At 66.7% G+C, this 56,917-nt stretch carries 56 protein-coding genes (1 of these 56 only partly in view); 35 read left to right on the forward strand and 21 right to left on the reverse strand.

What is annotated here, in order from left to right:
• The first annotated feature begins 10 nt into the window (after positions 1-10).
• Positions 11-871, forward strand: coding sequence for a DUF6542 domain-containing protein (locus tag ACWZHB_RS23275; protein WP_427903950.1), 861 nt, complete (start codon positions 11-13; stop codon positions 869-871).
• Between the two features lie 110 nt (positions 872-981).
• On the opposite strand, the gene ACWZHB_RS23280 is transcribed toward ACWZHB_RS23275, so the two are convergent.
• Entirely contained in the window at positions 982-1,998 is a 1,017-nt protein-coding gene (locus ACWZHB_RS23280) for a 4-hydroxy-3-methylbut-2-enyl diphosphate reductase (RefSeq protein ID WP_427903951.1), read from the reverse strand.
• Between the two features lie 114 nt (positions 1,999-2,112).
• On the opposite strand from ACWZHB_RS23280, the gene ACWZHB_RS23285 reads away from it, so the two are divergent.
• The 4 genes from ACWZHB_RS23285 (at position 2,113) to ACWZHB_RS23300 (ending at position 5,875) form a co-directional block, all read left to right on the forward strand.
• Positions 2,113-2,700, forward strand: coding sequence for a lipid droplet-associated protein (locus ACWZHB_RS23285; RefSeq protein ID WP_427903952.1), 588 nt, complete (start codon positions 2,113-2,115; stop codon positions 2,698-2,700).
• Between the two features lie 89 nt (positions 2,701-2,789).
• Entirely contained in the window at positions 2,790-4,076 is a 1,287-nt protein-coding gene (xseA, locus tag ACWZHB_RS23290; protein ID WP_427903953.1) for an exodeoxyribonuclease VII large subunit, read from the forward strand.
• Entirely contained in the window at positions 4,073-4,333 is a 261-nt protein-coding gene (locus ACWZHB_RS23295) for an exodeoxyribonuclease VII small subunit (protein WP_378638114.1), read from the forward strand. The genes xseA and ACWZHB_RS23295 overlap by 4 nt, the downstream gene beginning before the upstream one ends.
• Positions 4,334-4,459: 126 nt before the next feature.
• Entirely contained in the window at positions 4,460-5,875 is a 1,416-nt protein-coding gene (locus ACWZHB_RS23300) for an FAD-binding oxidoreductase (protein WP_427903954.1), read from the forward strand.
• Position 5,876: 1 nt separating this feature from the next.
• Here the strand turns inward: ACWZHB_RS23300 and ACWZHB_RS23305 are convergent, their stop codons facing one another.
• Entirely contained in the window at positions 5,877-6,443 is a 567-nt protein-coding gene (locus ACWZHB_RS23305; RefSeq protein WP_427903955.1) for a DUF4245 domain-containing protein, read from the reverse strand.
• A gap of 127 nt (positions 6,444-6,570) precedes the next feature.
• Here ACWZHB_RS23305 and glpX point away from each other — a divergent pair, with 127 nt between their 5' ends.
• The gene (gene glpX / locus ACWZHB_RS23310) at positions 6,571-7,614 is read left to right on the forward strand and encodes a class II fructose-bisphosphatase (RefSeq protein WP_427903956.1); all 1,044 of its coding nucleotides are present in this window, start codon (positions 6,571-6,573) and stop codon (positions 7,612-7,614) included.
• A gap of 162 nt (positions 7,615-7,776) precedes the next feature.
• Positions 7,777-9,183 carry a class II fumarate hydratase gene (locus ACWZHB_RS23315; RefSeq protein ID WP_427903957.1) on the forward strand — a complete coding sequence of 469 codons (1,407 nt, stop codon included), beginning with the start codon at positions 7,777-7,779 and terminating at the stop codon, positions 9,181-9,183.
• A gap of 81 nt (positions 9,184-9,264) precedes the next feature.
• On the opposite strand, the gene ACWZHB_RS23320 is transcribed toward ACWZHB_RS23315, so the two are convergent.
• The 3 genes from ACWZHB_RS23320 to ACWZHB_RS23330 form a co-directional block, all read right to left on the reverse strand.
• Entirely contained in the window at positions 9,265-10,119 is an 855-nt protein-coding gene (locus ACWZHB_RS23320) for an acyl-ACP desaturase (protein ID WP_427903958.1), read from the reverse strand.
• A gap of 91 nt (positions 10,120-10,210) precedes the next feature.
• Positions 10,211-10,834, reverse strand: coding sequence for an LGFP repeat-containing protein (locus tag ACWZHB_RS23325; RefSeq protein ID WP_427903959.1), 624 nt, complete (start codon positions 10,832-10,834; stop codon positions 10,211-10,213).
• Positions 10,835-11,018: 184 nt separating this feature from the next.
• Positions 11,019-12,398 (reverse strand): PhoH family protein, encoded by a 1,380-nt coding sequence (locus ACWZHB_RS23330; RefSeq protein WP_427903960.1) that lies wholly within the window; start codon positions 12,396-12,398, stop codon positions 11,019-11,021.
• A 307-nt stretch (positions 12,399-12,705) separates the two neighbouring features.
• Between ACWZHB_RS23330 and ACWZHB_RS23335 the strand changes: the two genes are divergently transcribed.
• A complete protein-coding gene (locus ACWZHB_RS23335) occupies positions 12,706-12,978 on the forward strand; it encodes a hypothetical protein (RefSeq protein ID WP_427903961.1) in 273 nt (90 codons plus the stop codon).
• Here ACWZHB_RS23335 and ACWZHB_RS23340 read toward each other — a convergent pair whose 3' ends face one another.
• Positions 12,979-13,398, reverse strand: coding sequence for a limonene-1,2-epoxide hydrolase family protein (locus tag ACWZHB_RS23340; protein WP_427903962.1), 420 nt, complete (start codon positions 13,396-13,398; stop codon positions 12,979-12,981).
• A 39-nt stretch (positions 13,399-13,437) separates the two neighbouring features.
• Positions 13,438-14,151, reverse strand: coding sequence for a TetR/AcrR family transcriptional regulator (locus ACWZHB_RS23345; RefSeq protein WP_427903963.1), 714 nt, complete (start codon positions 14,149-14,151; stop codon positions 13,438-13,440).
• Positions 14,152-14,258: 107 nt separating this feature from the next.
• Here ACWZHB_RS23345 and ACWZHB_RS23350 point away from each other — a divergent pair, with 107 nt between their 5' ends.
• The 5 genes from ACWZHB_RS23350 (at position 14,259) to ACWZHB_RS23370 (ending at position 17,667) form a co-directional block, all read left to right on the forward strand.
• Entirely contained in the window at positions 14,259-15,443 is a 1,185-nt protein-coding gene (locus ACWZHB_RS23350) for an FAD-dependent monooxygenase (RefSeq protein ID WP_427903964.1), read from the forward strand.
• A 109-nt stretch (positions 15,444-15,552) separates the two neighbouring features.
• Entirely contained in the window at positions 15,553-16,215 is a 663-nt protein-coding gene (locus tag ACWZHB_RS23355; RefSeq protein ID WP_427903965.1) for a Uma2 family endonuclease, read from the forward strand.
• Positions 16,216-16,276: 61 nt separating this feature from the next.
• Positions 16,277-16,900, forward strand: a complete 624-nt coding sequence (locus ACWZHB_RS23360) for a Uma2 family endonuclease (protein WP_427903966.1) — start codon at positions 16,277-16,279, stop codon at positions 16,898-16,900.
• 87 nt (positions 16,901-16,987) lie between these two features.
• Positions 16,988-17,257, forward strand: coding sequence for a hypothetical protein (locus tag ACWZHB_RS23365; protein ID WP_427903967.1), 270 nt, complete (start codon positions 16,988-16,990; stop codon positions 17,255-17,257).
• Entirely contained in the window at positions 17,140-17,667 is a 528-nt protein-coding gene (locus tag ACWZHB_RS23370; protein WP_427903968.1) for a type II toxin-antitoxin system VapC family toxin, read from the forward strand. Before ACWZHB_RS23365 ends, ACWZHB_RS23370 begins: the two co-directional genes overlap by 118 nt.
• 74 nt (positions 17,668-17,741) lie before the next feature.
• Here the strand turns inward: ACWZHB_RS23370 and ACWZHB_RS23375 are convergent, their stop codons facing one another.
• Complete coding sequence (locus tag ACWZHB_RS23375; protein ID WP_427909274.1) at positions 17,742-18,014, reverse strand: helix-turn-helix domain-containing protein; 273 nt, start codon at positions 18,012-18,014, stop codon at positions 17,742-17,744.
• An 827-nt stretch (positions 18,015-18,841) separates the two neighbouring features.
• Positions 18,842-19,522: a hypothetical protein gene (locus tag ACWZHB_RS23380; protein ID WP_427903969.1), complete on the reverse strand. Its 681-nt coding sequence runs from the start codon at positions 19,520-19,522 to the stop codon at positions 18,842-18,844.
• A 348-nt stretch (positions 19,523-19,870) separates the two neighbouring features.
• Here ACWZHB_RS23380 and ACWZHB_RS23385 point away from each other — a divergent pair, with 348 nt between their 5' ends.
• The 9 genes from ACWZHB_RS23385 to ACWZHB_RS23425 all read left to right on the forward strand — a co-directional run bounded on the left by ACWZHB_RS23385 (position 19,871) and on the right by ACWZHB_RS23425 (position 26,719).
• Positions 19,871-20,353: a hypothetical protein gene (locus tag ACWZHB_RS23385; RefSeq protein ID WP_427903970.1), complete on the forward strand. Its 483-nt coding sequence runs from the start codon at positions 19,871-19,873 to the stop codon at positions 20,351-20,353.
• On the forward strand, positions 20,350-21,123 hold the full coding sequence (locus ACWZHB_RS23390) for an ESX secretion-associated protein EspG (RefSeq protein ID WP_427903971.1): 774 nt from the start codon (positions 20,350-20,352) through the stop codon (positions 21,121-21,123). The genes ACWZHB_RS23385 and ACWZHB_RS23390 overlap by 4 nt, the downstream gene beginning before the upstream one ends.
• A complete protein-coding gene (locus ACWZHB_RS23395; protein ID WP_427903972.1) occupies positions 21,123-21,509 on the forward strand; it encodes a hypothetical protein in 387 nt (128 codons plus the stop codon). The genes ACWZHB_RS23390 and ACWZHB_RS23395 overlap by 1 nt, the downstream gene beginning before the upstream one ends.
• A gap of 3 nt (positions 21,510-21,512) precedes the next feature.
• Entirely contained in the window at positions 21,513-22,109 is a 597-nt protein-coding gene (locus ACWZHB_RS23400; RefSeq protein WP_427903973.1) for a DUF3558 family protein, read from the forward strand.
• 22 nt (positions 22,110-22,131) lie between these two features.
• Complete coding sequence (locus ACWZHB_RS23405) at positions 22,132-22,470, forward strand: hypothetical protein (RefSeq protein WP_427903974.1); 339 nt, start codon at positions 22,132-22,134, stop codon at positions 22,468-22,470.
• A complete protein-coding gene (locus ACWZHB_RS23410; RefSeq protein ID WP_427903975.1) occupies positions 22,467-23,762 on the forward strand; it encodes a hypothetical protein in 1,296 nt (431 codons plus the stop codon). The genes ACWZHB_RS23405 and ACWZHB_RS23410 overlap by 4 nt, the downstream gene beginning before the upstream one ends.
• Complete coding sequence (locus tag ACWZHB_RS23415) at positions 23,755-24,354, forward strand: hypothetical protein (protein WP_427903976.1); 600 nt, start codon at positions 23,755-23,757, stop codon at positions 24,352-24,354. The genes ACWZHB_RS23410 and ACWZHB_RS23415 overlap by 8 nt, the downstream gene beginning before the upstream one ends.
• 95 nt (positions 24,355-24,449) lie before the next feature.
• Complete coding sequence (locus tag ACWZHB_RS23420) at positions 24,450-25,583, forward strand: RDD family protein (RefSeq protein ID WP_427903977.1); 1,134 nt, start codon at positions 24,450-24,452, stop codon at positions 25,581-25,583.
• 134 nt (positions 25,584-25,717) lie between these two features.
• Positions 25,718-26,719 carry an LLM class F420-dependent oxidoreductase gene (locus ACWZHB_RS23425; RefSeq protein ID WP_427903978.1) on the forward strand — a complete coding sequence of 334 codons (1,002 nt, stop codon included), beginning with the start codon at positions 25,718-25,720 and terminating at the stop codon, positions 26,717-26,719.
• Positions 26,720-26,728: 9 nt separating this feature from the next.
• Here ACWZHB_RS23425 and ACWZHB_RS23430 read toward each other — a convergent pair whose 3' ends face one another.
• Both ACWZHB_RS23430 and ACWZHB_RS23435 read right to left on the reverse strand, forming a co-directional pair.
• Positions 26,729-28,027, reverse strand: a complete 1,299-nt coding sequence (locus tag ACWZHB_RS23430; RefSeq protein ID WP_427903979.1) for a hypothetical protein — start codon at positions 28,025-28,027, stop codon at positions 26,729-26,731.
• Positions 28,027-28,239, reverse strand: a complete 213-nt coding sequence (locus ACWZHB_RS23435) for a hypothetical protein (RefSeq protein WP_266293049.1) — start codon at positions 28,237-28,239, stop codon at positions 28,027-28,029. The genes ACWZHB_RS23430 and ACWZHB_RS23435 overlap by 1 nt, the downstream gene beginning before the upstream one ends.
• 211 nt (positions 28,240-28,450) lie before the next feature.
• Here ACWZHB_RS23435 and ACWZHB_RS23440 point away from each other — a divergent pair, with 211 nt between their 5' ends.
• On the forward strand, positions 28,451-28,675 hold the full coding sequence (locus tag ACWZHB_RS23440; RefSeq protein ID WP_427903980.1) for a hypothetical protein: 225 nt from the start codon (positions 28,451-28,453) through the stop codon (positions 28,673-28,675).
• 69 nt (positions 28,676-28,744) lie between these two features.
• Here the strand turns inward: ACWZHB_RS23440 and glyA are convergent, their stop codons facing one another.
• Positions 28,745-30,040, reverse strand: coding sequence for a serine hydroxymethyltransferase (glyA, locus tag ACWZHB_RS23445; RefSeq protein WP_427903981.1), 1,296 nt, complete (start codon positions 30,038-30,040; stop codon positions 28,745-28,747).
• Positions 30,041-30,332: 292 nt separating this feature from the next.
• On the opposite strand from glyA, the gene ACWZHB_RS23450 reads away from it, so the two are divergent.
• Entirely contained in the window at positions 30,333-30,455 is a 123-nt protein-coding gene (locus tag ACWZHB_RS23450; RefSeq protein WP_427903982.1) for a hypothetical protein, read from the forward strand.
• Here the strand turns inward: ACWZHB_RS23450 and ACWZHB_RS23455 are convergent.
• Positions 30,445-31,656 (reverse strand): DUF885 domain-containing protein, encoded by a 1,212-nt coding sequence (locus ACWZHB_RS23455; protein ID WP_427903983.1) that lies wholly within the window; start codon positions 31,654-31,656, stop codon positions 30,445-30,447. The genes ACWZHB_RS23450 and ACWZHB_RS23455 overlap by 11 nt on opposite strands.
• A 199-nt stretch (positions 31,657-31,855) precedes the next feature.
• Here ACWZHB_RS23455 and coaA point away from each other — a divergent pair, with 199 nt between their 5' ends.
• On the forward strand, positions 31,856-32,788 hold the full coding sequence (coaA, locus tag ACWZHB_RS23460) for a type I pantothenate kinase (protein ID WP_266293057.1): 933 nt from the start codon (positions 31,856-31,858) through the stop codon (positions 32,786-32,788).
• 26 nt (positions 32,789-32,814) lie between these two features.
• On the opposite strand, the gene ACWZHB_RS23465 is transcribed toward coaA, so the two are convergent.
• The 3 genes from ACWZHB_RS23465 to ACWZHB_RS23475 all read right to left on the reverse strand — a co-directional run bounded on the left by ACWZHB_RS23465 (position 32,815) and on the right by ACWZHB_RS23475 (position 35,420).
• Positions 32,815-33,921 carry a hypothetical protein gene (locus ACWZHB_RS23465; RefSeq protein WP_427903984.1) on the reverse strand — a complete coding sequence of 369 codons (1,107 nt, stop codon included), beginning with the start codon at positions 33,919-33,921 and terminating at the stop codon, positions 32,815-32,817.
• A 123-nt stretch (positions 33,922-34,044) separates the two neighbouring features.
• Positions 34,045-34,611: a hypothetical protein gene (locus ACWZHB_RS23470; protein ID WP_427903985.1), complete on the reverse strand. Its 567-nt coding sequence runs from the start codon at positions 34,609-34,611 to the stop codon at positions 34,045-34,047.
• A 29-nt stretch (positions 34,612-34,640) separates the two neighbouring features.
• Positions 34,641-35,420 carry an isoprenyl transferase gene (locus ACWZHB_RS23475; RefSeq protein WP_427903986.1) on the reverse strand — a complete coding sequence of 260 codons (780 nt, stop codon included), beginning with the start codon at positions 35,418-35,420 and terminating at the stop codon, positions 34,641-34,643.
• 235 nt (positions 35,421-35,655) lie between these two features.
• Here ACWZHB_RS23475 and trhA point away from each other — a divergent pair, with 235 nt between their 5' ends.
• Together trhA and ACWZHB_RS23485 are read left to right on the forward strand one after the other, a co-directional pair.
• Positions 35,656-36,321 (forward strand): PAQR family membrane homeostasis protein TrhA, encoded by a 666-nt coding sequence (gene trhA / locus ACWZHB_RS23480; protein WP_427903987.1) that lies wholly within the window; start codon positions 35,656-35,658, stop codon positions 36,319-36,321.
• 115 nt (positions 36,322-36,436) lie between these two features.
• Positions 36,437-37,918, forward strand: coding sequence for an adenylate/guanylate cyclase domain-containing protein (locus ACWZHB_RS23485; RefSeq protein ID WP_427903988.1), 1,482 nt, complete (start codon positions 36,437-36,439; stop codon positions 37,916-37,918).
• 18 nt (positions 37,919-37,936) lie between these two features.
• Here ACWZHB_RS23485 and ACWZHB_RS23490 read toward each other — a convergent pair whose 3' ends face one another.
• Positions 37,937-39,988: a thioredoxin domain-containing protein gene (locus ACWZHB_RS23490; RefSeq protein WP_427903989.1), complete on the reverse strand. Its 2,052-nt coding sequence runs from the start codon at positions 39,986-39,988 to the stop codon at positions 37,937-37,939.
• A gap of 264 nt (positions 39,989-40,252) precedes the next feature.
• On the opposite strand from ACWZHB_RS23490, the gene ACWZHB_RS23495 reads away from it, so the two are divergent.
• From ACWZHB_RS23495 to ACWZHB_RS23530, 8 genes are all read left to right on the forward strand, one after another.
• The gene (locus ACWZHB_RS23495) at positions 40,253-41,431 is read left to right on the forward strand and encodes an MFS transporter (RefSeq protein WP_427903990.1); all 1,179 of its coding nucleotides are present in this window, start codon (positions 40,253-40,255) and stop codon (positions 41,429-41,431) included.
• Positions 41,432-41,436: 5 nt separating this feature from the next.
• Positions 41,437-42,672, forward strand: a complete 1,236-nt coding sequence (locus ACWZHB_RS23500) for an aminotransferase class I/II-fold pyridoxal phosphate-dependent enzyme (protein ID WP_427903991.1) — start codon at positions 41,437-41,439, stop codon at positions 42,670-42,672.
• Positions 42,669-44,234, forward strand: a complete 1,566-nt coding sequence (locus ACWZHB_RS23505) for an acyl-CoA carboxylase subunit beta (RefSeq protein WP_427903992.1) — start codon at positions 42,669-42,671, stop codon at positions 44,232-44,234. The genes ACWZHB_RS23500 and ACWZHB_RS23505 overlap by 4 nt, the downstream gene beginning before the upstream one ends.
• The gene (locus tag ACWZHB_RS23510; RefSeq protein ID WP_427903993.1) at positions 44,231-46,399 is read left to right on the forward strand and encodes an acetyl/propionyl/methylcrotonyl-CoA carboxylase subunit alpha; all 2,169 of its coding nucleotides are present in this window, start codon (positions 44,231-44,233) and stop codon (positions 46,397-46,399) included. Before ACWZHB_RS23505 ends, ACWZHB_RS23510 begins: the two co-directional genes overlap by 4 nt.
• A complete protein-coding gene (locus ACWZHB_RS23515; protein ID WP_427909275.1) occupies positions 46,399-48,036 on the forward strand; it encodes an ABC transporter substrate-binding protein in 1,638 nt (545 codons plus the stop codon). The genes ACWZHB_RS23510 and ACWZHB_RS23515 overlap by 1 nt, the downstream gene beginning before the upstream one ends.
• A 180-nt stretch (positions 48,037-48,216) precedes the next feature.
• Positions 48,217-49,227 carry an ABC transporter permease gene (locus ACWZHB_RS23520; RefSeq protein ID WP_427903994.1) on the forward strand — a complete coding sequence of 337 codons (1,011 nt, stop codon included), beginning with the start codon at positions 48,217-48,219 and terminating at the stop codon, positions 49,225-49,227.
• Between the two features lie 88 nt (positions 49,228-49,315).
• The gene (locus tag ACWZHB_RS23525; RefSeq protein WP_427903995.1) at positions 49,316-50,185 is read left to right on the forward strand and encodes an ABC transporter permease; all 870 of its coding nucleotides are present in this window, start codon (positions 49,316-49,318) and stop codon (positions 50,183-50,185) included.
• Positions 50,182-51,789: a dipeptide ABC transporter ATP-binding protein gene (locus tag ACWZHB_RS23530; RefSeq protein WP_427903996.1), complete on the forward strand. Its 1,608-nt coding sequence runs from the start codon at positions 50,182-50,184 to the stop codon at positions 51,787-51,789. Before ACWZHB_RS23525 ends, ACWZHB_RS23530 begins: the two co-directional genes overlap by 4 nt.
• A gap of 92 nt (positions 51,790-51,881) precedes the next feature.
• Here the strand turns inward: ACWZHB_RS23530 and ACWZHB_RS23535 are convergent, their stop codons facing one another.
• The 4 genes in view from ACWZHB_RS23535 to ACWZHB_RS23550 are tightly spaced (at most 39 nt apart) and all read right to left on the reverse strand, a layout consistent with a single transcriptional unit that may run on beyond the window.
• A complete protein-coding gene (locus ACWZHB_RS23535) occupies positions 51,882-53,174 on the reverse strand; it encodes an MFS transporter (protein WP_427903997.1) in 1,293 nt (430 codons plus the stop codon).
• Positions 53,175-53,207: 33 nt separating this feature from the next.
• A complete protein-coding gene (locus ACWZHB_RS23540) occupies positions 53,208-54,425 on the reverse strand; it encodes a CaiB/BaiF CoA transferase family protein (protein ID WP_427903998.1) in 1,218 nt (405 codons plus the stop codon).
• A gap of 11 nt (positions 54,426-54,436) precedes the next feature.
• Positions 54,437-55,897 (reverse strand): dihydroorotase, encoded by a 1,461-nt coding sequence (locus ACWZHB_RS23545; RefSeq protein ID WP_427903999.1) that lies wholly within the window; start codon positions 55,895-55,897, stop codon positions 54,437-54,439.
• A gap of 39 nt (positions 55,898-55,936) precedes the next feature.
• Positions 55,937-56,917: the 3' portion of an FAD-dependent oxidoreductase gene (locus tag ACWZHB_RS23550; protein WP_427904000.1), read on the reverse strand. The gene runs 387 nt beyond the window's last position; only the last 981 of its 1,368 coding nucleotides appear in the window; its start codon lies off the right edge, out of view — the gene reads right to left on this strand; it ends in the stop codon at positions 55,937-55,939.

Here is a 56,917-nt window from a genome sequence, read left to right on the forward strand (position 1 = left end):
GTGTCATAGTGTGGCTGCTTCCCAACGTGCGCGACCCCGGGTGCCCGCGCCGCAACGTTCGATCGTGCCCTCGGTACCCGGCATCCCCGCCTGGGCCGCGATTCTGGTCGCCGTCGGTGCGACGGGCGTCGGGTTCCTGATCGACGCGTTCGGCGGTGAAACCCTGCCGACCGGCACGTTCTCGGCGCTGTATGTGCTCGGCTGTGTGCTCGCCGTCTGCGCGGTGCGCTTTCGCGGCCTGTTCTCGACCATGGTGATGCCGCCACTGCTGCTGTTCGTCGCGGTGCCGGTGGCCTGCCAGCTGCTGGGTGGGCGCGCCACCTTCTCGATCAAAGAAGTCCTGATCAACCTGATCATCCCGCTGGTGGAGCGCTTCCCGACGATGGCGCTGGCGACCGTGCTGGTCCTGGCGATCGGTGGAGCCAGGATCGCGATCGCCAAGCGCACGCCCCAGGCGGCCCGACCCGGTGCGTCGGAGCGTCGCGGCAAACCCAAGACCGAACGCCAGCCGGCCAAACGCCGTCGCCCCGAATCGACCCCCGACCTCGCCACCGCCGCCCGCAAGCGACCACGCCGCGGCACCGCGGTCCTGGACGAGCCCGACACCGAGGTCGACATGGCAAGCCCGGCCCGCCGACCAGCCCGGCCCGCCGAACCGAAACGCGCCCCCGCAGCGGCCAGGCCACGCGAACCCAGAGCCGCACGCGGTGAACCCCGCCCCGCCCGCGCTGCCGCCGCCCCCCGCGAACCCGAACCGGCCCGCGTCCCGCGCCGCCGCGGCGAAGCACCCCCGCACCCGCAGCCGAACGTGCGCTACCGCGACCGCGCCGACTCAGCCCGCACAGAACGCCGCCGCCCGGACAACGTCTGAGGCTCGCCCGCCTCCCCGCGACTCGAGGTCAGACCGAGTTGCGGGGAGATTTGCGTTGGCCAGGCGATGGATGTGGCTCGGTCAGCCCATACCCGGTGAGTGAGCAGGTCTCAGCTCTGGGCGGTGTCCCTGCGCGCGGCACGGAGTTCGCGGGGCAGGGAGAAGACCAGCGTTTCGTTGGCTGTGGTCACCGGCTGTACCTCGCCGAAGCCGTGTTCGGCCAGCAGGTCGAGTACCCCGGTCACCAGGATCTCCGGCACCGAGGCACCGGAGGTGATGCCGATCGTCTGCACACCTTCGAGCCAGGCCAGGTCGACCTCGCGGGCGTAGTCGACCAGGTACGACGCCTTCGCACCGGCACCGAGTGCCACCTCGACCAGTCGCACCGAGTTGGACGAGTTGCGCGAACCGACCACGATCACCAGATCGCATTCGGGCGCCATCGCCTTGACCGCGGTCTGGCGGTTGGAGGTCGCGTAGCAGATGTCGTCGCTCGGCGGGTCCTGCAGCGTGGGGAACCGTTCGCGCAGCCGCTCGACGGTCTGCATGGTCTCGTCCACCGACAGCGTGGTCTGCGACAGCCAGATCACCTTCGACGGGTCGCGCACGGTCACCTTGTCCACCGAGTCGGGCCCGTCGACCAGCTGCACGTGTTCGGGCGCCTCACCGGCGGTGCCCTCGACTTCCTCGTGGCCCTCGTGGCCGATCAGCAGGATGTCGTAGTCGTCGCGGGCGAAGCGCTTGGCTTCCTGGTGCACCTTGGTGACCAGCGGGCAGGTGGCGTCGATGGTGCGCAGGTTTCGTTCGGCGGCGGTCTCGTGCACGATCGGCGCGACACCGTGCGCGGAGAACACGACCAGCGCGCCCTCGGGCACCTCGTCTGTCTCGTCGACGAAGATCACGCCCTGCTCACGCAGCGTTTCCACCACGTGGCGGTTGTGCACGATCTCCTTGCGCACATAGACGGGGGCGCCGTGTTTCTCCAGCGCCTTCTCCACGGTCTCGACGGCGCGGTCGACGCCTGCGCAGTAGCCGCGCGGCTCGGCAAGCAGCACGCGCTTGCCACCGGCAGCCTTCGCGCCCGCGGAGCGCGTGATACCGACGTTCAAGGGAATTGCCGAGGTCATATCCCACAGCTTACGTGCGCGCGACGGGCCGGATCAGGTCGGATCAAGGGGCGAAAGTCACACAACCGGGGTGTGGACCTTTGCATCACACCCGGTTTGGGGCAGGCTGGGGGCATGTTTCGACCTCCGTTCCTGGCCAGGGTGGCCGCCGGCGCCGCCGTGTATGCCTTAGAAGAGACCCGGCGACTGCCCGTCGCCGCGGTCAATTTCCCGATCACCGCGCTCAGTCGCGTGCTGCAGACCACCATGCATGTGCAGCAGTTCGTGACCAGCCTCGCGCTCAAGGGTGACGGTGTGTTCGAACGGCTGGGTTCGGCGCCTGCCGAGCAGCCCGAGTGGGCCACCTTCGACGAGGACATCGCGCCCGCGCCCGCCACCAACGGCCACGCCAGCCGCTTCGACCTGTTCGAAGAGGCCCCGCAGACCAACGGCAAGGCCGTGCCCGCCTCGCTGCTGCTGCTCGAGACCGAGGACGAGGTCATCGAGCCGGCCGAGGAGCCCGCCGCGGAGGAGGTCGTCGCCCCCGAGGTCGCGATCCGCTACGACTACCCCGCGATGACCCTGGCCCAGCTGCGCGCCCGCCTGCGCATGCTCACCCTCGAAGAGCTCGGCCAGCTGCTGGCCTTCGAACAGCAGACCCGCGCCCGCGCCCCCTTCGTCACGATGCTCACCAACCGCATCGCCACGGTGCAGGCGAAGTAACCGGACTTCCGTCGAGGCGGCCGCGATCCGACACATCGGATCGCGGCCGTCTTTTTGGTTGTGTCGGTGGCCGCGCGTAGAACTGACTCATGACTCAGGACGGCGTCGCGCAGACCGGCGCTCCGGCCAATTCGGCGGAGCAGCCGTATCCGGTGCGCTCGGTCGCGGTGAAGGTCGCCCAGTGGATCGAGCGGCTCGGCAGCATCTGGGTGGAGGGGCAGGTCACCCAGATCAACGCGCGCCCGGGCACCCGCACCGCGTTCCTGGTGCTGCGCGATGCCTCGGTGGACATGTCGCTGTCGCTGACCTGCGATCCCGACCTGTTGCGCAGGCTGCCGGTGCCGTTGACCGAGGGCAGCCGGGTGGTCGTCTACGGCAAGCTGCAGTTCTTCACCGGGCGCGGCACGGTGTCGTTGCGGGTCACCGAGATTCGCGCCGTCGGCATCGGTGAGCTCCTGGCGCGGATCGAACGGCTCAAAGCCCTGTTGACGGCCGAGGGGCTGTTCGACGCTCGGCTCAAGCGGCCGCTGCCGTTCCTGCCCGCGACGATCGGGCTGATCACCGGACGGGCAAGCGCGGCCGAACGAGATGTCTTGTCCGTGGCCCAGAACCGTTGGCCCGCAGTCCGATTCGTCATCCGTAATACCGCGGTGCAGGGTCCGACCGCGGTGCCACAGATGCTCGAGGCCCTGGCCGAACTCGATCGCGACCCCGAGGTCGAGGTGATCGTGCTGGCGCGCGGCGGCGGCAGCGTCGAAGATCTGCTTGCCTTCTCCGACGAAGCCCTCTGCCGCGCGGTCGCCGCCGCGCGCACCCCGATCGTCAGCGCCATCGGCCACGAACCCGACAATCCCCTGCTCGACCTGGTCGCCGACCTGCGCGCGGCCACCCCCACCGACGCCGCCAAGCGCATCGTCCCCGACGCCGCCGCCGAACTGGCCGGGGTCCGTGAGATGCGCGCACGCTCGGCGGCCGCGCTGCGCGGCTGGGTCCAGCGCGAAGAGCACATCATCGCGCAGCTGCGATCGCGCCCCGTCCTCGCCGATCCCCTGCGCGAACTGACCCACCGCCACGACGAGCTGGAACGATTGCGCACCGCCGCGCGACGCACCGTCGAACAACTCCTGCGCGGCGAGTCGACGACCACCCTGCATCTGCGCGAGAAGCTCACCGCGGTGGGTCCGGCCGCCACGCTGGCCCGTGGCTACGCTGTCGTGCAGCGCGTCGCCGGTCCCGAACGCCATGTCGTTCGTTCGATCGACGACTCCCCCGCGGGAAGCCAGCTCCGCATCAGGGTCGCCGACGGAGCCGTCACCGCCGCGGCACTCGGTGCCAAACGACTGACGCCAGAGACCACCGACGAGAAGAGGAAGTGACCGTGGCCGACGCCGGTTCCGAGAACACCGCTGCCGACACCCTGGCCGAGATCGCGGCCTTCGGCTACGAACGCGCCCGCGACGAGCTCATCAACGTGGTGAAGATGCTCGAGCAGGGCGGCCTCGACCTGGACGACTCCCTGGTCCTGTGGGAACGCGGCGAAGCACTGGCCACCCGCTGCGAACAGCATCTCGCCGGGGCGCGCCGCCGGGTGGAGGACGCCCTGTCCCGCGCCGACCTCGACACCGCCGACTGAGTACGCGGACCGACATTCCGCTTTTACCGCCGCGAAACACCGGCCGGGCACGCTGTTGCACGGTCGGTCCGGCGAGGATCGCCCTGCGCGCGGCGCACGGAAAGTTCGAATGACGGAGTACGGCCGATGGCACCCACCGATTCGCTGACGAGCCTGCGCGCCGACCTGGGTCCCATCACGTTCTCCACCGACACCCGCAAGCTGCGCACCAAGAGCCGGGACCGGTTCGCCCAGAGCCCGGTCCTGCGAGACCTGTTGCGCGGGCGCAATGCCGAGATCTTCATCGCGCCACGTACCAAGGAAGAGCTGCGCACCGCGGTGGCCGCCTGCGCGCGTCATCGCATCCCGATCACCGTGCGCGGGGCCGGTTCCGGGCAGTTCGGTCAGGGTGTGCCGCTGCGCGGTGGCGCGGTGATCGATGTCACCGCTGTCGCCGGCGTCCTCGGCTGGCACGGCGAACCCGGCAGACGCCTGCCAACCAGCGTTCGCGCGCTCACCGGCACTGTCGTCGCCGATATCGACGCCGCGATCCGCCCGTCCGGCTGGGAGCTGCGGATGCACCCGTCGACCGCGCATCAGGCCACCGTCGGCGGCTACATCGCGGGCGGGCACGCGGGTATCGGCAGCTGCCGCTGGGGCATCCTGCGCGACACCGGCAACATCACCGCGCTGGAGGTGATGACGGTCGAGGAACACCCACGGCTGATCGAGTTGCGCGGGCGCGATGTGAACACCGTGCACCACGCGTACGGCGCGAACGGCATCATCACCGAGGTCGAGCTGCCGGTCGCCCCCGCCTGGGAATGGCACGAGCTGGTCGTCTCGTTCCCGGCGTTCGAACAGGCGGCCCGCTTCGCGGTCGACATCTCCCGCAGCGACGGCATTCTCACGAAAGTCGTTTCGCCCCAAGCGCATCCGCTCCCGCAGTACTTCCCCGAACTCGCCGGGCTGATTCCCGGCGGCGAGTCGATGGTGCTGCTGATGGCCGCCGTCCAGTCGGTGCCGAACGTGGAGGATCTGGTGCAGGACAACGGCGGCCGGATCCGCTACCGCTGCCTCGAGGGCAAGGGCAGCTACGGTGCGCCGCTCTACGAGTTCACCTGGGGCCATTCGATGCTGCGCTACCAGCGTCACAACGACAAGCTCACCGGGCTGATGGCACTGTTCCCACAGCGGGATCTGTACGAGTCGATCGTCGGCATCCACCGGGAATTCGCCGAGTTGGGGCCGCTGCATGTGGAGATGAAGCGGATCGACGGCGGCCTGTCGTGTCAGGGCTCACCGGTCTTCGCCTTCGAGAGCCAGGAGCACTTGGCGGCCACCACCGAGCGATTGCAGCGCGCGGGATTGTTCATCGCGAACTCGCACACACCCGTCCTCGGTGCGGGCGGAATGAAGCCGTGGGGCGCGAAGGAAGCCGCCGCCAAACGCGAATTCGACCCGTACGCCCTGCTGGCGCAGGGCAAGTCCGACGACGCCGAGGACGCGATCACCACCTCGACCGCGCTCCCCAACAGCGGCTGGTCCTACCGACTCAGCTGAGCTACTTCGCCAGTGGTGGAGCCGTCGTGATCGCCGTCGCGAGAGTGGTGAAGGCGGCTTCGTTACCCGCGCCGGTGATCAGGATCCGCACCCCTCCGAGGTCGGCGATCCAGCCGGTTTCCTCGGTCGGTTCGGAATAGACGACCCACTTCTGCCCGGCCACGTCCTGCGTCCCGGTCGGATACCGCGAGCCGAGCTCCTGGCGCGACAGGGCCTCCTCGGCGGCATCGGTCTGCGAATACCGCATGTAGGTGCCCTGCGGCGTGATGTAGCCGACCGTGCTCACCGCGGCGCCACCCGCGGCGGCGATGGTGTCGCGGCTGCCCGAGTTCGACACCCAGCCCGCGGGCAGGGTCGGGTTGCGGATCGGGAACGACAGCGTTTTCGCGTCGGATGTCAGCGCGGCGTCGGCGTCGAAATGCGGGATCTGACCCTGCGTCGGGCCGTTGGTCGCCACCGAGCACTGGCTCGCGACCCCGGCCAAGACCACCGCGGCCAGCACCAACGGGATCAACGACCAGAACAGATCGCGGTAGTCGTTGAAAATGCGGTGCTTGGTCTGTGCCACGCCTACCAGTATCCACTCGGGCCATGACCAGGCCGCTCAGGGGTCATCGCAGGAGGTCGTGCACGAGCGTGCCGTTTCGAAATGCGACAATGCCCCCGTAACACCAACGCCAAGGAGGCACTCCGCAATGACGCCCACCTCGCCCGCCCCCAGCCGCCGCGAGGCACCTGATCGCAACCTCGCACTCGAGCTGGTCCGCGTCACCGAGGCAGGCGCGATGGCGAGCGGCCGTTGGGTCGGCCGCGGCGACAAGGAAGGTGGCGACGGCGCGGCCGTCGACGCCATGCGTCAGCTCGTCAGCTCGGTCTCGATGAAGGGCATCGTCGTCATCGGCGAAGGCGAGAAGGACGAAGCGCCGATGCTCTACAACGGTGAGCTCGTCGGCGACGGCACCGGCCCCGAGGTCGACTTCGCGGTCGACCCGGTCGACGGCACCACCCTGATGTCGAAGGGCTCCCCCGGCGCCATCTCCGTGCTGGCGGTCGCCGAGCGCGGCGCCATGTTCGACCCGTCCGCGGTGTTCTACATGCACAAGATCGCCGTCGGCCCCGACGCCGCGGGTTCGATCGACATCAACGCCCCGATCGGCGACAACATCCGCAACGTCGCCAAGGCCAAGCACCTGTCGGTCTCCGACCTGACGGTGTGCATCCTGGACCGTCCCCGCCACGCGGAAACCATCCAGCAGGTCCGCGACGCGGGTGCGCGCATCCGGCTCATCTCCGACGGTGACGTCGCAGGCGCGATCGCCGCGGCGCGTCCCGAGTCCGGCGTCGACATCCTGGTCGGCATCGGCGGCACCCCCGAGGGCATCATCGCCGCCGCCGCGCTGCGTTGTCTCGGCGGTGAGATGCAGGGCAAGCTCGCCCCGAAGGACGATGAAGAGCGACAGAAGGCCATCGACGCGGGCCACGACCTGGACCGGGTGCTCTCGACCACCGACCTGGTCTCCGGCGAGAACGTGTTCTTCTGCGCGACCGGCGTCACCGACGGTGACCTGCTGCGCGGCGTCCGCTACTTCCCCGGCGGCGCCTCGACCCAGTCCATCGTGATGCGGTCCAAGTCGGGCACCGTCCGCATGGTCGACGCCTACCACCGCCTGACGAAGTTGCGCGAGTTCTCCTCGGTCGACTTCGACGGCGACGACAGCGCGAACCCGCCGCTGCCCTGACACAGGCGGCCGGGGCCGCGGGTTCGCGGCCCCGAGGGCTCGTAAGACTCGCCTGTGGTGGTCTCCGCTGTGGTTGCCCTTCGATGTATTCCCGCGGGCGGTGTGGGAATCGCCGCTGGTGTGGGGCCACCATTCGCGACGTTCTCGTCCTAGTGTCGAACTATGGCTGACGACGACGGGCAGTACCGGATCGAACACGACACTATGGGGGAGGTTCGCGTCCCCGTCGATGCGCTCTGGCGGGCGCAGACCCAGCGGGCGGTCGAGAACTTCCCGATCAGCGGGCGCGGGCTCGAGCGTGCCCAGATCCGGGCGCTCGGTCTGCTGAAAGCCGCGTGCGCGCAGGTCAACAAGGATCTGGGTCTGCTCGATCCGGTCAAGGCCGACGCGATCATCGCGGCGGCGGGCGAGATCGCGAACGGCGAGCACGATGACCAATTCCCGATCGACGTGTTCCAGACCGGTTCGGGCACCAGCTCGAACATGAACGCCAACGAGGTGATCGCCTCGATCGCCGCGCGCGACGGCATGACCGTGCACCCCAACGACGACGTGAACATGTCGCAGTCCTCCAACGACACTTTCCCCACCGCCACGCACCTGGCCGCCACCGAGGCCGTGATCACCGATCTCGTTCCCGCACTGGAACATCTGCGCCTTGCCCTGCTCGACAAGTCGCAGCAGTGGCGCACCGTGGTGAAGTCGGGCCGCACCCACCTGATGGACGCGGTGCCGGTGACCCTCGGCCAGGAGTTCGGCGGCTACACCCGCCAGATCGCCGCTGGCATCGAACGCGCGATGGCGACCCTGCCGCGCCTCGGCGAGCTGCCGATCGGCGGCACCGCGGTGGGCACCGGGCTCAACGCGCCCGCCGGATTCGGCGCGAAGGTTGTCGCGGAACTGGTGCGTACCACCGGGATCGACGCGCTGCGCGAAGCACACGACCACTTCGAGGCTCAGGCCGCGCGCGACGGACTGGTCGAGGCCTCCGGCGCGCTGCGCACCATCGCGGTCAGCCTGACCAAGATCGCCAACGACATCCGCTGGATGGGTTCGGGCCCGCTGACCGGGCTCGGCGAATTGCAGCTGCCGGACTTGCAGCCCGGCAGTTCGATCATGCCCGGCAAGGTGAATCCCGTTCTGCCCGAGGCGGTTACGCAGGTCGCGGTGCAGGTGGTCGGCAACGACGCGGCGATCGCGTTCGGCGGGGCGAGTGGGGCGTTCGAGCTCAATGTCTACATCCCCGTGATGGCCCGCAACCTGCTCGAGTCGATTCGCCTGCTGGCCAACGTATCTCGCCTGTTCGCCGACAAGTGCGTGAGCGGCCTGGTCGCCAACGAGGAGCACCTGCGCACCCTCGCCGAGTCGTCGCCGTCGATCGTCACCCCGCTCAACTCGGCCATCGGTTACGAGGAAGCGGCCGCCGTCGCCAAACAGGCACTGCGCGAGAAGAAGACGATCCGCCAGACCGTCATCGACCGCGGCCTCGTCCCGGACAAGCTCTCACTCGAAGAGCTCGACCGCAAGCTCGACGTACTGGCAATGGCCGACGTCGACCGGGCTCAATAGAACGGAACCTGGCCACGCACCCCCGACCTCGAGGAGGGCGTTCGCGGCCGGGTCGCCGGTCAGGTGCCGCGGCGCCAGCCGCTATTGATACAGAGCGAGTTCCGCGCGGGCCTTTTCGCCCTCTTCGCTGAAATCGGTGCGGGAGAAGATGTTCCAGCGCTTCAGCAGCGGCTTGAACACCAGCTCGCCCTCCTTCGCGGGATCGTAGATCCCCGCCTCGGCCAGCGCCTCGTCACTCGAACCACCACCGGGCAGATCCACGTGCGGCACCCGGAAATCGGCGACCCGGTCGGCGATCGCGCGCACGGCCTGATCGGGAACCAGATCCAGGGCGGCGGCGACGAGCACGGCGAAGAACTCGGCCTGCAGTTCGTCGTCGGCGGCCAGCTTCTCGGCCATCGCGGTGACGATCGGGTTCTCGCCGAGCGCGGCGGTGTTGCGATGCCGGATCGCGGCGGCGACCTCTTCGAACGCACAGGTGGCCAGCACGTCGATCAGGTGCATCGGGGGCCGGTTGAAACCGTCGGTCATGTGCTGCATCCGGGCCCGCTCGAGCGCGACCGGGTCCACCGCGCGGGTGAGCATGAGGTAGTTGCGGATCATGATCTCGTGGCGGTTCTCCTCCGCCGTCCACCGGCCGACCCAGCGCCACCAGGGACCGGTGCGCAGGTGCTTGCCGAGCTCACGGTGGTAGGACGGCAGATTGTCGGCCACCAGGACGCTCACGGTCAGTGCGAGCCGCGCGGTATCGCTGAGCTCGGACTGTTCCGGAGTCCAGTCCTCGCCGCCGAGGAAGGCGAAGTTGCGCCCGTCCGCCCACGGCACTTGCTCGTGCGGCTGCCAGCCGTCGGCCAGGTCGATGTGGCGACGCAGGTTCAGTTCCACCTCGTCCGCGAGCGAATCCAGCAGCTCGCGATCGGTCAAAGTTTTCTGCACCCCGACAACCTAGTACCTCCTCCGCGAGCGCGGGGACCTACGGGGTGAACCCGGGTCCCCGCGCTGAGCGGAAGGCAACGCTGAGCTGGTATTACTTCGGGGTCACCGTGGTCTCGCCGTTGACCCAGGTGATGGTGCCACCGGTGAAGTCGCTCTGCTTGCCGCCGGTGATGTCCTTCTCGTCGCTGGTCGGGTAGCCCAGCGTGCCGTTGGCGCCGCCGTTCTCCTCCCACGCCTCGCGGATATCGCCCCACACGATGTGGGCGCCGGAATCCTTGCTCCAGTAGACGGTGCCGCCGGTGAAGTCCTGGTACTCGCCACCGTTGGGGCCGGCTTCCTGGGCTTCTTCCGGTGCGCCGAGCGGGCTGTTCGCGCCGCCGGCCGCCACGTACTTCTTGTACACCTCGCCGGAGACGGTGATGTCACCGTTCGGGGTGGAGATGGTGGTCGACTCGCCTGCCGCCCCGCCGGTGGCCGCGCCCGAGGTGGTCTCGGAGCCGGAGGTGGTTTCCGAACCGGGCGTGGTGGTCATCGCGTCCATGTCGTGCTCGGTGGTGGTCGCCCCGCCCGGGGCGCCGACCGCGGAGGTCACCGAGGCGACGGCGTCCTTGGCCTTGTCCTTGTCGTCGTCGCCGCAGCCCGCGGCGAGCAGTAGACCCGCCGCGGCCAGGACCGCGGCGCTTCCGGCAGCAGTACGTCGAGCGAAGTGGTTCATATCCATCCTCTCGCGAGTGGCTCCCTGGAGGGCACGCCCTCGGATGGAGCCTGGCCGACATCCGCAACGGCCCGGCGGAACAGCGTTCGCCGAGCCGTTGCTGGAATGGTGTCCTCGCGGATATTACCCACCGTTTGCGGTAATCAAACGGATTCGGGCCGTGACGCGGCCCGATTGCCGACGATTACGCGTTCGGTCCGTACTCCTCGAGCATCTCGGTCACCAGCGCCGCGATCGGCGAGCGCTCGCTGCGGGTGAGCGTGATGTGCGCGAAAAGCGGGTGACCCTTGAGCTTTTCGATCACCGCGGCCACCCCGTCGTGCCTGCCGACCCGCAGATTGTCGCGCTGGGCGACATCGTGGGTGAGCACCACCCGCGAACCCGTGCCAAGGCGGCTCAACACCGTGAGCAGCACATTGCGCTCGAGCGACTGCGCCTCGTCGACGATCACGAACGAATCGTGCAGCGACCGACCCCGAATGTGGGTCAGCGGCAGCACTTCGAGCATGTCGCGACTGAGCACCTCCTCGAGCACCTCGCGGCTGGCCAGCCCGTCGAGCGTGTCGAAGACGGCCTGAGCCCACGGGCCCATCTTCTCGCTCTCCGAACCGGGCAGATAGCCCAGTTCCTGCCCGCCCACGGCGTACAGCGGCCGGAACACGACCACCTTGCGCTGGGTCCGCCGCTCCAGCACCGCCTCGAGCCCGGCGGTCAGCGCCAGCGCCGACTTGCCGGTGCCCGCGCGCCCACCCATCGACACGATCCCGATGCTCTCGTCGAGCAGCAGGTCGAGTGCGATGCGCTGTTCGGCCGAACGCCCGTGCAGGCCGAAGGCCTCCCGCTCCCTGACCAGCTGGATCCGCTTGTCCGCGGTCACCCGGCCCAGCGCGCTCGAACTGCTGCCCAGCAACCGAACACCGGTGTGGCACGGCAACTCTCGCGCATCGTCGAGGTCGATCACCGAATCGGTGTAGAGCTGATCGATCTGCGAACCCGCGACATCGAGTTCCACCATCCCGCTCCAGCCGGAGGTCACCACATCCTGCGCGTGGTACTCGTCGGCCGACAACCCGACCGCGCTGGCCTTGACGCGCAGCGGGATGTCCTTCGACACCAGCACCACGTCCGCGCCCTCTGCTGAGAAGTTCAGCGCGCACGCCAGGATGCGGGAATCGTTGGTGTCGGAACGGAATCCGGCGGGCAGCACCGACGAATCGGTGTGGTTGAGCTCTACCTGCAGGGTGCCGCCTTCGGTGCCGATGGGCAGCGCCTGGTCGAGCCTGCCGTGCTGTACCCGCAGGTCATCGAGCATGCGCAGAGCTTCGCGAGCGAACCAGCCGAGCTCGTGGTGGTGCCGTTTCGCCTCCAACTCACTGATCACGACCAGGGGTAGGACCACACTGTGTTCCCCGAACCGGGTGACAGCCCAGGGATCCGACAGGAGTACAGAGGTGTCGACGACAAAAGTCTTGCGACCGGAACGTGAGGGGCGAGCCCCTTTCTTCGAGGCCGAGGCCGGGGCCGTGTGCTTCGCGGAAGCGGAAACGGAGCGTGCAGCAGTCACGGTGGGCTCCTTATGTGTTCGCACGGCACCCGCGCGAACGATCTCGCTGGACCGGTCCGTCCTTGTGGGCGTTCGACGCTGAGTCAACCGCCCCGAGGGCCAGGTGCCGGCCCTCTCGCACTGAGTAGCTCAGTCACGGTCAGGACCTCCCGTACGAATCACACCGACGCGACTCGCATCAACGACGCTACCGCCGAATTCGTGGCCGCGCTGCTGGACCGGCACACGTGTCCGTGAATTTGTCGTTAACCCGCACTGTCGCGCCGGATCCGGCACGTGTGCGCCGCCGAGCGCTAGAGTCGATGGCATGGCCGATGACCAGGATCTGGAGAAGCTGTCGTCGAAGGAACTGCACGATCGCGCGGTGAAGGCGGCCGTGCGCCACGGTGATGTGAAGTTCCTGTGGGAACTGCTCAAGTCGATTCCGGCGGCCCAGGCCGAGGCGGGCGATCTCGGCGAGAGCTCGGCCGACATCAAATACGTGGTGCCGATGATCGACGACTACATCCACGCAGGCGACGGCAAGCTGGCCGACGTGCTGCGACCCACCTACCTGGCCTACTTACGCAAGCACGAGTGATCAGCGCCCGGTGATCGCCTTCACCACGCCGACGACGGTGCCACGCAGGACATTGCCCTTGCTGAAGTGGTCGTCCCACAGCACGATTCGGCCGTCGCGCAGTTCGAAGGTGCCGCTCACCCAGAAGCCGATGCGCACCGGCCCGACGTGTAGGTAGTCGGTGCGGTCGGTGAGCACGATGTCGCCGTCGGCGGCGATGTGGTGCATGTCGGCGGAGAACCCGAGCTTCGGACGATCCAGGCCACGCAACAGTGTGGCGACCCGATTCTTGCCGCGCACGGTCGGCAGCGAGGCGTTCTTCCAGACGATCTCGGGATCGAGGAGATCGAGCGCCTCGTCGATCACGCCGAGTTCGAGCGCGCCGAAGAATTCACGGACGATGGTGACGGCGGGCTCCGGCAGTTCCGGCTGGTCGGTCATGGGTCTGAGCCTAGGGCCCGGATCGCGGCGGGACCAGGGTCAGTTTCGCCGGCCGATCAGGACGGCGAGTCCGTCGAGGATGCGCTCGACGCCGAAACGCAGGGCATCGCTCGGCCCACTCTTGCCCGCCGGGGTGGCGGCTTCCTCGGCGAAGGCCGCGCGCACCTCGGGGTAGCGGTCCGCCGCAGCGGTCATCATCGCGGTGAACTGCTCGGTGAACTGCAGCTCCCCGTTCTCGCCCATCGAGGAGACCTGCTGGGCGAGGCTGCGGGCGTGGCCGTTGAGCAGGACGATCGTGTCGAGCTTCTCCGAGCCGGTCAAGCCGGTGCCCGCCAGTGCGGTGAGGGCGGCTTCGGTCCAGCCCATCTCGTTCGGGCCCATGGGGCGCACGCCGATGGTGAGCTCGATCGCCCACGGGTGGGCTCGGTAGCGAGCGAAGAGCGCTTCGCCCCAGTTCCGCAGGCCGGCTCGCCAGTCCTGGTGCACGCCCGCGGCATTCGGCGGTTCGCCCATCGCCGCGTCGAGCATCAACGCGGTCAGTTGCTCTTTGCCGGGGACGTACCGGTACAGCGACATCTTGGTGAAGCCGAGCCGTTCGGCCAGCCGCTGCATCGACAACGCGGACAACCCTTCGGCGTCGACCAGCGCGATGGCCTCGGCGACGATCCCGTCGAGGGTGAGCGCGGGTTTGGGCCCGCGTTTGGGGCGCTGCGTGGTCCCCCACAGCAGCTCGACGGTGGTCGGCGGCGGCATCTGTTCATCCTCTCGAAAATCGTCTTGACGTGAAACTGTGTCTACCATACTCTTATCTGCATCCCCCGGATACAGATTCCATCGGACACAGATTATCGGGAGTTGTCATGCGCACTGTTCTCATCTCCGGCGCCAGCGTCGCCGGCCCCGCCCTGGCCTACTGGCTGCACCGCTACGGCTTCTCCGTCACCGTCGCCGAGCGCGCCCCCGCCCTGCGCGCAGGCGGTCAGGCGGTGGATTTCAAAGGCAAGACCCACCTCACCGTGCTCGAACGGATGGGCATCCTCGACGAGGTTCGCGCCCGGCGCACGGGCACCACCGACGTGGTTTTCGTCGACGACGACGGACGCGAACTCGGCGTGATGTCGGGCGAATTCACCGGCGGCGACCTGGAGATCCTGCGCGGCGACCTGGCCGAGATCATGTACGACAAGACCGCCGACACCGTCGAATACCTCTTCGGCGAGACCATCACCGACCTGCACGACACCGGCGACGGCGTAGCTGTGAAATTCGCGAACAGCGCGCCGCGCACCTTCGACCTCGTGCTCGGTGCCGACGGAATCCATTCGCGGGTAAGGAAATTGGCCTTCGGCCCCGAAGCCGACTACGTGCGGCACCTCGGCTACTACTACTGCGTGGCAGGCGCGAGCCGCTGGAGCGACACGACCACCCCCCGCGACAAGGCGGCCGGCTACGCCCACAACACCCCCGGCAAACTCGCCATCGACGGCGGCCCCAAAGCCCAGCAGATGTACATGTTCGCCGCCCCCGAACTCGACTACCCCCGTGGCGATACCACCGCCCAGCGCCGCATCATCGCCGAAACCTTCGCCGACATGGGGTGGCACGCCCCCCGCATGCTCACCGACCTGGCCGACTTCGACGACATCTACCTCGACTCGATCAGCCAGGTCCGCATGAACGGCACCTACACCCGCGGCCGCGTAGCCCTGATCGGCGACGCCGCCTACGGAAACACCCTGGCAGGCTTCGGCACCGGCCTCGCCATCGTCGGCGCCTACGTTCTCGCGGGCGAACTTGTCTCTGCCGCAGGCGATCACGTCACCGCCTTCGACAACTACGGCCGAATTATGAAGCGCTACGCCAAAATCGCGGGCAACAGTAATGCGGGCCCCTTCCTCGCCCCGAAAACCGCCCTCGGAATCAAGGCCCGCAACTGGTTCCTCGGCTCCCGCCTCTTCACCCTGATGATGAAATACGGCGACAAGGCCGCCAACGACATCGACCTGATCGACTACCCAGCGCTGGTCGAGACCGCACCCACGTGAACTGAGCGTTGTCCACAATCGCGGAGTTATCCACAGAACCCCAGTTCACGACCGCCGACGATGCCGGGACCCGATATTCTGGGGACAACCTAGGAGGAGGTTGGCCGCAATGACCACCGCACAGGTTCGTGGACCCATGAAGATGCCCGATTCAGCCTTCGCGATGTGGGAGCGCGGTGAGCTCGACGAGTATCTGCATGTCCCGGATGGCAGTCGCGTCGAAATCATCGGGGGGGAAGTCGTTGTGTCACCTTGTCCAAGATTCGGCCACGGGCACGTGGTCCAGTCCATCACCGAGACCATCTACCGCGCGAAGGCCGCAGACGATCAGTTCCGGTGGCGACTGGGCACGAACGTCGACCTCAGCCTGGTCGAGATCCAGGACGGCTACGTCCCCGACCTGTTCCTACTCGACCGCGACACGCACGCCGCCCTCCTCGCCGCCGACTCACCCCGGGTATACCCCGCCCAGCTCGCACTGGCAGTGGAGGTGACATCCCCGTCCAACGCCGCCGACGACCGCCCTCCCGGCTTGCGCCCACGCCGCCGCCGCACCAAATGGAACGGCTACGCCGCCTCGGGCGTCCCCTTCTACCTTCTGATCGACCGCGATCCCCATGCCGGCTGCGCGACCCTGTTCTGGTCCCCCGATCGCCCAGCAGGCACTTACGACAACCACCGCCAGTGGAAATTCGGCGACCAGATCGAACTACCCGCCCCTTTTCACCTCACCCTCACTACCGACAGTTGGACGACATGGACAGAGGAGTGAAAGGGCAGTACAGAACACTCCCGCACCCGACCGACTGACGCGACTCGATAGGCTCCGCACCATGTCAGCGATCTTCGACTGGGCGCGGCCGGACAACATCCAGCCCGAGCCCATCACGCTCGACATCTGGCGCGAACTCACCGAAGAGTTCTGCCGCTTGGTGGAGATCGCCAACGGTGACGCCGTGCGCTGCGTATCACCGGCTCCGGTGCATCAGAAGGCCGTCCATCGACTGCTCACCATGTTCGAGGCAGCGGCCAAACGGCAGATGGTCGACGATCCATCGACTCGCCTCGATGCCGGCCACGACATCGATGTGGTGCTCTGGGAACTGCCCCGCGCCACGATCCGTCGCCCCGACATCGCCCTGTTCGAGTGCGTACCGTCCGAGATTCGACCGATGCCCGCCCGCCATCTGAAAATCGCCGCCGAGGTCATCTCACCGAGCCACGTAAAGACCGACCGACTCACGAAGATGAGCGAATACGCAGCCGCAGGCATCCCCTGGTACTGGCTGGTGAGCATCACCGACACCCGCGTCAGCTCCATCGAGACCTACGCCCTCGACCACGGCGTAGGCCACTACCGCCTCGCTCGAATCCTGAAGCCCGGCACCGCGTTCGCCGTCGAACTACCCATCCGAATCAACGTCGATTGGGACCAGCTGACCGACCTCGTGCTGTAGATCCACCGCAGGCCCTCCGCGTCAGCTATCAGTGACCTCACCTGCATGCTAACCTGTGCATGCACCCTAGGTCGACGGGAGGCCCCCATGGCAACTGTCCAGGTTCGCGACGTTCCCGATGATGTCGCTGCCATCATCGCCGAAAAGGCCAACGCTGAGCACAAGTCGGTGTCGGCCTATCTTCGGGATCTCATGGCGGCGGATGTCCAGCGGGAGCTGCAGCGCCGTGCCATCGCTCAATGGAATGCCGATCTGAAGCAGACACAGCAGAAGCTCGGGATCCCCGTCCGCTCCACCGTGTCGAGTGCCGACGTCGTCCGCGAAATCCGGGATGGCTACGACCGGGGCAGCGAGTGATCGTTGTAGACGCCACCATCTGGGTGGACCTATTGCGAGGAACCCTCCCATCCGGTTACAGCGACCGCATCGCGATCGCGGGGTGCGTATCAGCACCAAATGTCGATTTCGAGGTCGGATCGGCGCTGATCCGACTCGAGCGGCGCGGAGATCTCGAACCCGGTCAAGCCGAAGCCCTGATCACCGCATTCAGCGCCCATCCGGTCGACCGCGTCCGCGAGCCAGTCGACGCGGTCGAGGCCATCAGGATCCTCGACAACGCCACCTACGCCGACGCTTGGTACATCGCGATAGCCAAGCGCCGCGAGTTTCCACTGATGACGCTGGATGACGGTATGAAAGAAGCGGCCCGAATCCACGGCGTCGAACTGGTCGGCCCGCCCAATCCCGAACCCGACCAACCTGCCTGAATCGGCACCTGCCGCATACTCTGTCTGCTCACCGCAGCCAAGAACTGCACCCATGTGGGGTGACGCACTCGTCGTCAGCTCGCGCTTCGACCGAACATCACGTCGACGAGATCGGGCACCGTCGTGTCGAGCGCTTCGCTCAGCCCGATCAATGTTGACAGCCTCGGGTTCGCAGGCGCCTTCGTCTTACGGACACCCCACCCGTTTTCGAGCAGTTGGTAGTAGTTGCGGCTGATGCCCGCAGCGTTCGCCACTGCCTCCTGAGTGAGGCCTCTGGACTCGCGCAGGGCGGCCAGGTGCTGTCCCAAAATCGCCATGAGCTGCTTCTCAACGGCGGATTCGGACATCTCAATGAGGTTTCCGAGGCAGCGCTCTCGCGTCGACCATCTATAGATGGCATTATGTGCGCAGTCCGGATCAGGCCATCTACAGGTGGCCTTTCGTCGGGAACGCGCGATGGCTGAGTTGATCGAGCTCGCCGACGGCTGAGGGCAGCATATTCCTGGGGAGGGACCACGATGACCGAGCCGATTGCCAACCCGCTGTTTCCGTTCAACAACCTCGATCCGGCTGCGCTGATCCGGGTATTGAGTTCGAATCCGGCTGTCGCCGATGCTGTTTCGCGCACCCAGGCCGTCGATCAGGCGTTGCGCGACAAGCTCGCGGGTACCGACCCGGACTATGTGAAGACCCTCGACGACTTCAGCGGCTACAGCCACCAGGCGATCTACGACGGCGTGCACGGCACGAGTGGCACAGGTGGCATGAACATCGCCACCATCACCACCCTGCGCGACACCTGGAAGACCGTCGAAACCGAACTCACCAGGATCGCGACCACCCACCAGACCAGCGCCAACGCCCTGCTGGGATTCGGCGAGTGGGCCGGTGCCAGCGGTGATGCCGTGCGGGCGGGGATCAGCGCGCTCAACAATTCGGTTCTGCAGATGGCGCAGGTGTGCGAGGCCATGAAGAACCGGCTCGACATCGTTGGCCCCGCCGCGGAGGCGGTCCGCGCGGCAGTACCTCCGCCGACCGCCCAGCTGACCGTACTCAACCCCGACGACACCCACACCTCGCTCATCCCCGGCCTGATCAACCCCGCGACCGCGACGATCGACCGGCAAGCCCAGCGCCAAGCGGAGCTGGACGCGCAGGCGACGATGAACCGCATCTATACCCCGACGATCCCACCGACGGGCTCCTTTTTTTTTTTTTTTTTTTTTTTTTTTTTTTTTTTTTTTTTTTTTTTTTTTTTTTTTTTTTTTTTTTTTTTTTTTTTTTTTTTTTTTTTTTTTTTTTTTTTTTTTTTTTTTTTTTTTTTTTTTTTTTTTTTTTTTTTTTTTTTTTTTTTTTTTTTTTTTTTTTTTTTTTTTTTTTTTTTTTTTTTTTTTTTTTTTTTTTTTTTTTTTTTTTTTTTTTTTTTTTTTTTTTTTTTTTTTTTTTTTTTTTTTTTTTTTTTTTTTTTTTTTTTTTTTTTTTTTTTTTTTTTTTTTTTTTTTTTTTTTTTTTTTTTTTTTTTTTTTTTTTTTTTTTTTTTTTTTTTTTTTTTTTTTTTTTTTTTTTTTTTTTTTTTTTTTTTTTTTTTTTTTTTTTTTTTTTTTTTTTTTTTTTTTTTTTTTTTTTTTTTTTTTTTTTTTTTTTTTTTTTTTTTTTTTTTTTTTTTTTTTTTTTTTTTTTTTTTTTTTTTTTTTTTTTTTTTTTTGGTGTGCCGTCCTACTCGGTGGTTCCCGCCGGAGCGAATTCGGGTGGCGATCCGACCAGTTCCGGTGGTGGCTCGCCGTCCACCGGGTCGCCGAACGCGGGTTCCCCCACCGCAGGAAGTCCGACCGCCGAAACGCCGACACAGCCGCAATCACCGACGACAGAAGAACCGACTACGCCGTCGTCGACCAGCCCGACCGACGAGTCGGCGTCCTCGGACAGCCCAAGCAGCACAGCATCGCCGACCGATCCCGGCAGCACCTCTCCGGCGGGCACGACTCCGGCATCGACCGCCCCGGCAGGCCTCACGCCGACCGGTACCGGTTCGCCGCTCAGTGGCGGATCAGCGGGATCACCGCTCGGCAACACAGGTTCGCCCGGTGGTCTCGGTTCCCCGAGCCCAGGTCAGGCGATGCCAGGCGTACTCCAATCGCCCAGTGCCGGTGGCACACTCGCATCGGGAAGCGCTGCTGGACCGCGTGTCGGTGCCGGAACAGGCATGGGCATGATGCCCGGCGCCGGCGCTGGGGCGGGCCGCAAGTCCGAGGGTGACGACGAGCATCGGTCCCCGGACTACCTGCGCGGCATTCAGCCCGAGTTACTGGTGACCACTCCCGCGCTTACAGGCGCGATCGGCGAATATCCGGCAGGCGACCTGGGCGACGATTCGGTCGGTGCGCCGGACTCGGCAGGCCACACCGACCCATCTCGGACCATCCCGGCACCGGTGCCGTCCATTCTCGACACACATTTCGAATCACCCTCTACCACAACGGCATCGGTTGCCAACCGTCCAACTGGCCGTCCGGTCGAGGCCGAAACAGTGGACACCACAACAGCATCCGCGTCCGCCCGGTCAGCGATCGAGCTGACCACACCGACACTGCCACCCGAAATCGCAGCCTTGCTCGCCGAACACGGCACGCAGGAACCGCCACAAACCCCAGCGCCCGCCGCAGAAAGCGAGCGCACCAGTCGATGACGCATCCCCCGACCTGGACCCTGACCGGTGACGAATTCACCTGGGTGTGGCGCCAAGAGACTCGTTTCGACGAATACGACCACCCCGACCCGATCGCGGTCCGCACCACACCGACCACCGAACCGGAAGCCGATCGACTACGAACAATCCTGCGCGAACGGTTCCCCCGAGGTGGAGACCGCGGCCTCTCCGCGGTATTCGCCATCCTGGCCAACGCCGACACGCGGGTAGCCGCCGTCGGCACGGTCGACGACAGCGAAATCCGCTGCCACGGCGCCGCCCTCGATGGCCTTGGTGTCATTGTTGCCCAACGCCTCTCGCCCACCGAACGCAATGGCCCCGTCCGCCTCGCCCTGGTCTCCCGAGCAACTGTGCCCACGCACCTCACCGCGATCCTGCCCACCGCCGAACCCGGCGCAGCGGGCCCGATGGTCGCCTACACACCCCGCGTGCGCGGCGAGGAACAAGCCTCCAGCTGGACCCGAGACGCCGCCGGCCGCCTCCCCGCCGACGAACGCATCCGCAGACTGATGCACCTGCGCCGCAGCGCCGAAGGCTATTTCGTCATCAACCGCACCCCCGGCTCCCACCGCCCCACCCAATACCTGAGCTGGATCGACATCCCCCCAGGCCAATTCGCCAGCGGCCGCTACCTCATCGAGGTCAACGACAACGACACCACCGTCACCCCCGCCTCCCCCGCGATCGTTGCCCGCGAGATCAGCAAACGCGGCTACTTCCACACCACGCCGAAACGACAGGACGACTGATGACCATCGACATCAACTATGGCCAAGCCCAGATCTCCGCGTTCACCCAATCCGCGCGGGCCGGCGAGTTCGCTTTCGATGAGGCTGCTGCGATGTCAGCTGTTTCGTTGTACGACAGGATGATTCAAGACCTGTACGCGCTCCGCGATGACTTCGACAATGCCCAGAATGTCAGCGGTTTCGGCGGATTTCCATCAGCACAACAGTTGCAGCAAGGGTTCGCGACAAAGGCGACCGACGGCATAAACGTGCTTGTGCAATTGATCGACGCAGCGATGCAGATGCAAGAGGGTCTTCTCTGCGCCGCGAACAAGGTAACAGAGGCCGACGACCTCAGCAGACGACGTATCGCGGCTTTGGAACGCGAAGTCGGCGGGCAGGCATAGCGGATGCGAGGACTGGTCACGACGCTCATTGCCGGCGCGCTAGCACTCACCGCGTGCTCATCGACAACGACGCCAGAACAAGCTCCGGCTTCCACGAACACCGCCCCGAGCGTTGCGATAGCCGCACCGGTAGCACCCGCGCCCACACAACCACCGAGTAAACGTCAATCAGTCGAGTACGACCCCTGCGCCCGAATCGATGACGCCGTCCCCACCTCGTTGGGCTTCGCCCCATCGACCAGGAAACGAGTCGATTTCGTCTTCGACGACTACGCGTTCATCGGTTGTGAGTTCCGGCGCTTGGACAACGTTCGCGGCCAGCAATTGGAGGTCGGCACGTTGGGCATCTCATCAACAAACGTGACGCTCGACGAAATGCGTGCCCGCAACTACGAAGATGCTCGACCGACCAGTGTGAACAGCGCAGAAGCCCTGTTCCACAGGACCCGCGCGGCCGAATCCTGTTACATCGCGATGCCGGGCCCCGACGCAACAGTCGAAGTACGAGTATCCAGCATCTACGCCCTCACCGACTGGGTCGGATGCGACCACATCGACGAAGCCGCCCGCACCGTCGAAGCCGCTCTACCAACGAAGTAGCAGACAGAGAAGGGGAGGGAACATGGCAGGGATCTTCAAGGCCGACATCGACCTACTCAACCAAACCGTCCAATCACTACGCGGTTCGGAACAGGTACTCACCGACGCCATGAAGGCCATGTCGAAGGACGGCAACGCCGACATCGGCACCACTACGCTCAACGAGTCCGCCGACAACTTCCAGCGCCGGTGGGAATACGGGATCGAACGAATCTGCGAGTCCGCTACCGTCACCGCAGACGGTGTAGCGAAATGCAGCACCGCATACCAGGAACTCGACAACACGATGGCCGTGGTCCTCGGCTCAGCCGGTGACCAACTCGACGCATCATCACCCGTGCCGACGGTGACCGGAAAATGACAGCTAACCCGTACCCGAACCTCGGCTTCGACCCCGCTCCAGGCGACGCGGCCCAAGTCGCCGCCCTCGGCATCAAGGTCAAAGCTGCCGCCGACGCGGTCACCGAGACCAACACCCTGCTCAACCGCCTCCGCGACAACAACGACGACGTCTGGAAAGGCGATGCGGGCCAAGCATTTCGCGACAATTATGACGCGACCCTCTCGCAAGACCTCGGTCGCGCCCAGTCTGCTCTTCAGCAGGCAACCGACCTGATCACCACCTGGAACGCGGACCTCATCGGCTTTCAAGATGCAGCCAAAGGCTTGGAGACCGAAGCCGCCGCCGCCCGCGCCGACCACTCCCGAGCCGTCGCCGCACTCCAACAGGCCAAGGCCGACCCGGATCTCGGCCTCGCTAACCAAACCTTCACTGACTCCGGGCAATTGGCTGCTGCACAAGCCCGCCTCGACGCGGCTGGAACCAAGCTGAGTTCTGCGGTGACGACGGTCAACAACTGCCAGAGCGCCATCGACGCGATCATCGCCCGCGCGACCAGCCTGCAGACCAACCACACCGCGAAGGCCAAAGCCATCGCCACCGAACTCGACGCCGCCGCCAACTTCTCGCCGAGCGAGCCGGACAAGAGCATCTGGGACTCGATCGCGGATTGGTTCAAAGACAACCAGGAGGCCATCCACGACACGTTGGCGGCGACATCCGCGATCACCGGGCTGCTGGCGCTGGTCACACCACCGCCTGTCAGCATTGTCTTCGGCGCTGTCGCGCTGGCCAGCGGTCTCGGCGCACTGGGAATGAACGCGCTGAACCCCGAGGTCCGGGATGCGCTCGGCGACGTCGCGGACCTCGACTTCAACAAGGAAGCTCTCACCACGCTGGGCACAACCGTCGGTACCGACACCCTGTCCGTTCTGCCCGGCGTAGGTGGGGTCATCAAAGGGTCCAAAGTGTTCTTCGCAGAGGCTGACACCGCAGTCGCCGCCGCGAATGCCGTGACCGACTCCGCTTCCTCTGCGTCGAAGTTCAGTCAGGTCATGACTGCCTTCGGCGACGGCGCGCAGAGCCCCGGCATCGCGACCAAGATATTGGATGGGGTGGGGTCGAAGATTCCCTCTGGTTCCTTTGGCGTTCAGACCGCGGGTATGTTCCAGGACTTCAGCCAGGCGAGCACGCACGCGGCCAGCGCGGGCACAACTGTCGGCGGCGTCGAACTACTGTCGAGAGCAGCCAAGGCCGGTTACGGGATGACCGTGGCTGGCGACCTGATCGGCGGGTGGTACGGCAATGACTGATCAGCCGATCAGCGTCGCGATTCCCGACGGCTACAACGCGATCCCGCTGCATGACGTAGTCACCCACAGCGACGTCACCCACGCGATAGGTGCGGGCGCGCGGACCGACCGTGTGTCCTTTCTGTCCGCGATCACGACACTGGTGGAATCCTTGGTCGTGAACGGCACCAGGTATTGCGGGATCGGCGCTCACCTCCTCCCCGACGGCAATCCGTTGTACTCCTGCCTGACCGTCACAGTGGTCGATACTGTCGGCGGCCCACGGAATCCACGCCTGGTGTTGTCGGACCTCGTTCGATCCAGAAGCGCCGACGGCACTCTCGGGTTGTCCGCACTGGTCGAAACCGACACCCACCCGGTACTGTTCACCGAGAAAGTAGGCTCAGCGTTACCGAATCAGTCCCCGGGAAGCCAGGCTCCCGCCGTGTACCAACTCCAAGCCGTTGTTCCTTCGCAGGACGGGAATTCACTCGTCGCGATCGAATTCTCCACGCCGGATTCTGAACGCGGAACTGCCTGTCGCAAAATGATTTCCGATATGGCACGATCGGTGAAATTCGGTCCGCAGGTGACATCGAGCTTGAACCTGTGATGCTACCGAGAGCGTGGCGCACCCCGAGAACCCTGTGGACGCTGACGTGGACCACGTTGCGATCGCTGGCGGTTCTAGCCTGTGGGGTTGCCTGTGTGCCCGCCTGGTATCAGTCGGCCGGTCTGTCCGATTCGACTTACGCTGCGGCACAGAATGATTCCGGTGACGGTGCATCGGTATTCTTCTTCTTTGCCTTCTTTCCACTCACCATTGCCGGGATTGTCATGGTGCGCACGTCTATTCGTCGCTGGTGGGCGGCGCGGCATCGCTGGCAGGAATGGCGTATCGAAACTCATCGTCCACAAATCCAGGAATGGGTTCACCTGATCAATGATCAGGGAACCATTACCGCCACCTTCGTGTTACGGAAGTGGACGTCTCGCACTTTCGAGCGCGAAGATCAGATCGTCTGGTTCGCCGGCCACCCGAACAAGGCCGGCCTGATCGCGAAGCCCGGGGGCGCGCGGACCCGACTCGCCTACCGATCGCTCTTCTACGTAGCCCCTCCGTTCGGCAGTGCGATCACGCCGCGCACTGCGGAGCCAGCCATGCTGTCCAAGCCCCGGCCGAGCACGGCGCCAAGCGAATTCGCCCTCGAACAGAACGGCGATCACACAACCATGCGACCGCCGAGGGGACATCCGAAGGGTCCTCTGCACGGTGGACTCGACGACGACCGATTCCCCTCCCCACGCAAACTTCGGCGAACGCTCGCCTACCTGCTCGACATCGTCGCCCACGTGGCGATCGGCCTCGGGATGTATTTTGTCAGCTCGCCGGACACTCAATTCGCGGTGATGCACCAGGAATGGACTACGCTGCAAATCAATTGGGTCGCGGTGATCGGTTTCTCGCTGCTCGCCTCGTTCATCGACCGCGTGGTTCTCCAGGCGATGACACACACGACCATCGGAAAGGCCGTGTTCGGCCTGGTGATCATCGACCGCGACACCGGCCGCTATCCACGTTTTCGGTGGTTGCTTGCCTCCTGGCTGGTCAGCGGCCTCCTGGCGATTCAGCTTCCGTTCGCACTCATCGAACTCGGCGGCATCGGCCCGGAACGCCCCGAACGGTACATGCTCCCCGCGGTCCGCCGTCGCGATGTGCGGCCTGGCGAGAATCCGCCCACCGCCACAACCACGAACCCCTCGGGTCCCGAATCTGAGCAATCGAACGCCGCGAGGGTGCGACATGCCGTCGGGGATGGCATCATCGGCCCTTCGACATAACGCAACGACAGACACCGCGGGCCAGGCGTTCGTAGCCCGCCCCGTCGATGCGATAGCTGCATGCGCGCGCAATCTCGGCTGGTAATTCTCGACCTCTTGACTTGGAGTGCACTCCAAGCTCTAACGTCGATGACATGAGCATTCGACTCGGTTATCAGATGCCCAACTTCAGCAACACGTCCTCGGTGCGCGAGCTGTTTCCCGCGGTGATCGCGCAGGCCAGGGAGGCGGAGGGGGCGGGGTTCGATGCGGCTTTCGTGATGGATCACTTCTACCAGTTGCCGTTGATCGGTGAGCCCGAGGAGCCGATGCTCGAGGCTTACTCGGCGCTCTCGGGTCTGGCTACCGCGACCGAGCGAATTCAGTTGTCGGCCTTGGTCACCGGCAATACGTATCGGAACCCGGCGCTGCTCGCCAAGACTGTCACCACGCTCGATGTGGTGAGTGGTGGTCGAGCGGTGCTCGGGATCGGGGCGGGGTGGTTCGAGCTGGAGCACCAGCAGTACGGGTTCGAATTCGGCACGTTCACCGAACGATTCGAGCGGCTCGACGAGGCGTTGCAGATCATCACGCCGATGCTGCGCGGGCAGCGCTCCACCCTCGACGGCAAGTGGTACCACACCGAGAACGCGATGAACGAGCCTCGCATCCGCGACGACCTGCCGATTCTGCTCGGCGGTGGCGGCGAGAAGAAGACCTTCGGCATGGCAGCCCGCTTCGCCGATCACCTCAACATCATCTGCAACGCCTCCGAACTCCCCCGCAAACTCGATGCACTGCACCAGCGTTGCGCCGAAGCGGGTCGCGACCCCGCCACCCTCGAAACCAGCTTCCTCGCGCTGACCATCGTCGACGAAGACGGCGACCGCGCCCGGAAGACCCAGTCCGACATGCTGTCCCGTCTCGGCGTCGACCTGTCGACCATGACCGAAGCCGAACGCCGGGCCAGCGTCGCCGACCGGCAGTTCGTCGGCACCCCGGACGAGGTCGCCGAACAGATCCAAGCCCGTGTCCTCGACTACGGCATCGACGGCGTCATCGTCAACCTGATCGCCAACGGTCACGAACCCGGCGTCATCGACCAGGTCGGGCGCACCTTGCGCCCGCTCGTGCAGCGCCGGCCACACCGGCTCTGAGGCCTCAGCTCACCAGGACGCGAAGTGGTCTTCTCCTCGTTGGCGGATCTGCCTGCGGCGGCGGAAGAAGACTTCTTCGGCGGTGACGGTGGTGAGGGCGTCGGTGATGCGGCTCAGGCGCGTGTCGTAGCGGTTTTCGTGGATGTGGCGTTCGATGCCCGCTTGCGATTCGGGCGGCAGGTGCGACCAGATCGTGGCGACGCGGGACTGGGCGGCCGGTTCGGATTCGGCGAGGAGTTGCAGGAGGGCGGGCCAGTAGGTGGCGTCGGTGGCGTGCGCGGGGAGGGCGGCGACCGAGGTTTCGTCGAGTTCGGCGAGAGTGGCGGCGATGTGACGGCGGGCCGGTTCGCTCAGGCGAGCGGAGAGGGCGAACAGGCCGCGCCACGGGTCGGCTTCGTCCTTGCCGTCCAGCGAGCGCACCAGGGCGCCGAGCACGTCGGTGTCGGCGAATTGCGGGTTGGTCGAAAGTGCCCACAGGGCAACGGGATCGAGTCGGCCGATGACGGTGAGCAGAGCGGGCGACGCGTTGCGGTTGACGGCCGTGAGCAGGAATCGGCCCACCTCGTGCACGGTCCCGCGACCGAAGAAGATGTCACCGAGAGTGCCCGCGATGTCGGGGGCGACCTTGCAGAACAACGCGAGCATCGCGTGATGCAGGGCGGGCGGTCCGGCCAGGACCGTCTGGAGCATGCCCGGCACCCGCTGGCGCGGGCCCGCCAGCAATTGCCGGACGATCCGGCTCAGGGTGTGCGCCGGATAGGCGTAGGCGGCGGTGAAGACCAGGCCCGCGTCGTCGAGGACGGTCTGTTCCAATGCCGCGATCAGCGGTTCGTCCACCACCGAGAGGAATCGCGCCGCCGTCACGTAGTCGCGCCTGCGCAGTAGCTCGTTGATGATGCGGGTGATCGGCTCCGGCTTGCCGTATCGCATCAGCTGCTCGAAGACATTCGGGTCGAGGAACGGTGCGCCGTCGGCCGCGTAGACGGCATCGACCGCGCACAGCGCCTGCGCGCACTTCACGGGATGCTTGACCCCGACCGCCCCGAGAAATCTGGCCGCGAGCACGGGCGGCACCACCCGCTCGAACAGCGCGACCCCGAGCCCGACCGGAAAGATCGGCACGACCGGCGCGATCCGCCGGAACGTGTCGGCGTGTTCGGCGTGCAACGCGCGCAGAATCTGCTGCTGCATCGCCGAAAGGTGCACGGCACCGAGGCGAGCCAGTGGCGCGAGATGCTGCGGCGGCACCTGCAGCGTGCGCGCGAGCACCACGAGTTGTGTCTGAGCTTCCAGCTCGGTCTCGATCATCAGCTGCCGAAGATGATCTTGCGAGTAACCTTGCGCAACGGCCCCGGCATCGCGGTGAGCGCGGCATCGATGGCCCGGCGCAGCGCCCGCACCTCATTGGCCCGCGCGGCCCGGAACAGTTCGATCACCTCCTTGGCCTCGGCCTCGGACAGCAACTCGAACGCATGCACCTCCCCGCCGACCTCGCGCGCAAGCTCACGTCGATATCCCATACGGACTGACCATGCCGTATTTCAGTAGCCCCGTATACCATTCCCGCGAACTTTGTGTGTTCCGACAATCGCACTCCACGTCCCCTGTCGTCGCGCCACGCTGACCGGGACGGGACCGCCGCGCCCCGATGATCGGGGTCTTATCCGCCGCGTTCCGCGCTGTTAGCGTTCACACCGATGTGGTCGGGGACCGCCGTTCAGTGAGGATCAGATGAAACGCACCATCGCCGCCGTAGCTTTCACCGCCGCGGTACTCGCTCCTGCCCATTTCGCCACCGCGACAACAGCTTCCGCTGCTCTCAGCGTGGCGACCCCGATCGACGGCCCCGTCCTCGGGTCCACCGACGAAGGGTGCAACGCCGCGGGTTGCAGTTCGCCGTTGGCGGAGTTGCTGCTGATCACGCTGCCAGAACTGCTGTCCGGCAGCGGCTCCTAGCGAAATGGCGAATCGCCCTGGCTGACCGAGTTGCCGGTCGACCAGGGCGATTCGCGAGTCCGAACAGCCTCAGCCGAGCAGGCGCCAGTCCTCGAGACCCTGATAGAGCGGGACGCTCTGGGCCAGCCGGGACACCCGGCCGCGCAGGGTTTCGGTGTCCGAAGTGCCCGCGAGGGTAGCGGCGATGATGTCGGCAACCTCGGTGAATTCGGTGTCGCCGAAGCCGCGGGTGGCCAGGGCGGCGGTGCCGATGCGCAGGCCCGAGGTGACCATCGGGGGGCGCGGGTCGAACGGGACGGCGTTGCGGTTGACGGTGATGCCGACCTCGTGGAGGAGGTCTTCGCCCTGCTGGCCGTCGATCTCGGAATTGCGCAGGTCGACCAGGACCAGGTGCACGTCGGTGCCGCCGGTGAGGACCGAGATGCCCTTGTCCTTCACGTCGGCGCCGGTGAGACGCTCGGCGAGGATGCGCGAACCCGAGAGGGTGCGCACCTGACGGTCGGCGAACTCCTCGGTGGCGGCGATCTTGAACGCGGCGGCCTTGGCGGCGATCACGTGCATGAGCGGGCCGCCCTGCTGGCCGGGGAAGACCGCGGAGTTGAGCTTCTTGGCGAACTCCTGCTTGGCCAGGATCAGGCCGGAGCGGGGGCCGCCGAGGGTCTTGTGCACGGTGGAGGAGACGACGTCGGCGTAGGGCACGGGCGAGGGGTGCAGCCCGGCGGCGACCAGGCCGGCGAAGTGCGCCATGTCGACCCACAGGTAGGCACCGACCTCGTCGGCGATCTCGCGGAAGCGCGCGAAGTCCTGGTGGCGCGGGTAGGCCGACCAGCCCGCGACGATCACCTTCGGCTTGGCCTTCAGTGCGATGTCGCGCACCTCGTCCATGTCGATGCGGTGGTCTTCCTTCGACACACCATAGGAGTGCACGTCGTAGAGCTTGCCCGAGAAGTTCAGGCGCATGCCGTGGGTGAGGTGACCGCCGTGCGCGAGGTCGAGGCCGAGCAGGGTCTCGCCCGGGTTCATCAGCGCCATCAGCACCGCGGCGTTGGCCTGCGCGCCGGAATGCGGCTGCACATTGGCGAATTCGGCGCCGAACAGCTCCTTGGCACGGTCGCGAGCCAGTGTCTCCACCACGTCGACGGCCTCGCAGCCACCGTAGTAGCGGCGGCCCGGGTAACCCTCGGCGTACTTGTTCGTGAGGACGGAGCCCTGCGCCTGCAGGACCGCGCGCGGCACGAAGTTCTCCGAGGCGATCATCTCGAGGGTGTCGCGTTCGCGGGCGAGCTCGCCCGCCATCGCGGCGGCCAACTCGGGATCGAGCTCACCGAGAGACTGGGTATTCACCGAAGCGGTCGTCTGCGTCACGCCGTCGAGTCTATTGCCGACCGTGTACGCGCCGAGCACGGGGATACCGCAACACCGCCGAGGCCGCCACCGGAGAGACCAGGGTCACAGCGTGTCTGACCAGGTTCGATAGCCGTCGAACAGCCGGACTCGGCGTAACGACCCGTCCGGCGGTGACCGATGACACAGGTATGAACTTCGCACCCGTTGGCCCGTTCGAGGCGTTCCTGATGGCGATCCAGCAGCTGATCTGCACCATGTCCGGCGGCCAGAACTGCGTCATCTACACCTAGACCCGACCGAAGGACCTGCCATGAACGCACTGCCCGTGACCCCGGCCATCGCACCGTCCAACCCGATCGAGGCACTGCTGCTGCAGATCAACTACTTGCTCTGCTCGCTGTTCAACCCCGGCGGCTGCGTCGTCATCCAGTAACCACACTCATCCGCCGGATCGCCCCCGGCGTGAGCGGTTCGTCGAGCAGGCGCCCGAACCGCTCCACCCGATCCTGCGGGCCTGCCGCACCGTCGAGCCAGCCGCCGAGTAGCCGGTAACCCTCGACATAGGTGCTGATGTAGGCCCGCCACAGCGGCGAGGACAGAAAACGCAACGACTGCCGGGCCCGCTCCGGCGTCGCCAGAATCCACCGCTGCAGAAACAGCGCCACCTCGTCTTCGCTGCGATGCTGATCGTGCAGCAGCAGCGCCGCGTCCTGACGCACATTCAGCAGTTTCGCCGACGCGATCGAGAAGCGTTCGGCCCGCTCACCGTCGAAACGAAGCCCCAGATCGGCGTAGATCTCCTGCGCCCACACACCCCAGCCCGGTCCGACGATCGACTGCAGGGCCAGGTCGGCGAGGCCCTCGGCCATCAGGCACTGCGGGGTGTTGACCAGGAACAGCGTCTGCTCGTCCTCGCCCGCCGCGACCAGCCCGGCTTCCTTGCGGCAGTGCTCGGTGTGATGGCCGGGGTAGGCCTCGTGCGCGATCAGCGCGGGCAGGTTGCCCATGTGCTGTTTGAGGTCGGAGTTGATCGCGACCGTCGAGGCGAAATTGCCGAGGTAGTAGTTGAAGCCGGACCACGGCTTGTCGCCGACGACCTCGTAGGTGACGTGCTCGTGATCGGGCAGCGGGTACCGGTCGCGCACCCGCTCGCGCAGCGCACTCGAGAACGCTTCGACGCAGAGGGCGAGCTTGTCCGGCGGGATCTCGTCACCGCGGCGGAAGGCGGCGGCACGCTCGGCCAGCGGTCCGTCGCCGCCGAGCACCTCGTCCATCTGCCGGTGCGCTTCGCGGTAGTCGTCGGGGTCGCCGGGCGCGATGTCGACATCGAAGTAGGCGCGGACCTCGTCGACGAAACCGATCTCCTCGCCGGCGAACTTGCGCGCCGAGCACTCCATCGCCACCAGGTGGGCATCGAGGAATTCGGTGCGCTGAGCCGAGAGCCCGGCATCGGGCAGTGCGGCGCGCAGGTCGACAGCGCGCCGGGCCAGCTCGGCGGGCTCCGGCACGGGCGCGTTCTCGACATCGCGACGCAGCTGCGGATCGCCGGTGTAGGCGTCGACGAACCCTTCCTCGAGCCGATCGAAAGCCAGTCCGAGCCGCAGGTATTCAGTGACAAGTGGATGTGACCCCATCTTTGCGACATTACGGGGTCGATCAGAAAACCGCGCCTTACCTCGGCATTGTTGCTAGTTACCTACCGGTAGCCAAACCCCCTGTTGCGCGCGGTCGGCGAGCACGGAGCACAATCTCGCTATGCGGTCAGAGTTATCCCGGATCTCACCAGACGGGCAGCCAAGCTGTGCGGATGCGCCCGGACGGAGGGTCGGGTAGGTGGCACGGATGAGTGAACCGAGCCCCTATGTGGAGTTCGATCGAAGCCAGTGGCGCACCCTGCGCAAGTCGACTCCGCTGGTACTGACCGAGGACGAACTGACCGGCCTGCGCGGTCTCGGCGAGCAGATCGACCTCGAGGAGGTCGCCGAGGTCTACCTACCGCTGGCCAGGTTGATTCATCTGCAGGTCGCGGCGCGACAGCGATTGTTCGCCGCCACGGCCACCTTCCTCGGGGAGAAACATCCCGACAAGCAGGTGCCGTTCGTGATCGGTGTCGCGGGCAGTGTCGCGGTCGGCAAGTCGACCACCGCGCGCGTGCTACAGGCGCTGCTGGCGCGCTGGGATCACCATCCGCGGGTCGATCTCGTGACGACCGACGGATTCCTTTATCCCACCGCCGAACTCACCCGTCGCGGGATCATGCACCGGAAGGGTTTTCCCGAGAGTTACGACCGGCGCAAGCTGTTACGGTTCGTCACCGAGGTGAAGTCGGGCGCCGAAGAGGTGTGCGCGCCGGTGTATTCGCACAAGTCCTACGACATCGTGCCCGACGAGAAGCACTGTGTTCGTCAGCCCGACATTCTCATCGTCGAGGGACTGAATGTGCTGCAGACCGGTCCGCGACTGATGGTGTCGGACCTGTTCGACTTCTCCATCTATGTCGACGCCCGCATCGAGGATATCGAAAACTGGTATGTGCAGCGCTTTCTCGCGTTGCGCAAGACCGGCTTCGCCGACCCCGACGCGCACTTCCACCACTACGCGGCGTTCAGCGACGAGCAGGCCACCGCGGCCGCGCGCGATATCTGGCATTCCACGAACCGGCCCAACCTGGTGGAGAACATCCTGCCGACGCGTCCGCGCGCAACCCTGGTGCTGCGCAAGGACTCCGACCACACGATCAACAGGTTGCGGCTGCGCAAGCTCTGAGCTACTCGCGCGGCAGCGAATTCGCGTCAGCCGGCCGTCGGCGCACCCAGCGAGACGACCCGCTGCGCGAGTTCCGCACGGGCGTCGCCCTTCTGCACTACCAGCACCCCGTGCGGTGTGCCGCGCGCGTCGGTGGGCTCACCGGCGACCACCTGGATCGACTCCTGTTCCCGCGGGAGCATGTCGACCACCGGGTACTCCCCGATCGGCGCCCACCCCTGCGCGGCCGACTGCAGCCGGTCGACCATGCTCGGCGCGCCGGCGAGGTCGGCCCATTTGCGGGTGGCGATGGTGATCGAGCCGTCGGCGCTCCACCGCGGGTTGTAGACCGCCGAGCACTCGCCCGGCAGCGTCGGCAGCGAGCGGACACCGTTGGTGTTGGCGTCGATGGTCGCCACGTTGCCGCTGCCACAGGTCGCGCTGCGCGCGGTCGCCCCCGCCAGGACGAAGGTGTGCCCGTCGGGTCCGGCGGCGGCCGAGAGTCCGGCGTCGATGCCGGGAACGCGGCCGAGCGGCAGGATGGCGTCGGCGCCGATGGCGTAGAGGTGGCTTTTCTCCCACCACAGGCCGCGCGATTCGACCCTGGCCAGCAGCACGAATTCGTCGGTGGCCGCGACCAGCTTCGCGCCGTCCCACGCGCCACCCGTCAGCGGGCTCGGCGAATCCGGGAGGACGATCTCGCGTTCGGCCGCGGGCGGCTCGTCACCGGCCAGGTCCATGCTCATGATCTGCCCTGGTTCGCGCCACCAGGCGACCACCGAGCCACGCAACGACACCGCATCGGCGCAGTCACACGGAATGCGCGTCACCGAACGGTCCCGGACACCCAGCGCGACGAGGGTCTTGCTGCTGGTCTCCACGGCGAACGCGTACTGCCCGTCCCTGGTGAACGTGACCGGTGCCGACGAATAGCCGAAACTGCCCGGCGCACGGACGGTTTCGGTGCCACGCACCACCGCCAGCTCGGCATCGGTGCGGTAGGCGAACACGGAGCCCGTCGCGGCTTCTTCCTCCGCCGGTGTCAGTCGCGGCAGCGCGGGCTGATCGACTTCACCGCACCCCGCGACGGCCAGCACCGTACCGAGCACCGCGATCCGCGCACGCCACCCGCTCGCCTTCGTCGCAACTCTCACAGCTCACACCCCTGCCTGCCTGCAATTGTGTCGTCGGGCCGGTCCCGCGCAGAGCCTAACGGACGCAGTCGGCGCAGCCGCCCGAAAACGCGCGCGGCCGCCGGCGAAGGTGGGCGTACTCGGCTACAACTTCCAGGCCGCGTCGAGCCTGGTCGCCACGTCGATATTGCGGACCGCCGCGATCTCGGGCTTGCGGATCTCCAGCGCGACATACCGGGCGACGAACCGCCGGATCTCGTGGTCGACACTGGCCAGCACCCGCAGCAACTCCCCGCGCTTGGAGCTGCTGGCGACATTGACCCGCACATCGCCTGGACGTGGCTCGGCGATATCGATGACCACCCGCAACGGATCGGCGGTACGCGCGGTGAGGTGCAGATGCACCGTGCCGTCGACCCGGAAACGCGACCGGTCGACCGCCAGATCGAGGACCAGATCCACATGCAGCGGAATGGTCAGTTCGAACGAGATGAAGGCGTCGATGAAGCGCAGAATCCGCGGCTGCCCCAGCTCCACCTGCGCGGTGACCTTGGCAAGGCGACCCGGCCCCACCCCGATCGGGCCGAAATCGAAAGCAGCTCCGGTGAGTTGGCCGAACGCGTCGGCGATGCGCTGCTCGGAAACGGCGTATTCCAGGAAACGCCTGCCGAATTCCTCATAGCTGATGTAGGAAGGCTGTTCGGGTTCCACTGACCGCAGAGTACGCGACCGTTACGACATCACACGCCGAAACGACGGTGGCGCGCGGCGTAATCCCTTAGCGCACGCAGGAAGTCGACGCGCCGGAACTCCGGCCAGTAGGCCTCGGTGAACCAGATCTCCGAATAGGCGCTCTGCCACAGCAGGAAACCCGAAAGCCGCTGCTCACCAGAGGTTCTGATCACCAGATCCGGGTCGGGCTGGCCGGAGGTGTAGAGGTGCTTACCGATCGCGTCGACCGTAATCGACTGCACCAGATCCTCACCCGACTCGCCCGAGGCGATCTCCTGGCGCACCAGCGAGCGCACCGCGTCGGTGATCTCCTGGCGTCCGCCGTACCCCACCGCGACATTCACGTGCACGCCGTCGCGCCCGCTCGTGCGCTCGGCGGCCACCCGAAGACGCTTGGCGATCAGCTCGGGGAAACCCTCGAGCGACCCGACGATCCGCACGCTCCAGTTCTGCTCCGGCGCGGACAGTTCCTCGACGACATCGGTGATGACCTCGAACAGCGTCTCCAGCTCTTCGGGATCGCGGCGCAGGTTCTCGGTGGAGAGCAGATAGACGGTGACCATCTCGATGCCCTGATCCGAACACCAGCCGACGAGCTCGGCGATCTTCAGCGCGCCGACGCGATGACCGTGGCTCACATCGGTGAACCCGTTCTCGCGCGCCCAGCGGCGATTGCCGTCGCACATGACGGCGACGTGGCGAGGGTGCTGCTTGTCCGCCAGCTGCTGCGACAGCCTGGCTTCGTAGATGCGGTACGGCAATCCACGCACCCGACCAAGAAACTCCACGCTCGCACACTACTCCCCCGCCTCTCCGCGTATTTTTGGCCAGACTCAGGCGCGGGGCGGGTTGGCGACGCGGCAAGCTTTCGCGGCGGGGTGGGTTAGCCCGTGCCCGGTGAGTTACCCATGTTCGTGCGAGATCAGTGGGTGTGGTTGTGGGCACGTTTGTGGTGTTGAGGTGGGGATTGCCGTACGGTTTGAGCTAACTTACGGTACCGTAGGTTTCGTCTTGGGAGGTTTCGTGGAGACGGTTCTGACTGAGGTCGCCGCGGTGATCAAGCCGCGCTTTCGCGGCTGGATTCATACCTGGGCGGTAGGGGTTGCCGCTGTCGCGGTGACCGTGCTCGTGGTGTTCGGGTTTCTCACGTCGTTGACCGCGGGGTGGTCGACGCTGCTCTATGGGGTCTCGGTGTGTGCACTGTTCGGGGTGAGCGCGGTGTATCACCGGGTTACCTGGGCGAGTGTGCGGACTCGGGTACGGATGAAGCGGGCCGATCATTCGATGATCTTTCTGTTCATCGCGGGCAGTTACACGCCGTTCGCGCTGCTCGGGTTGCCTGGGCGGACCGGGCAGGTCTTGCTGATCGTGGTGTGGGCGGGGGCCATTGCCGGGGTCGCGTTGAAGTTGTTGTGGCCCACCGCGCCCGCGTGGGTGGGGGTGCCGCTGTATCTGTTGCTGGGGTGGGCGATCGTGCCCGTGATTCCCGAGCTGTTGCGCAATGTGGGCGTCGCGCCGCTGGTGCTCCTCGCGGTGGGCGGGGTGATCTACAGCGTGGGGGCCGTGCTGTACGCCACCAAGTGGCCGAACCCCTGGCCAGACTTCGGGCATCACGAGTTCTTCCACGCCATGACGGTCGTGGCTGCGCTGTGTCACTACATCGCGATCTGGCTGGTCGTGCTCGGCTGAACGGCGCGTGCGCGCGGCGTGGACCCGCGCGCCTTCTATGCTCGACAGTTGTGTCACCCGTCAGCGCAGCTCGTGATGCCCGGGCGTCCTCGGGCGCCGGGTTCGGACGTGCGTGGTGAACCGGCTGGTCCGGTGGGCGCTGCAGTCCTATTGGGGACTCGCGCTGGTGGTCATCACCGCCAATATGGTCGGCGTCGCGGCCGTCTTCCTGATCAGCTGGGCGGGCGGGGTGTCGAGGCGAGTCGGCGCCGATTGGCATGAAGCAGCGCCGCTGATCCTGATCTATCCGGCTTTCGCCTTGCTCGTCGGCGTCGGAATCGCGCTCTACGATCGGCGCCGGTATATGCGCTGGCTCGACGAGAACCGCAAACCGACGCCGGAGGAAGCCCGGGTCCTGATCCGGCTGCCCGCCGCGATCACCGTGCGCGGGATCATCCTGTGGACACCGGGCGTCATCCTGACCGCGTTCCTCGTCGACCGCTTCACCGAATATCACAACCTCACCGTGCTGCTGGCCGGATTCACCCTCGGCGGACTGGAGGCCGCCGGCGCGATCTATCTGATCCTGGACCGGCTGATCCGGCCTGCCGTGCCTATCATCGCCGCCGTGCTCGGGCCTATCGTGCACCCCAGCTCGACCGTGCTGGTGCGTCTACTCGTGACCTGGGCGGTATCCGGAGCACTGCCGGGGCTGATCATCATCGTGGTCCTCAGCGACCGAACCACGCCGGCCTCCGACCGGGTGCGCGCGGCCTGGCTGTTCTCGATCGTCGCGCTCGCTGTCGGCGCTCTCGCCACCGCGCTGCTCGCTCGCTCGGTGGCCACGCCGATGCGCACGATGTACCGGGCGCTGGACCGGATCACCCGCGGTGAACTCGATGTGCGGGTGCCGGTCGGCAGCGCGAGCGAGATCGGGCGGCTCGAACACTCCGTCAACGAACTCGCCGCCACCCTGCGCGACCAGCTGCACACCGAGGACGTCTTCGGCAGGCACGTCGGCTCCACGGTCGCCGAGCGCGCACTGTCGGGCAGCACCGACCTCACCGGCGATGTGCGCATGGTCTCCGCTCTGTTCGTCGATGTCACCGGCTCGGTGCAGCTCTCGGCGGAGATGGCGCCGGAGGACTTCGTGCACAAGCTCAACCGCCTGCTCGCCACGGTCGTCGCGGCCACCGAGGACAACGGCGGCCTGGTGAACAAATTCGCGGGCGACGCCGCCCTGTGCATCTTCGGCGCCCCATCGGCCCTGCAGGACAACGCCACCCCGGCCCTGCGCGCCGCCCGCCGTATCCGCGACGAGGTGGTGGCCACCGGCGAACTCGATGTCGGCATCGGTGTGGCTCGTGGCCAGGTCTTCGCCGGCGACGTCGGCGCCGACACCCGCCTCGAGTTCACGGTCATCGGCGACGCGGTGAACGAAGCCGCCCGGCTCACCGCGGTAGCGAAGGAAGCCCCGCGGCGGGTGCTGGTGAGCGATGCGATCTGGCAGGCCGCTACCCCGGCCGAGCGAGCCAAGTGGAAGCGCTACAAGGACTTACGGCTGCGCGGCATCCCCGGCCGAACCCGAACCTGGACAGACATCTCGCCGGGCAAGTGAGGCGAACGCCGGGGCTACCTACCGCCTGAGCGAGGCCGTCAGGGCGACGGGATCGGTGACCGGGAGATCGCAGACCGATCCTCGGCAGACGTAGGCCGCGGGAGCTCCGTCGACGAGGGGGCGATCGGCGAGGAGGGGGGCGGTGTTCGGCGGCGCCGCGAGGATGATCGAGCCGCCAGGGGCGTAGGCGCGGGCGGCAGCGAGGAGTTCCATTGCGGTGGAGGACTTTTCGGTGGCGGCGATCGCGACCTGGTAGGGGCCACGGACCGAGGCTTCGGCGACGGAGAGCCAGTTGCCCGCGGTGCGGGGCGCGCGAGCCAGCAGGATCGCGCCGCGGGTGAGGGTGTGGTCGGCGAGTTCGCGGTAGCGGACGGCACGGTCGGGGTCGGCGACTGCCGAGGCGGTGAGGAGGGCCTCGGCCAGGGCGGAGGCGCCGGCCGGGGTGGCGCCGTCGACGGGGTCGCGCGGGCGGGCGACCAGAGTTTCGGCGTCGTCGGCGGTGTCGAACCAGCTGCCGGCCCGGTCGGGGTCGGCGAAGTGGTCGATCGTGTTGTCCAGCAACAACTGCGCGGCGGCGAGCCAGTCCGGTTCGCCGGTGGCCTGGTAGAGGGCGAGCAGGCCGGTGACGAACCAGGCGTAGTCCTCGAGGACGCCGGGCGGGGACCCCGCGACACCGTCGAGGGAGGCGCGCCGCAGCCTGCCGTCGACCAGATGGACGTCGAGCAGATAGCGGGCGCAGCGCACCGCGGCGGCGATCCACGACGGTTCTTCCAGTGCCGCACCGGATTCCGCGAGCGCGGTGATGGCCATGCCGTTCCAGGCGGTGACCACCTTGTCGTCACGGGCGGGCTGTGGGCGTTTCGTGCGGGCCTCGAACAGCTGGGCACGCAGTCGATCGAAGCGCGACGACTGCTCGACGTCGACGGGGTCGCTGTGCCGGGTGAGCACCGAGGTGCCCTGTTCGAAATTGCCCGCGGTGGTGACGCCGAAAGCATCGGCGGCCCACATGCCATCGAGCGGGCCGAGTTCGCCGATCAGCTCGGCGGGCGTCCATACGTAGGTAGCGCCCTCGACACCGGGACCGCCCGGTTCGAGGTGGGTGTCGGCATCGAGTGCCGAGGCGAAACCACCCTCGGCTGTCCCGAGATCACCGAGCAGGAATTCGACCGTCTCGCGAGTCACCCTGTGCGGCAACGACTCCAGCGGAGTCTCCGGAGCCCGGCGGGCCAGGTGGGCGTAGGCGCGCAGCAGCACGGCATTGTCGTAGAGCATCTTCTCGAAGTGCGGTACGAGCCACCCCGCGTCGACCGAGTAGCGCGCGAAACCACCGCGCAACTGGTCATAGATCCCACCCCGCGCCATCGCCTCGGCCGTGCGCTCGACCAGGTCGAACACCGCCTGGTCGCCGGTGCGCTCCCAGTGCCGCAGCAGTCCCTCCAGCAGCGCGGACGGCGGAAACTTCGGCGCCCCACCGAATCCGCCGTGCGTGGCGTCTTCATCAGCGGCGATCGCCAGCACAGCCTGGTCGAGAAGCTCAGGGACAACAGTGAATTCGGCGTCGGGCAGCCCCGAGGCCTGCTCCTGCAGTGCCTCGGTCACCTGACGCGCGGCCTTGTCCACGTCGTCGCGTCGGTTGACCCAGGTCTCGGTCACCGCGCTGAGCAGCTGCGTGAACGACGGCATGCCGGACCGCGGGGCCTTCGGGTAGTAGGTGCCGCAGTAGAACGGCGCACCGTCGGGCGTGAGGAAGCACGTCATCGGCCAACCACCCTGCCCGGTCATGGCCACGGTGGCGTTCATGTACACCGCGTCCAGATCTGGACGCTCCTCCCGATCGACCTTCACGCACACGAAGTCGGCGTTCATCTGCGCGGCGGTCGCGAGGTCCTCGAAGGACTCGTGGGCCATCACATGGCACCAGTGGCAACTCGCGTACCCGATCGACAGCAGGATCGGCACATTCCGCTCGGCGGCCTCGGCTAGCGCGTCGGCATCCCACTCCCGCCAGTGGACGGGGTTGTCGGCGTGTTGACGCAGATAGGGCGAGGTCGCACCGGCCAATCGGTTCACAGTTCCACCCTGCCACACCTGCCGCGCGCAGACCCGCGGCCCCGGTGTGTGACGCCCGTTGCGTTCGATCCGACGCCAGTGCCAATTCCTCGGCCCCCGGCGCGCGGCGCCGCCGGTTCGCCGCGAATCCATGCTCGAACACCGTCTTTGCGGCTGAAATCACCACGATCACAACGGTGTTCGGCCGCTTCCCCGGTCCGTATATCTAAGTAGCCGGATCAAGCGTCCGCGCGATTCGCTCGGCCATAGGGGAGTGCATTGTTTGTGCAAGCGGAAACCGGCGAGACTCCGGCTTCCGCGGCAACACGCCGAGCAGTTGTCGCAACGGCATGTGTCGCGGTCGCGGTCGCGCAAATGGCGACCACCATCTATCTGCCGAGCATGCCCGCGCTCGGTCCCGATATCGGTGCCAGTGACAGCGTTCTGCAGTTGTCGGTGGCCGTGTTCGTGGTGTTCGCCGCGCTTCCGGTGGTCGCGTGGGGCAGGGCGGCGCAGCGGTTCGGGCGGGTGCCCGCCTTCGTCGCGGCCGGGCTGTTGTTCGTCCTGGCCAGCGCGGGCTTGGCGCTGATCACCAACGCGCCGGAACTGCTCGGCTTGCGCGTCGTCCAGGCCATCGGTGCGGGCGGTATCGCGGTCGTCGGCCGGATGATGATCAAGGACCTGTTCACCGGCGCGGAGCTCGCGCGCCAACTCGCGCTGTTGTCGATGGCGTTCGTCGTCGCGCTCGGCGGCGGTCAGGTGATCGGCGGCATCGTCACCTCGACGGTCGGGTGGCGGTACGGATTCGTCGTGCTCGCGGTGCTCGCCGCGGTGCCGGTGGCCTTCGCCCTGCGCATCGCGCTCCCCCGGCGCGAATCCGGTCCGAAGGACAAAGGCACAGCCAGGCGCCTTTTCACCGACCGGGTCTTCGTCGTCAGCGCGGTCGCGGGCGGTATCGGATTCGCCGTCATCGTGATGATCCAGCAGAAGTCCGCGTTCATCTTCACCGACCGATTCGCGCTCTCGCCCTGGGTGTTCGGGCTGTTCGGCGTCCTCTACGGTGCGGCCTATCTCGGCGGCGCGACCTACGTGCGCCGGCGCGTGCGGCAGGTGGGCGCGCGCGCCATGATGCGCCAGGGCGCCTGGATCATGTTCGCGGGCTGCGCGCTCATCACCGTCGTGTGGGCCGCCGAGCTGCCACGGGCGATCGCGTTGCCGGTCTTCCTCGCCGGGTATGTCACGACGACCTTCGGCCAGGCGACGCTGTTCCCCAACAGCGCCGCGCACGCCGTCAGTCACCTGGCCACCGGGGCCGCCATCGCCGTCTCGTGGTGCGCACTCGTCCAGCAGGGCCTCGCGGGCATCGCCTCGCTGGCAGGCCCCACCTTATCCGGGCTTCTGGCCTGGTCCATCGCCATCACTGTGCTCGCCGCTGTAAACGTGCTCGTCGTTGCAAAGGAATGAACGAAATGGCCCGACACCAATTCGCCAATATCCGCAGACAGTTACAACTGAGCAATACATTTTGGAATGACAGCACCGCCCACGGCCTGGTCGACATCATCGCCGATGATATGCGCGAGGGAATAGTCAACTCGCGCGACGGCCGGACGATCGTCAACTTCTCGTCCTATTCCTACCTGGGCCTCGACAGCGATCCGCGAATCATCGAGGGCGCTCATCGCGGACTCGACGAAACCGCGACAATCAATTCCTCCATCTCCCGAATGCGCATCCGGCTCGGTCTGTTGGAAGCGGCCGAGCACCGCCTGACCCGGACCTTCGACGCCCAAGCGGTGACGGTGTCGTCGTGCGCGGCCGCCGCCTGGGCGACATTGCCGCTGCTGGCCTCCGGTGAGCTCACCGACGGGCACCCGCCGCTGGTGGTCTTCGACAAGAACGCGCACTTCTGCCTGAACGCGATGAAGCCGCTGGTCGCGGACGAGACCGAACTGGTGACGATCGAGCACAACGACATCGCCGCCTTGGAAGAGCTGTGCCGCAAGCATTCCCACGTGGCCTATGTCGCCGACGGGGTCTACAGCACAGGTGGCGGCGCACCGCTCGCCGAGCTGCACCGGCTCCAGGACCGATACGGCTTGTTCCTGTATTTCGATGAGGCACACGGTATTTCGACGCTGGGTAGCGGTGGCCGCGGATTCGTCCTCGGCGCCTACGGCGGCTGGCGCGAGCGGACGCTCGTGATCGCCTCGCTCAACAAGGGTTTCGGCGCCAGTGGTGGCGTGATCTTCTTCGGCGCGGCGGGCGATGCCTCCCGGCTACCCACCCTGCTGCGCACGAGTGGCCCGCTGATGTGGTCGCAGCGCGTCAACACGGCCGGACTCGGCGCGATCATCGCCTCGTGCGAGCTGCACGACGACGGCACCGTCGATCGACTGCAGGTCGCGCTCCAGGAGCGGATCCGCCTGTTCGACTCCCTGGTCGACACCGACCTCGCCGGTGACGGACTGCCGATCCGGTTCGTGAGCATCGGCCAGGAGGACGTCACGGTCGCCGTAGCACGCGACATGCTCGACGCCGGGTTCTACACCTCGCCGGTGTTCTTCCCGATCATCCGCCGCGGCAGCGCGGGCCTGCGGCTGATGCTGCGGGCCGACCTCGAGCCCGACACGATCCGTCGCTTCGCCGACACCCTGAGCGCCCGCCTCGCCGCGCATCAGGACCGGGAGGAACAGCCGGCATGACCGCAGTCATCGAGAACACCATCGGGTTCGAAGCCCAGCGCAGCCTGCTGCGCGATCACACCGCCGGGATCGTGGCGCCGCGCCGGCGCCACGGGGACACGAAACTGCCTGTGCGCGAACGGGTCAACCGCATCCTGGACCCGGGCACGCCGTTCCTGGAGATCGGCAGGCTCGCCGCGCACGAGGTCTACGACACCGACCTGCCCGCCGCCGCGCTGATCGTCGGCATCGGCACCATCCACGGCAGGCCCTGCATGGTGTTCGCCAACGATCCGCACGTCAAGGGCGGAACCTTCTATCCGCTCACGATCAAGAAGCACCTGCGCGGGCAGAAGCTGGCCAGGGAGTACCGCTTACCGTGCGTGTACCTGGCGGACTCGGGCGGCATCTACCTGCCGTTGCAGGAGGAGATCTTCCCCGACGAGGAACACCTCGGAAAGATGTTCCGCAACATCGCGGAGATGTCGGCGCTGGGTCTGCCGCAGATCTCGGCGGTGCTCGGCATCTGCACGGCGGGTGGCGCCTACATCCCCGCGATGAGCGACGAGACGGTGATGGTGCGCGATCTCAGCACCGTGTTCCTCGGCGGGCCGCAGCTGGTGGAAGCCGCCACGGGCGTGGTGGTCGACGCGCAAACACTCGGCGGCGCCGAGCTGCACGTGCGCGAAACCGCGGTGGCCGACCATCTCGCGGCGAACGAGCTGGAAGCGCTGGCGATCGTGCGCGACATCGTGTCACGCACGCCCGGTGACCGCGTGCGTCCTCCCGCGTTCGCGGCGCTCGAGCCCGCCGACGATCCGGCGCGGCTGCCGGATCTGATTCCGGCGACCACCAAGAAGGAGATGGACGTCCGCGCGATCCTGCGCTGCGTGGTCGATGCCACCTCGTGGGTCGAGTATCGCAAGGACTACGGCATCACGATCGTGTGCGCGACCGCGCGGATCGCGGGTTACGAGGTCGGGATCATCGCGAATCAGGGCGTGATCTTCCCCGACAGCGCGCTCAAAGCCACCAACTTCATCCAGATCTGCGAGCAGCGGCGCATTCCACTGTTGTTCGTGCACAACGTGAGTGGGTTCATGGTCGGCGAGGAGTACGAGCGGGCCGGGATCGCCAAACACGGCGCGAAGATGGTGAACGCGGTCTCGTGCGCCACCGTGCCGAAGATCTCCCTTGTCATCGGCGGGAGTTTCGGCGCCGCCAACTTCGCGATGTCGGGGCGGTCGATGGGCGGCCAGTTCATGGCGATGTGGCCGAACGCCCGCTCCACCGGTGTCGGTGGCGAGCAGGCCGCGGCGGTGATGGCGATCCTCAAGCGTGACCGGTTGCGCCGAGAAGGCAAGGAGCTCAGCGCTGCTGAGGAAGCGGCCATCAAGCAACCGATCATCGACAGTTTCGAGCGGCAATCGCTGCCGACCTATATCGCGGCGCGGATGTGGATCGACGCCGTGGTCGAACCGGAGGACACCCGGTCGTGGTTGGCGCGGTGCTTGTCGCTGGCGCACGAGCGGTGGGATCGGCCGCAACCCGCCGGTTCGAATTTCGGGGTGTTCCGGCTGTGATCTCACGCTTGCTCATCGCGAACCGGGGCGAGATCGCGGCCCGGATCGCCCGCACCTGCGATCGGCTCGGCATCGAGTACGTGACGGTGAGCGTCGACGAGGACCGCGCGCTCACCTACCACGCGGCCGCGGTGGCGACGGTGAACCTCGTCGACCCCGCACACGACAACGCCGTGGCCACTGGCCATCCGGGCCCGGTGAACACCGGCACCGCACCCACTGACACAGCACGCGGTGCGCACCGATCGCGACCCCCCGGTTACCTGGACGCGGTCGCGCTGGTGCGTGCCGCCGTCGAAACCGGGTGCGACGCCGTGCATCCCGGGTACGGATTCCTCTCCGAGAACGCCGATTTCGCGCGTGCGGTGCGTGCCGCCGGGCTGGTGTTCGTCGGCCCGAGCTCGCGGGTGATCGAGACCATGGCCGACAAGTCCTCCGCGCGTCAGGTGATGGCCGAGGCGGGAGTGCCAGTGCTACCGGGCACGGCGCGGGCGAGCGAGGATCTCGATGCGCTGGTCGGTGTGGCCGCCGATATCGGGTATCCGCTGATCGTCAAGCCCGCCGGCGGCGGTGGCGGCAAGGGCATGTCGGTGGTGCGCTCGGCCGCCGGGCTGCGCGAGGCCCTGGCGTCGGCTTCCCGCACCGCGACAGCGGCTTTCGCTGATGGGCGACTGCATCTGGAGCGGTATGCCGAGCGCGCGCGGCACATCGAGGTTCAGGTGTTCGGCGACGAATTCGGCCACGCGGTACACCTTTTCGATCGGGACTGCTCGCTGCAGCGGCGGCATCAGAAGGTGATCGAGGAAGCGCCTGCCCCACGGATTCCCGATGCGGTGCGCGCGGCGATGTTCGACGCCGCGGTGCAGGGCACGAAGGCTTTGCAGTACGTGGGCGCGGGCACCTTCGAGTTCCTGCTGGTGGGTGCCGAGTTCTTCTTCATCGAGATGAACACGCGGTTGCAGGTGGAGCACACCGTCACCGAGGAGATCACCGGCGTAGATCTGGTGGAGTGGCAGTTGCGGGTCGCTTCGGGCGAACCACTGCCCGCCGACCAGGCCGAGATCGCGTACACGGGCGCTTCGGTACAGGTGCGGATGTATGCCGAGGATCCGTTCCGGTCGTTCCTGCCGTGCCCGGGCGAGCTCGAGGTGACCCACTGGCCGGAGGTTCGCGTCGAACGCGCCTTCGACCGCCGTCTCGATGTCACCGGCGGGTTCGATCCGATGATCGCCAAACTCGTCGCCACCGGCGCCACCCGAGAGGACGCGCTCGCTGCGGCGCGGCGGGCATGCGAAGACCTTCGCTGGCAAGGCATTTCGACCAACCTCGGTTATGTGGCGCGTGTCCTGGCCGCTCCGATCGTCGCGGCGGCCCAGCACGACACGGCCTATCTGGACCGGATCGATCCGGTCGTCGAGTTCGCCGATCCCGACGAGCTGAGTGCCCTCGCGGTAGCCGCCGCGCTCACCGCACCCGACCGGACGACGCCATGGTCTACCGGCGCTCCCGGTGGCGATCGGGCCTGGCTCGATCCCGCTGATCGCGATCTCGGCAGCCTGGACCTGTCGGTCGACGGACGCGCGTTCACGGTGTGGGTCAGCGGCTATGACGGCGACGCGGTGCTGGTCCGCGCAGACGCCACCGACCCAGCCTCCATCCCGACCAGCCCGGAAGTGGCTGCTCCGCAATCCATCGCGCGGCCGGGTATCGGCCCGCGACCAACCACCGGTGCGCAAGTAGGCGCCCAGCAGACCATCACCGGACCCGCGCATATCGAGGTGGGGGTCGCAGCCCTGCGAACCGTCGGCGACACGATCACGGTCGGCTCCATCCCGTGTGTCCTACGACGCGTAGGCGAGGGCTGGATCTGCCAGGTAGCCGGGGTTTCCCGGCAGGTGCGCTACGCCGAATACCGCTCGCTCGGCACCACCGCGACGGATCCCGAGATCCGCTCGCCCATGCCGGGCACTCTCGTGCAGCTCCACGTCGAATCGGGCAACCCGGTCGAGAAAGGACAGCTGCTCGGCGTGGTCGAGGCCATGAAGCTCGAACACGAACTCACCGCCACCCATGCGGGGATCGTCACCGTGACCGCGGCCGAAGGCGCCGTCGTCACCACCGCTCAATCACTGTTTCTCATCGAAGAGAGGGGCGCCGCGCTGTGATGCGACATCGGCGACTACTTGCCACAGCTCTGGTATCGGCGGTGGCCGTGCTGGCGACCGCGTGTGGTGGAACGGACACCGCGGCACGCGAATCGGCGCAACCGGTCAGCGGCGGCTCGGTGACGTGGGGAGTGGAGACCGAGCCGACCACGCTGAATCCGCACCTCAACGGGCAGAGCAACACGCACCTGATGTTGCGCAACATCTTCGAGTCGCTGCTGGCGCGCACCACCGAGGGCGGTTTCGTCCCGTGGCTGGCCACCGGCCACGAGATCTCGCCCGACGGGCTCACCTACACCTTCCCGCTGCGCGAGGGCGTGAAGTTCACCGACGGCAACCCGCTCACCGCGACCGCCGTGGCCCGCAACTTCACCACGATGCAGGATGTGTCCTATTCCGGCGGCTGGTCCGCAGGCCCGCTCTCACACCTGGCCGCGGTGACCGCCCGCGACGAGCGCACCGTGGTGTTCACCCTGAAGGACCCGTACGCGCCGTTCCTCGACTTCGCCGCCGGATTCCCCATCATCTCCCCGGCCGCGTGGGACAAGCCGCAGCTCAAGGCCGGTGGGCCGGAGATCGCGGGTACCGGTCCGTTCGTCCTCGACCGCTACGTGAAGGGTCAGGAACTGCACTTCCGCAAGAACCCCGACTACAACTGGGCGCCGCAGAGCGCGAAGCATCAGGGTCCGGCCTACCTCGACGAGGTCACCTACCGTTTCCTGCCCGAGTCGTCGGTACGCACCGGGGCGCTCACCTCCGGTCAGGTCGACCTCATCGAGGGCGTCTCGGGTAACGACGCCGACCTGTTCCGGGACAACCCCGACTTCACCTATTCGACCGGGCTGAACAACGGCAGCCCGTACACGCTGTATTGGAACTCGACCTTCGGCCCGGCCACCGATGCGCGAGTCCGCAAGGCGCTCAACAACTCCGTCGATGTCAACGCGGTGCTGCAGTCGATCTATCGCGGCGAGCGCACCCGCGGCTGGGGTATCGCCTCCAGCGTCGACACGCTGTTCTACGACAAGAGCATCGAAGGTACCTACGGTGCCGACAAGTCCGCCGCGAACCGGCTGCTCGACGAAGCCGGTTGGACAGCAAAGGATTCCGACGGCTTCCGGACCAAGGACGGCCAGCGGCTGACCATCGAACTGGTGCAGGCCCAGTCGACGGTCCGCGACCAGCGTGAGGTGCTGTTGCAGGCGGTGCAGGCGCAGGCCAAGCAGAACGCGGGCATCGATCTGAAGCTGTCCTACGTCGACCTGGGCACCTACGGCGAGCTCCGCAAGAAGAACGCTTTCGGGTCGATCGCGAACTCCGACACCATCACCGGCGGCATCGACATCGAGAACCACTGGTACCCGCCGACGCCGCTGGGCACGCTGAACTACAGCCGCGCCACCGATCCCGAACTGTCCAGCTGGCTGCGGGCCGCCGCCTCGACCACCGACACCACCGAGCGGGCGAAGCAGTACGCGCAGTTGCAGCGGTTCGCGCTCGTCGACAAGGCCTACGGGCTGCCGCTCTACATCCCCGAGAACCAGATCGCGACGGGCGCCCACGTGTACGGCGCGGGATACCGGCCGTACAAGCAGCTTCCGGAGAACGCGTACGACATCTGGGTCGATCGTGGATAGCGGGACCCGCGGCGGGCGCGGGGGTCGGCCCGCTGTGCGCGGCGGCGCGTGTAGGTCGCGTCGGCGGTCTGTCGTGGCCGTCCGCCGGGGCGATCAGGGTAGGCCAGGAGGTTCGGCCCGGCAGTCGGCGGTCGGCTCAGCTCCGGTGGATCGCTGGTGTACCGGATCGGTCCTGCGACCGTGACGGCGAAGGTTGTCGCCCCGGAAACAGCGGCGCCGATCGCGGACAGCGAGCGTGGCGGGCGCTCTGGGATCACCAAAACAGTTGTGCTGCGGGTGATCACGGGGATCGGAGTGCTGTGGGGTGCGACCACGCTGTCGTTCCTCGGTGTGCGGCTGGCGCCGGGCGACACGGTCGACGTGTTGCTCGGCGAACAGCCGCGCACCCCGGAGGTTGAGGCGGCCATCCGCGCCGAATGGGGACTCGACAGTCCGGCCGTTGTCCAGTACGCCCGCTACCTGTGGAATGTGGTGCAGGGGGATTTCGGGCGTTCCTATGTGCTGCAACGGCCGGTGTCGGAAGTGATCGGCTCGCAGGCCGGGCCCACCTTGGCGCTGACCGGCGCCGCGTTGCTGGTAGCGCTGGTGTTCGCGGTGGTCGTCGCGACGACCACAGCGCAGCGGCGGCGATCGCGTGCTATCGCGAATGCTGTTGAGCTGGCTCTTGTTTCGACGCCAGCGTTCTGGCTCGGCATCGTGTTGCTGTCGGTATTCAGCTTCCAGCTGAAGATCTTTCCGGTGGCGGCGAACAAGGGACTGGCGGCCTTGGTCCTGCCCGCGCTCGCGCTCGGCCTTTCGCTGGGCGCGGTGATCTCCCAGGTGCTGCGTGACGGGCTGGAGCGGGCGCTCGACGAACCGTTCGCGGTGACGGTGCGGTCGTGGTCGGTGCGCGAGAGCGCGTTGCGGCTGCGGCACGGATTGCGCCACGCGGCCCTGCCCGCGGTGACCTTGACCGGCTGGTTGGTCGGCGGATTGCTCGGTGGGGCGGTGATCATCGAAGAGGTCTTCGGCAGGCCGGGACTCGGCCGGGTGACTGTCGAAGCTGTTCTCGCACAGGATCTTCCCGTGGTGGTGGCGGTGGCGATTCTCTCGGCGTTCGTCTACGTCGTGATCAGCACGCTGGTCGATCTGCTCTACCTGTGGCTGGACCCACGGCTGCGCCGCGATTCACGCAATGGAGGGCAACGATGACTGCCGGCGGAATGCGTCGAAGGGGCCGAATCGCCCTGCACACAACATCTTCACGCGCACTGCCCGACTGCCGATGTGGAGCGGCGCTATGACGATCGCAGATCTTCCGCGCACGACCGTCGACCGAATCAGCCTGCGTGCGAAGGGTTTCGCGGTGACGCCGGGCGTTGCCATCGCAGCGCTGACAGTGGGGCTGGTCGCCATCGCGGTGGTTGCCCCCGCCCTGCTGACCGGTGCCGATCCGCTCGCCGCCGATCCCCTTGCCGCCCAACTGCCACCGAGCGCGCGGCATTGGTTCGGCACGGACCACCTGGGGCGTGACGTCTTCACCCGCGTCGTCCACGGCGCGCGCTACTCGCTGCTCATCGGCGTCACCGCCGTCGCGATCGCGGTGGTGGCTGGCACGGCGCTCGGCCTGCTGTCCGGGTTGGCGCGTGGGCCGCTCGACGAGCTGATCACCCGGTTCCTCGACGTCGTCTCGTCGTTCCCCGATCTACTGCTCGCGCTGGTCCTGATCTCGTTCACCGGGCCAGGCACTACGAATTTGATCTTCGCGCTCGGTGTCGCCTCGATCCCCCGATTCGCCCGGGTGGTGCGGGCGCAGACCCTCGTGGTGCAGGAGTCCGGATATGTCGAGCAGGCACGAACTTTCGGACTCACCAGGACGACGCTGGTGCGGCGGCATGTCCTGCCACACGCCGTCGCGCAAGTCCCGATTCTGGCCACCATCGGCCTGGGCACCGCCATTCTCGGCGCGGCGGGGCTGAGCTTCCTGGGGATGGGTCCGCAACCGCCGGAACCGGAATGGGGCGCGATGCTCGCCGAAGGACGCAATTACCTGCGTAATGCCTGGTGGATCGGCGTGCTGCCCGGTGTGGCCGTCACCGCCACGGTCATCGCGGTGAGCTCGCTCGGCCGGCGCTGGCAGCGGCACTACGACGGAAGGCCATCGGTATGAGTCTGATCGCGGTCGAGAATCTGCGGGTCGGGTTCGCGGCGAAGGAGGTAGTGCGCGGCATCGATCTGCGGATCGAGCCGGGTGAGGCCGTCGCCCTCGTCGGCGAGTCCGGGTCGGGCAAGTCGGTGACGGCACGCACGCTGGTCGGCCTCGCGGGACCAGGTGCTGCCGTGCGCGCCGATCGGCTCGAGCTCTTCGGCCAGGACGCGCGTGGACATCGCGAGCGGCAATGGCGGCGGATCAGGGGCTCCGACGTCGGCTTCGTACTGCAAGACGCCTTGGTTTCCCTCGATCCGCTGTACTCGATCGGCAGCCAGCTCGCCGAAGCGCAACGCGCGCTGACCGAGCTGCGCGGGCAGGCGCTCACCGCACGTAGCGTGCGGCTGCTCACCGACGTCGGTGTCCCCGAACCCGAACTACGACTGCGCCAATATCCGCACGAGCTGTCGGGCGGACTGCGCCAGCGCGTCTTGATCGCGACGGCACTCGCGGGCGATCCGCGTCTCATCATCGCCGACGAGCCGACCACCGCGCTCGATGTGACTGTGCAGCAACAGATCCTGGACCTGCTTCGCGCACGCAAAGCCGAGGGCACGGCTCTGCTGCTGATCAGCCACGACCTGGCAGTGGTGGCCGAGGTGGCCGACCGGGTGCTGGTCATGCGCGACGGGGAGGTTGTCGAGGAGGGCAGCACGCACGACGTGCTGACCCGTCCGACGCATCCGTACACCGAGAAGCTGCTCGCGGCCGTGCCGTCGGCGGCCTCACGCGGGTCGAAACTGTCGGTGTCCGAGCGCTCACCGCTGCCGCCGCGCTCGGTGGACAACACCAGGGTCGTGCTCTCGGTCCGCAACCTGCGCAAGACCTACGGCTCCGGATCGGCCGCCCGCACCGTGGTCGACAACGTCGACTTCGACCTGTTCGGCGGCGAAACCCTCGGCATCGTGGGCGAATCGGGTTCGGGCAAGACCACCACGGCTCGTCTCGCACTGCGGCTCATCGCACCGTCGTCGGGGCGGGTGGTCGTCGACGGCGAACCGTGGAGCGAGCTCTCCGACAGGGCATTACGCCCCCTCCGTGGCGCGGCGCAGCTGATCGCCCAGGACCCACTCAGCTCCTTCGACCCCCGCTACACCGTGGAGCGCGTGATCGGCGAGAGCCTCGACACGGTCGGCCTGCGCGGAAAGGCCCGCACCCAGCGCGTCCGCGAAATTCTCGACGCGGTCGGCCTTGCCCGCGATCTGCTCCCCCGCCACCCCCGCACCCTCTCCGGCGGCCAACGCCAACGCGTGGCGATCGCCCGCGCCCTTGCCCCCAACCCCGCCCTCCTGGTAGCCGACGAACCCCTCTCCGCCCTCGATGTCTCCGTCCAAGCCCAGATCCTCGATCTGCTCGCCGAACTCCGATCCGAATTCGGCACCGCCCTGCTCCTCATCTCCCACGACCTCGGCGTAGTGCACCACCTCGCCGACCGCGTCCTCGTGATGAAGAACGGCCAGATCGTCGAATCCGGCGAGGCCGACACTGTCCTGCGCTCCCCCCGACACGAATACACCCGCCAGCTCGTAGCCTCGGTCCCGCGCCTACCCGAGGTCGCCGAATGACCGAGGGCGACAACCAGACGACCGTGCCGCGTAACCCCTCATCGGGTTACGCGGCACGTCGTTCGGCAGGCGGTGGCACCCCACCGCCCGGATCACTCGACGGGGGCGAGCGCGTCTTCCGGCTCGGCCGCGAGCGGTGGGCGTTCGGGCTCCTCGGTGAAGAAGATCATCGCCGCCGCGCCGATCAGGCACAGGACCGTCATCACGATGAACCCGCCGTTGTAGGTGCCGGTGCGACCCACGATGAAGCCCATCGCCGAGGGGGCGATGATGCCGGACAGCGCGAAGCAGGCGTCCGCGAAACCGGCGGCCGTACCGGGCTGGGTGGGGGCGGCATCGATCGAGGCGACCCACCAGATGCCGCCGGTGATGAAGCCGAAGCCGACACCGGCCGAGATGCAGATCAACGCGACGGTCAGATTGCCGGGGAAGAACAGGATCGGGATGATCGAGGTGCCCGCGAGCAGCAGTGCCGCGCCGATGATGAGGAAGCGTGACCGGATGCTCTGGGTGCGCTTGTACACCCGGTCCACCAGGACGCCACCGGCGAACGCGCCGACCACGCCTGCCGCCCACGGCGCCACCGAGAATCCGCCGACCTCCTTGATGGAGAGACCGAATTCGTGTTCCAGGTACTGCGGTAGCCAGTACATGAACGCCCAGAACATGAAGCCCCACGCGAAGTAGCCCACGCCGACGAGCCACAGGTTGCGGTTGTGCAGGATCTCGCCCCAGTCGGTGGTCGACTCGTGGCCGCTGTCCTCGCCCTCGGTCTGCCCGGACCGGATGTAGTCCAGTTCTTCCTTCGAGACGAACGCGGACTCGCTCGGCGAGTTCTTCAGGAACGGGTAGGCGACCACAACCCAGACGAGGCCGGCGACCGCGAGTACCCAGAACATGCCCTTCCAGCCGGTCAGCGCGATCAGCTGAGTGAGGATCGGGCCACCGACGAGGAGGCTGCCCGATACCGCGACACCGCCGATGAGCGCCAGCGCCTTACCTCGTTCGTGCGCCGGTAGCCACCGGCTCGCGAGCCGGGTCGCCGCCGGGAAGCAGGGTGCTTCACCGGCGCCGAGGAGAATGCGCAGCAGGATGAGCCCGATGAACCCACCCGCGAACGGGGTGAGCGCGGTGGCGGCGGCCCAGATGAACATGCCGACCATGAGCACTTTCCGGGAACCGTACCGGTCGACCAGCGGTCCCGAGAGCAGGGCGAACAGCATGTAGCCGATCGAGAATGCGGAACTGATGATGCCGTACTGCCCGGGTGTGATCCCGAATTCGGCCTTCAGATCGGTTGCCGCGTACGAGATGGCACTGCGATCGATATAGTTGACCACTACCAGGCCCAGAATGATGGTGATCATCCACCAACGCGATTTCATAGCGAACTCCTCGGATGAAGCAAAGTCGCGGGGTCAGATGACCCTGCGGGCCCGCAGGTCGTCGATAGCCTCGGGGCTGCGCCCGAGCTGGGTGAGGACCTTGTCGGTATCGGCACCGACGGGTCGGCCGGTGTGTCGGATCGCACCGGGGGATCGGGTCATGCGCCACATGACGTTCTGCATGCGCATGGGGCCGAGTTCGTCGTCGTCGACAGTGGTGATCATGTCGGTGGCGACGACCTGGGGATCTTTGAGTAGATCGCTCGGCCGGTAGACCGGCGCCACCGCGGCGCCGGCTGCTTCGAAAACGCTGGTGACCTCGTCGCTGGTGCGTGCCGCGATCCAGCCACCCACGTACTCGTCGAGGAGGTCGGCGTGTTCGGCGCGGGTGCGACCGGTGGCGAACCAGTCCTCGTCGATCACCTCGGGATGACCGACGATCCGCATCACCTTCTCGGCGATGGCCTGGGCGCTGGTGGAGATCGCCAGCCAGTGCTCGTCGGCGGTGCGGTACAGGTTGCGCGGGGCGTTGTTCTGTGACCTGTTGCCGGTGCGCTGCTGGTCGATCCCGAGCTGGTCGGCGTAGATCACGCCGGGACCGACCGCGGTCATGATCGGGCTGAGCAGATCCAGGTCGATCACCTGGCCGGTACCGCCGTTGCGTTCTCGCTCGAACAGCGCCATCGAAACCGCCGACGAACCGGCTACGCCCGCAATGGAATCGGCGAGCCCGAAGGCGGGCAGGGTGGGCGGCCCGTCGGGCTGGCCGGTGAGATGGGCGAAACCGCTCATCGATTCGACCAGGGTGCCGAACGCCGGGCGTTTGGCATACGGGCCGTGCTGGCCGAACCCGGTGACCCGCAACATGATCAGGCCCGGATTGTGTTCGGAGAGCGCGGGGTAGGAAAGGCCCCAGCGTTCGAAGGTGCCGGGCCGGAAGTTCTCGACCACGATATCGGCCTCGGCGGCCAGATCCCGGAAGATCGCCTGCCCGTCCTCGGTACCGAGATTGAGCGTGACGGTCTGCTTGTTACGGCTGACCATCTTCCACCACAGTGGAATTCCGTCCTTGTCGAGGCCGTGGCCGCGCATCCCGTCCGGTTTCTCCGGGTGCTCGATCTTGATGACCTCGGCACCGAAATCACCCAGGATCTGCGCGGTGAGCGGTCCGGCGAGGATGGTGGAGGCATCGAGGACCTTGATGCCTCGCAGCGGGCCGGTCGACTGGTTCACGTTCGCTTCGTCCGTCAAGTCCGCACTCCTCAGTACGGCCGGGAGATGTAGCGGCCCTCGGGCTCGCCGGTGACCACACCGTCGGCCAGCACGCGATTGCCGCGCACGAAGGTGTCGGTGACGGCGGCGGAGAGCTCGAATCCCTCGAAAGGTGTGTATTCCTGGGTGGATTCGGAGTCCGCGGCATGCACGGTCCAGGTGCGGCCCGGGTCGACGATCGCGATATCGGCGTCGACGCCTTCGGCGAGGCGGCCCTTGCCGGGCAGGCCGTAGCGGTCGGCCGGGTTCGAGGCTGTCAGCTGGGCGATCCGGCGCAGCGACAGCCCGCGCTTGCGTCCTTCGGTGACCAGACCGGGCAGCAGGTACTCGGTGCCACCGAATCCGGACTTCGCGGCGAACACATCGTCGCGGTCCTCGCCGAATTTCACCTCGTCCTTGCAGCAGGCGTGGTCGGAGACGACCCAGTCGATATTGCCCGCGAGCAGGTGCTCCCACAGCGCCTCGACGTCCTCGCGCGGGCGGATCGGCGGATTCACCTTGGCGCCGAGGCCGTTCGCGTTGTCGATATCGGTGAGCAGATGGCCGATGGTGACCTCGCGGCGGAAGTTCACATGCGGGAACGCCTCGGCCATCTTCATGGCCGCCTTCAGCGCCTTGGCCGAACTCAGATGCAGCAGGTTGATATTCGGCAGGCCGGTTTCGTCCGCGAGGAAGGCCGCGATGGTCACGGCCAGGCCCTCGGAGTGCTGCGGGCGGGAGGCGCTGTAGGCGGCGAGGCCGCTGAGCGTGCCTTCCTGCTCGACGAGCTTGGTGTAGGCGCTCATGATCTCGGCCGTCTCACAGTGCAGCGAGAGCGAGATGTGCGGGGCGAGTTCGGGATGCCGCTCGCGGGCCTGCTGGACCCCGCGCATCACGAACTCGAAATGTGCGATGTCGTAGCGCTCGTCCTCGGGAATCATCAGGAAATCGCTCTGCGAGGTGGAGCGCCCGTGCAGCCCGTGGCTGCCGTAGAACATGAAGATCTTGAACGAGGTCACGCCCTGATCCGCGGCCAGGTCGGGAATCTCGCCGATATGTTCCTTCGACATCGGCGCGAGGTGGAAGGCGTAGTCGATGTAGCTGCGGCCTGCCGAGGCGTCGAGCACCTCTGGGAAGAAGTCGGCGTAGGCGCCGCCCTTGTTCAGGTAGTACTGGCCGGTGCGCATGTAGGTGAGTGCGGTGGTGACACCGCCCTGCGCGCTGGCGCGGGATTCGGTCTGCGTGTCCTCGGACAGCGGGTTGTAGATACCCCAGTGCTGGTGCGCGTCGACAACACCGGGGAAGACCAGTTTGTCTGTCGCGTCGACGATTTCGGCGCCTTCGGCACTCAGATCGGGCCCGATGGCCGCGATCTTGCCGTCGACGATGAGGATGTCGGCGGTTTCACCCTCGGCGGGAGCCGCGTCGTCGGTGCGGACGACGGTGCCGTTCTTGATCAGGTAGGTGGTCATTTCTTCTCCTGGCGAATATCTGGATGTTCGTGCTGTTTGTCAGGCGGTGACGGCGCTGCCCACATGCTCGGCGGCGAGGAAGGCCAGGCCGAGGGCGGTGATCAGGCCATTGCCCGCGAGGTAGCCGCCGGCACCGTGGCCGGATATACCGATGGCGGCGCCACCGGAGGCGTACAGGCCGGGTATCGGTGTTTCGCCGGCGAGTACTCGGGCGTGTTCGTCGACGACGAGACCGCCCTGGGTATGGAACAGGGCAGGGGTGATGGCAATCGCGATGTAGGGCGCGGCCAGCGGGCGGCGGGTGTCGGTGCGACCCTGCCGGTCGGGCTCTTTCCCCGCGGCGGCCCGCCGGGCGGCGTCGAGCTCGTCCTCGAACGCCGCGGCGGGCACTCCGATACTGTCGGCCAGCCCGGCCGCGGTAGCGGCCCGGACCAGCGATCCGCTCTCGGCCACGGTGCGGAAATCGTCGAACACCGAGCACAACTCGGCGATGTGCTCGTCGATGACGATCCAGCCAGCCGCGCCCGGCCGACCGGCGAGAATGGCGGCGAACTCGGAGTAGCCGGTGGTTTCCGGCGCGAAGCGGCGACCCGTGCTGTCGACGATCACACCGCCGTGCACGACGGTGGCCCAGCCGATGAGTGTCTGGCTGCGCGCGGACAGCGCTGCGTGCCCCTGGTACGCATCGAGAAAGGCACTGTCGGCACCCAGCTCACGGCCGATCCGCAGCGCGTCACCGCGACTGAACCGGCCGCCGTGGTAGTGGGCGTCGGCGATCTCCGGCATATGCCGGCGGACGAGGTCGCGATCGGCGCCGAACCCGTTCGTCGCCAGCAGGACGGCCGACGTGGTCAGGTGCTCGCTGTTGCCGTCGGGGGTGGCGATCTCGACCCCGGTGACCCGGCCGTCGGCGGCGCGCACCTGACACAGGCTCATCGGCGCGATCAATTCGATCCGCGGATGCGCCTGCGCGCGCTGAACCAGGTGACGCAGCAGCCGGGAGCCGTGCCGTCCGGGAAT

It is taken from the genome of Nocardia sp. FBN12 (assembly GCF_054031145.1).

Coding starts and splice junctions, on each gene's coding strand:
- xseA (WP_427903953.1), top strand. CDS start 2,790: ATGACTCAGGACGGCGTCGCGCAGACCGGCGCTCCGGCCAATTCGGCG.
- ACWZHB_RS23360 (WP_427903966.1), top strand. CDS start 16,277: ATGTCAGCGATCTTCGACTGGGCGCGGCCGGACAACATCCAGCCCGAG.
- ACWZHB_RS23530 (WP_427903996.1), top strand. CDS start 50,182: ATGAGTCTGATCGCGGTCGAGAATCTGCGGGTCGGGTTCGCGGCGAAG.
- ACWZHB_RS23340 (WP_427903962.1), bottom strand. CDS start 13,398: ATGACCGACCAGCCGGAACTGCCGGAGCCCGCCGTCACCATCGTCCGT.
- ACWZHB_RS23355 (WP_427903965.1), top strand. CDS start 15,553: ATGACCACCGCACAGGTTCGTGGACCCATGAAGATGCCCGATTCAGCC.
- ACWZHB_RS23415 (WP_427903976.1), top strand. CDS start 23,755: ATGACTGATCAGCCGATCAGCGTCGCGATTCCCGACGGCTACAACGCG.
- ACWZHB_RS23405 (WP_427903974.1), top strand. CDS start 22,132: ATGGCAGGGATCTTCAAGGCCGACATCGACCTACTCAACCAAACCGTC.
- ACWZHB_RS23545 (WP_427903999.1), bottom strand. CDS start 55,897: ATGACCACCTACCTGATCAAGAACGGCACCGTCGTCCGCACCGACGAC.
- ACWZHB_RS23440 (WP_427903980.1), top strand. CDS start 28,451: ATGAAACGCACCATCGCCGCCGTAGCTTTCACCGCCGCGGTACTCGCT.
- ACWZHB_RS23450 (WP_427903982.1), top strand. CDS start 30,333: ATGAACGCACTGCCCGTGACCCCGGCCATCGCACCGTCCAACCCGATC.
- ACWZHB_RS23280 (WP_427903951.1), bottom strand. CDS start 1,998: ATGACCTCGGCAATTCCCTTGAACGTCGGTATCACGCGCTCCGCGGGC.
- ACWZHB_RS23515 (WP_427909275.1), top strand. CDS start 46,399: ATGCGACATCGGCGACTACTTGCCACAGCTCTGGTATCGGCGGTGGCC.
- ACWZHB_RS23365 (WP_427903967.1), top strand. CDS start 16,988: ATGGCAACTGTCCAGGTTCGCGACGTTCCCGATGATGTCGCTGCCATC.
- ACWZHB_RS23435 (WP_266293049.1), bottom strand. CDS start 28,239: ATGGGATATCGACGTGAGCTTGCGCGCGAGGTCGGCGGGGAGGTGCAT.
- ACWZHB_RS23385 (WP_427903970.1), top strand. CDS start 19,871: ATGGGCATGATGCCCGGCGCCGGCGCTGGGGCGGGCCGCAAGTCCGAG.
- ACWZHB_RS23370 (WP_427903968.1), top strand. CDS start 17,140: ATGGAATGCCGATCTGAAGCAGACACAGCAGAAGCTCGGGATCCCCGT.
- ACWZHB_RS23335 (WP_427903961.1), top strand. CDS start 12,706: ATGGCCGATGACCAGGATCTGGAGAAGCTGTCGTCGAAGGAACTGCAC.
- ACWZHB_RS23455 (WP_427903983.1), bottom strand. CDS start 31,656: ATGGGGTCACATCCACTTGTCACTGAATACCTGCGGCTCGGACTGGCT.
- ACWZHB_RS23285 (WP_427903952.1), top strand. CDS start 2,113: ATGTTTCGACCTCCGTTCCTGGCCAGGGTGGCCGCCGGCGCCGCCGTG.
- ACWZHB_RS23350 (WP_427903964.1), top strand. CDS start 14,259: ATGCGCACTGTTCTCATCTCCGGCGCCAGCGTCGCCGGCCCCGCCCTG.
- ACWZHB_RS23525 (WP_427903995.1), top strand. CDS start 49,316: ATGACGATCGCAGATCTTCCGCGCACGACCGTCGACCGAATCAGCCTG.
- ACWZHB_RS23400 (WP_427903973.1), top strand. CDS start 21,513: ATGCGAGGACTGGTCACGACGCTCATTGCCGGCGCGCTAGCACTCACC.
- ACWZHB_RS23345 (WP_427903963.1), bottom strand. CDS start 14,151: ATGCCGCCGCCGACCACCGTCGAGCTGCTGTGGGGGACCACGCAGCGC.
- ACWZHB_RS23535 (WP_427903997.1), bottom strand. CDS start 53,174: ATGAAATCGCGTTGGTGGATGATCACCATCATTCTGGGCCTGGTAGTG.
- ACWZHB_RS23315 (WP_427903957.1), top strand. CDS start 7,777: ATGGCTGACGACGACGGGCAGTACCGGATCGAACACGACACTATGGGG.
- ACWZHB_RS23425 (WP_427903978.1), top strand. CDS start 25,718: ATGAGCATTCGACTCGGTTATCAGATGCCCAACTTCAGCAACACGTCC.
- ACWZHB_RS23430 (WP_427903979.1), bottom strand. CDS start 28,027: ATGATCGAGACCGAGCTGGAAGCTCAGACACAACTCGTGGTGCTCGCG.
- ACWZHB_RS23505 (WP_427903992.1), top strand. CDS start 42,669: ATGACCGCAGTCATCGAGAACACCATCGGGTTCGAAGCCCAGCGCAGC.
- ACWZHB_RS23375 (WP_427909274.1), bottom strand. CDS start 18,014: ATGTCCGAATCCGCCGTTGAGAAGCAGCTCATGGCGATTTTGGGACAG.
- ACWZHB_RS23390 (WP_427903971.1), top strand. CDS start 20,350: ATGACGCATCCCCCGACCTGGACCCTGACCGGTGACGAATTCACCTGG.
- ACWZHB_RS23325 (WP_427903959.1), bottom strand. CDS start 10,834: ATGAACCACTTCGCTCGACGTACTGCTGCCGGAAGCGCCGCGGTCCTG.
- glpX (WP_427903956.1), top strand. CDS start 6,571: ATGACGCCCACCTCGCCCGCCCCCAGCCGCCGCGAGGCACCTGATCGC.
- ACWZHB_RS23395 (WP_427903972.1), top strand. CDS start 21,123: ATGACCATCGACATCAACTATGGCCAAGCCCAGATCTCCGCGTTCACC.
- ACWZHB_RS23300 (WP_427903954.1), top strand. CDS start 4,460: ATGGCACCCACCGATTCGCTGACGAGCCTGCGCGCCGACCTGGGTCCC.
- ACWZHB_RS23500 (WP_427903991.1), top strand. CDS start 41,437: ATGGCCCGACACCAATTCGCCAATATCCGCAGACAGTTACAACTGAGC.
- ACWZHB_RS23410 (WP_427903975.1), top strand. CDS start 22,467: ATGACAGCTAACCCGTACCCGAACCTCGGCTTCGACCCCGCTCCAGGC.